This window comes from Serratia sp. X10, assembly GCF_017811775.1.
GTDB lineage: Bacteria > Pseudomonadota > Gammaproteobacteria > Enterobacterales > Enterobacteriaceae > Serratia > Serratia ureilytica.
Genome location: NZ_JAEIOH010000001.1, coordinates 903,388 through 961,058, shown reverse-complemented (window position 1 = coordinate 961,058; position 57,671 = coordinate 903,388). Strand labels below are relative to the sequence as shown.

Annotated in this window: 46 protein-coding genes (2 of these 46 only partly in view); 27 read left to right on the top strand and 19 right to left on the bottom strand. The window is 60.8% G+C overall.

All coding sequences use genetic code 11. The annotated features are described in order from the left end of the window. Together J9788_RS04740 and J9788_RS04735 are read right to left on the bottom strand one after the other, a co-directional pair. Positions 1-268, bottom strand: the 5' portion of a protein-coding gene (locus J9788_RS04740; protein WP_046898298.1) for a GNAT family N-acetyltransferase. 158 nt of this gene lie to the left of the window's left edge; only the first 268 of its 426 coding nucleotides appear in the window; its start codon is at positions 266-268; its stop codon lies off the left edge, out of view. Between the two features lie 47 nt (positions 269-315). Next, positions 316-2,046 carry an ABC-F family ATP-binding cassette domain-containing protein gene (locus tag J9788_RS04735; RefSeq protein ID WP_182264421.1) on the bottom strand — a complete coding sequence of 577 codons (1,731 nt, stop codon included), beginning with the start codon at positions 2,044-2,046 and terminating at the stop codon, positions 316-318. 450 nt (positions 2,047-2,496) lie between these two features. Here J9788_RS04735 and J9788_RS04730 point away from each other — a divergent pair, with 450 nt between their 5' ends. Further along, positions 2,497-4,926: a DUF3772 domain-containing protein gene (locus J9788_RS04730; RefSeq protein ID WP_182264422.1), complete on the top strand. Its 2,430-nt coding sequence runs from the start codon at positions 2,497-2,499 to the stop codon at positions 4,924-4,926. A 48-nt stretch (positions 4,927-4,974) separates the two neighbouring features. On the opposite strand, the gene J9788_RS04725 is transcribed toward J9788_RS04730, so the two are convergent. Together J9788_RS04725 and J9788_RS04720 are read right to left on the bottom strand one after the other, a co-directional pair. Beyond that, a complete protein-coding gene (locus tag J9788_RS04725) occupies positions 4,975-5,139 on the bottom strand; it encodes a hypothetical protein (protein WP_176445936.1) in 165 nt (54 codons plus the stop codon). Positions 5,140-5,305: 166 nt separating this feature from the next. Further along, positions 5,306-7,444: a TonB-dependent siderophore receptor gene (locus tag J9788_RS04720; RefSeq protein WP_370576313.1), complete on the bottom strand. Its 2,139-nt coding sequence runs from the start codon at positions 7,442-7,444 to the stop codon at positions 5,306-5,308. 388 nt (positions 7,445-7,832) lie between these two features. Between J9788_RS04720 and J9788_RS04715 the strand changes: the two genes are divergently transcribed. The 7 genes from J9788_RS04715 (at position 7,833) to J9788_RS04685 (ending at position 15,324) form a co-directional block, all read left to right on the top strand. Then, positions 7,833-9,275: a diguanylate cyclase gene (locus tag J9788_RS04715; RefSeq protein WP_182264423.1), complete on the top strand. Its 1,443-nt coding sequence runs from the start codon at positions 7,833-7,835 to the stop codon at positions 9,273-9,275. Between the two features lie 104 nt (positions 9,276-9,379). Then, positions 9,380-9,730: a DUF1428 domain-containing protein gene (locus J9788_RS04710; RefSeq protein ID WP_025302905.1), complete on the top strand. Its 351-nt coding sequence runs from the start codon at positions 9,380-9,382 to the stop codon at positions 9,728-9,730. A gap of 11 nt (positions 9,731-9,741) precedes the next feature. Continuing rightward, positions 9,742-10,215, top strand: a complete 474-nt coding sequence (locus J9788_RS04705; protein WP_042784572.1) for a VOC family protein — start codon at positions 9,742-9,744, stop codon at positions 10,213-10,215. A 27-nt stretch (positions 10,216-10,242) separates the two neighbouring features. Then, positions 10,243-10,932, top strand: a complete 690-nt coding sequence (locus J9788_RS04700) for a VIT family protein (RefSeq protein ID WP_182264424.1) — start codon at positions 10,243-10,245, stop codon at positions 10,930-10,932. Positions 10,933-11,041: 109 nt separating this feature from the next. Further along, entirely contained in the window at positions 11,042-12,379 is a 1,338-nt protein-coding gene (locus J9788_RS04695; protein ID WP_182264425.1) for a D-serine ammonia-lyase, read from the top strand. A 395-nt stretch (positions 12,380-12,774) separates the two neighbouring features. Beyond that, positions 12,775-14,133 (top strand): MFS transporter, encoded by a 1,359-nt coding sequence (locus J9788_RS04690; RefSeq protein ID WP_182264426.1) that lies wholly within the window; start codon positions 12,775-12,777, stop codon positions 14,131-14,133. Positions 14,134-14,145: 12 nt separating this feature from the next. Beyond that, positions 14,146-15,324, top strand: coding sequence for a 4-hydroxybenzoate 3-monooxygenase (locus J9788_RS04685; RefSeq protein ID WP_182264427.1), 1,179 nt, complete (start codon positions 14,146-14,148; stop codon positions 15,322-15,324). Positions 15,325-15,388: 64 nt separating this feature from the next. On the opposite strand, the gene J9788_RS04680 is transcribed toward J9788_RS04685, so the two are convergent. The 4 genes from J9788_RS04680 to tet(41) form a co-directional block, all read right to left on the bottom strand. Next, complete coding sequence (locus J9788_RS04680; RefSeq protein WP_152665244.1) at positions 15,389-16,825, bottom strand: 6-phospho-beta-glucosidase; 1,437 nt, start codon at positions 16,823-16,825, stop codon at positions 15,389-15,391. 128 nt (positions 16,826-16,953) lie between these two features. Further along, on the bottom strand, positions 16,954-17,688 hold the full coding sequence (locus J9788_RS04675) for a MurR/RpiR family transcriptional regulator (RefSeq protein ID WP_033643147.1): 735 nt from the start codon (positions 17,686-17,688) through the stop codon (positions 16,954-16,956). A gap of 258 nt (positions 17,689-17,946) precedes the next feature. Then, on the bottom strand, positions 17,947-18,903 hold the full coding sequence (locus J9788_RS04670) for a sulfonate ABC transporter substrate-binding protein (RefSeq protein WP_033643146.1): 957 nt from the start codon (positions 18,901-18,903) through the stop codon (positions 17,947-17,949). A gap of 198 nt (positions 18,904-19,101) precedes the next feature. Further along, a complete protein-coding gene (gene tet(41), locus J9788_RS04665; protein ID WP_182264428.1) occupies positions 19,102-20,280 on the bottom strand; it encodes a tetracycline efflux MFS transporter Tet(41) in 1,179 nt (392 codons plus the stop codon). A gap of 64 nt (positions 20,281-20,344) precedes the next feature. Here tet(41) and tetR point away from each other — a divergent pair, with 64 nt between their 5' ends. From tetR to J9788_RS04640, 5 genes are all read left to right on the top strand, one after another. Continuing rightward, complete coding sequence (gene tetR / locus J9788_RS04660) at positions 20,345-20,986, top strand: tetracycline resistance transcriptional repressor TetR (protein WP_046898309.1); 642 nt, start codon at positions 20,345-20,347, stop codon at positions 20,984-20,986. Between the two features lie 175 nt (positions 20,987-21,161). Continuing rightward, positions 21,162-21,635, top strand: coding sequence for a (2Fe-2S)-binding protein (locus tag J9788_RS04655; protein WP_033643143.1), 474 nt, complete (start codon positions 21,162-21,164; stop codon positions 21,633-21,635). Further along, positions 21,632-23,890, top strand: a complete 2,259-nt coding sequence (locus J9788_RS04650) for a molybdopterin cofactor-binding domain-containing protein (protein WP_182264429.1) — start codon at positions 21,632-21,634, stop codon at positions 23,888-23,890. The genes J9788_RS04655 and J9788_RS04650 overlap by 4 nt, the downstream gene beginning before the upstream one ends. 28 nt (positions 23,891-23,918) lie before the next feature. Beyond that, a complete protein-coding gene (locus J9788_RS04645; RefSeq protein ID WP_182264430.1) occupies positions 23,919-25,217 on the top strand; it encodes a cytochrome c in 1,299 nt (432 codons plus the stop codon). 69 nt (positions 25,218-25,286) lie between these two features. Continuing rightward, positions 25,287-25,892, top strand: coding sequence for a nitroreductase family protein (locus J9788_RS04640; protein WP_033643140.1), 606 nt, complete (start codon positions 25,287-25,289; stop codon positions 25,890-25,892). 209 nt (positions 25,893-26,101) lie between these two features. Here the strand turns inward: J9788_RS04640 and J9788_RS04635 are convergent, their stop codons facing one another. Beyond that, positions 26,102-26,998, bottom strand: a complete 897-nt coding sequence (locus tag J9788_RS04635) for a DMT family transporter (RefSeq protein WP_182264431.1) — start codon at positions 26,996-26,998, stop codon at positions 26,102-26,104. 129 nt (positions 26,999-27,127) lie between these two features. Here J9788_RS04635 and J9788_RS04630 point away from each other — a divergent pair, with 129 nt between their 5' ends. Continuing rightward, positions 27,128-27,697, top strand: a complete 570-nt coding sequence (locus J9788_RS04630; RefSeq protein ID WP_241427814.1) for a helix-turn-helix domain-containing protein — start codon at positions 27,128-27,130, stop codon at positions 27,695-27,697. Between the two features lie 121 nt (positions 27,698-27,818). Beyond that, positions 27,819-29,744, top strand: a complete 1,926-nt coding sequence (locus J9788_RS04625) for a DUF3857 domain-containing protein (protein WP_182264432.1) — start codon at positions 27,819-27,821, stop codon at positions 29,742-29,744. Positions 29,745-29,782: 38 nt separating this feature from the next. Here J9788_RS04625 and J9788_RS04620 read toward each other — a convergent pair whose 3' ends face one another. The 3 genes from J9788_RS04620 to J9788_RS04610 all read right to left on the bottom strand — a co-directional run bounded on the left by J9788_RS04620 (position 29,783) and on the right by J9788_RS04610 (position 32,923). Next, on the bottom strand, positions 29,783-30,139 hold the full coding sequence (locus tag J9788_RS04620; protein WP_182264433.1) for a DUF1937 family protein: 357 nt from the start codon (positions 30,137-30,139) through the stop codon (positions 29,783-29,785). A gap of 98 nt (positions 30,140-30,237) precedes the next feature. After that, positions 30,238-31,470, bottom strand: coding sequence for an ethanolamine utilization protein EutH (eutH, locus tag J9788_RS04615; RefSeq protein ID WP_033643135.1), 1,233 nt, complete (start codon positions 31,468-31,470; stop codon positions 30,238-30,240). Then, complete coding sequence (locus J9788_RS04610) at positions 31,463-32,923, bottom strand: glycerol kinase (protein ID WP_182264434.1); 1,461 nt, start codon at positions 32,921-32,923, stop codon at positions 31,463-31,465. Before J9788_RS04610 ends, eutH begins: the two co-directional genes overlap by 8 nt. A 258-nt stretch (positions 32,924-33,181) precedes the next feature. Between J9788_RS04610 and J9788_RS04605 the strand changes: the two genes are divergently transcribed. The 3 genes from J9788_RS04605 (at position 33,182) to J9788_RS04595 (ending at position 36,682) form a co-directional block, all read left to right on the top strand. Beyond that, a complete protein-coding gene (locus tag J9788_RS04605) occupies positions 33,182-34,585 on the top strand; it encodes an NAD(P)/FAD-dependent oxidoreductase (protein ID WP_182264435.1) in 1,404 nt (467 codons plus the stop codon). Beyond that, entirely contained in the window at positions 34,575-35,798 is a 1,224-nt protein-coding gene (locus J9788_RS04600; protein WP_046898319.1) for an FAD-dependent oxidoreductase, read from the top strand. Before J9788_RS04605 ends, J9788_RS04600 begins: the two co-directional genes overlap by 11 nt. A gap of 113 nt (positions 35,799-35,911) precedes the next feature. Further along, complete coding sequence (locus J9788_RS04595) at positions 35,912-36,682, top strand: DeoR/GlpR family DNA-binding transcription regulator (RefSeq protein WP_182264436.1); 771 nt, start codon at positions 35,912-35,914, stop codon at positions 36,680-36,682. 25 nt (positions 36,683-36,707) lie between these two features. Here the strand turns inward: J9788_RS04595 and J9788_RS04590 are convergent, their stop codons facing one another. Continuing rightward, positions 36,708-37,622, bottom strand: coding sequence for a LysR substrate-binding domain-containing protein (locus tag J9788_RS04590; RefSeq protein ID WP_182264437.1), 915 nt, complete (start codon positions 37,620-37,622; stop codon positions 36,708-36,710). A gap of 98 nt (positions 37,623-37,720) precedes the next feature. Here J9788_RS04590 and J9788_RS04585 point away from each other — a divergent pair, with 98 nt between their 5' ends. After that, positions 37,721-38,119, top strand: a complete 399-nt coding sequence (locus tag J9788_RS04585) for a heme-binding protein (protein ID WP_182264438.1) — start codon at positions 37,721-37,723, stop codon at positions 38,117-38,119. Positions 38,120-38,198: 79 nt separating this feature from the next. Further along, positions 38,199-39,095: an SDR family oxidoreductase gene (locus tag J9788_RS04580; protein ID WP_241427813.1), complete on the top strand. Its 897-nt coding sequence runs from the start codon at positions 38,199-38,201 to the stop codon at positions 39,093-39,095. Between the two features lie 32 nt (positions 39,096-39,127). Here the strand turns inward: J9788_RS04580 and ggt are convergent, their stop codons facing one another. Both ggt and J9788_RS04570 read right to left on the bottom strand, forming a co-directional pair. Further along, positions 39,128-40,798 (bottom strand): gamma-glutamyltransferase, encoded by a 1,671-nt coding sequence (gene ggt, locus J9788_RS04575; RefSeq protein WP_182264439.1) that lies wholly within the window; start codon positions 40,796-40,798, stop codon positions 39,128-39,130. A 162-nt stretch (positions 40,799-40,960) separates the two neighbouring features. Beyond that, positions 40,961-41,824: a LysR substrate-binding domain-containing protein gene (locus J9788_RS04570; RefSeq protein WP_182264440.1), complete on the bottom strand. Its 864-nt coding sequence runs from the start codon at positions 41,822-41,824 to the stop codon at positions 40,961-40,963. A 143-nt stretch (positions 41,825-41,967) separates the two neighbouring features. On the opposite strand from J9788_RS04570, the gene J9788_RS04565 reads away from it, so the two are divergent. From J9788_RS04565 to J9788_RS04545, 5 genes are all read left to right on the top strand, one after another. Continuing rightward, entirely contained in the window at positions 41,968-43,107 is a 1,140-nt protein-coding gene (locus J9788_RS04565) for an agmatine/peptidylarginine deiminase (protein WP_182264441.1), read from the top strand. Between the two features lie 278 nt (positions 43,108-43,385). Then, positions 43,386-44,528, top strand: a complete 1,143-nt coding sequence (locus J9788_RS04560; RefSeq protein ID WP_182264442.1) for an efflux RND transporter periplasmic adaptor subunit — start codon at positions 43,386-43,388, stop codon at positions 44,526-44,528. A 1-nt stretch (position 44,529) separates the two neighbouring features. Next, complete coding sequence (locus tag J9788_RS04555; RefSeq protein WP_182264443.1) at positions 44,530-47,667, top strand: efflux RND transporter permease subunit; 3,138 nt, start codon at positions 44,530-44,532, stop codon at positions 47,665-47,667. A gap of 1 nt (position 47,668) precedes the next feature. After that, the gene (locus J9788_RS04550) at positions 47,669-49,111 is read left to right on the top strand and encodes an efflux transporter outer membrane subunit (protein WP_370576312.1); all 1,443 of its coding nucleotides are present in this window, start codon (positions 47,669-47,671) and stop codon (positions 49,109-49,111) included. A 157-nt stretch (positions 49,112-49,268) separates the two neighbouring features. Further along, the gene (locus tag J9788_RS04545; protein WP_033643122.1) at positions 49,269-49,622 is read left to right on the top strand and encodes a DUF1493 family protein; all 354 of its coding nucleotides are present in this window, start codon (positions 49,269-49,271) and stop codon (positions 49,620-49,622) included. A 7-nt stretch (positions 49,623-49,629) separates the two neighbouring features. On the opposite strand, the gene J9788_RS04540 is transcribed toward J9788_RS04545, so the two are convergent. Then, the gene (locus J9788_RS04540) at positions 49,630-50,199 is read right to left on the bottom strand and encodes a DJ-1/PfpI family protein (RefSeq protein WP_182264444.1); all 570 of its coding nucleotides are present in this window, start codon (positions 50,197-50,199) and stop codon (positions 49,630-49,632) included. 134 nt (positions 50,200-50,333) lie between these two features. Between J9788_RS04540 and J9788_RS04535 the strand changes: the two genes are divergently transcribed. Then, positions 50,334-51,872, top strand: coding sequence for a long-chain fatty acid--CoA ligase (locus tag J9788_RS04535; RefSeq protein ID WP_046898328.1), 1,539 nt, complete (start codon positions 50,334-50,336; stop codon positions 51,870-51,872). A gap of 39 nt (positions 51,873-51,911) precedes the next feature. Here the strand turns inward: J9788_RS04535 and J9788_RS04530 are convergent, their stop codons facing one another. Further along, positions 51,912-53,186 (bottom strand): Glu/Leu/Phe/Val dehydrogenase, encoded by a 1,275-nt coding sequence (locus J9788_RS04530; RefSeq protein WP_033643119.1) that lies wholly within the window; start codon positions 53,184-53,186, stop codon positions 51,912-51,914. 541 nt (positions 53,187-53,727) lie between these two features. After that, positions 53,728-54,075 (bottom strand): antibiotic biosynthesis monooxygenase, encoded by a 348-nt coding sequence (locus J9788_RS04525; RefSeq protein ID WP_046898329.1) that lies wholly within the window; start codon positions 54,073-54,075, stop codon positions 53,728-53,730. Between the two features lie 510 nt (positions 54,076-54,585). Between J9788_RS04525 and J9788_RS04520 the strand changes: the two genes are divergently transcribed. Then, on the top strand, positions 54,586-55,206 hold the full coding sequence (locus J9788_RS04520; RefSeq protein ID WP_182264445.1) for a PAS domain-containing protein: 621 nt from the start codon (positions 54,586-54,588) through the stop codon (positions 55,204-55,206). 821 nt (positions 55,207-56,027) lie between these two features. Here the strand turns inward: J9788_RS04520 and J9788_RS04515 are convergent. Further along, on the bottom strand, positions 56,028-57,671 hold the 3' portion of the coding sequence (locus J9788_RS04515) for a TonB-dependent siderophore receptor (protein WP_182264446.1). Its footprint extends 546 nt past the window's final position; only the last 1,644 of its 2,190 coding nucleotides appear in the window; the start codon falls outside the window, past its right edge — the gene reads right to left on this strand; its stop codon occupies positions 56,028-56,030.

Here is a 57,671-nt window from a genome sequence, read left to right as displayed (position 1 = left end):
CCTGTTGTCCCAGCCCGTTGCGTCGCCATTCGGGCTTGATGTAGAACTCCGCCATTTCGACGGTGGCGCTATCGAGACGCCTGACCAACGCGAACCCGGCCGTTTGCCGATCGCTCAACATCAAATAGGGGTAGCGGCCGGCCTCGCGCCAGTAGAGCGGCAAATAGGGGTAATCCCCATCGACGCCCAGCTCGCGAAGACAATCGGACAGCATGGCCGCCAGCAGCGGGCGCTGCGCGAGTGAGGCTTGCTCAAGGGAAAATGCCATGTCGCACTCCGTCAAAAAACAGGCCGCCGGATGGCGGCCTGTCAAGGTTAGCCCAGACTCAACCGGGCGGTGATGTCGGCAATCTCGCGGCGCCAGCGCGCCTGAAGCTCCGGTTTTTGATGCTTCGGTTTACGCGCCAGGTCGGCCTCCAGTTTGCTTTCGAGGGCAAACAGGGCGGTCAGCAACGCCTCTTCGCCTTCCAACTGCGGGTTTGGCGTCGGGGCGTCTGCGTTGGCCTCGTGCGCCGTCGCCAGCGCCGGCGTTTCACCCGCCAGACGCTGGTACACCGGCGCCAGATCGTGCCACTCCTCCAGTTTTTGTTGGTCTATCAGCCAAAAGCGGTTGCAGCTCTGTTCGATCAGCATCCGATCGTGGGTGACCAGCATGACGGCGCCGGGGAACTGACACAGCGTTTCCGCCAGCTCCTCTTTGCCGGCCATATCCAGGTGGTTGGTGGGCTCGTCCAGCAGCAGCAACGAATGGTTGGCCAGCGTCAGGCCGACAAACAGCAACCGTGAACGCTCGCCGCCGCTCAGCGAACGGATCTGCTGATGGTGGCGCAGGTAAGGGAACCCGGCGCCGATCAGCGCCATTTTCCGCTGTTCCTCGGTCAGCGGCGCAAACTGCGCCAGCGCATCGCTCAACGTGTCTTCATCGCGCAGCTGTTGCAGGCTCTGATCGTAATAGCCGATGCGCACGCGCGGATGGAACAGCGCCGGGCGCTGCGTTTGTTGCTGATACTCGCGCCACAGCAGGCGCAACAGCGACGATTTTCCGCAGCCGTTGCGCCCGACGATGGCGATGCGATCGCCGCTTTTCACGCGCAGATGTTCCAGGCTGAACAGCACCGGCGCATCCGGCGCCGGGCGCACCGCCCAGTGCGGCAGCGCCAGCAGGCGATCGGCGTCCAGCGCTTCTCCCTGCAGCCGCAGCCGCCATGGACTGCCGGTGGTCAGAGTGGTCTGTTCTTCCTTCAACCGATCGACGCGCTTCTCCATTTGCTTGGCCTTGCGCGCCAGATCTTCGTTGTCGTAGACCTTGCCCCAGACCGCTAGGCGCTTGGCGCTTTTTTCCACCCGGTCGATTTCCTTTTGCTCGGCCTGTCGCCGCTGTTCGTCCGCGGCGTCCTGTTCCGCCAGCGCGGTGCGCGCTGCAGAGCAGGGCAAACGGAAGAACTGCAGCGTTTTGTCGCGCAGGATCCAGGTGCAGTTGGTTACCTGGTCGAGCAGGTAGCGATCGTGCGACACCAGCACGAAACTGCCGTTCCAGTTACGCAAGAACTGTTCCAGCCACAGCAGCGTGGGCAGGTCCAGGTGGTTGCTGGGTTCGTCGAGCAGCAGCAGATCGGGTTGGCGGATCAGCGCGCGCGCCAACAGCAGCCGCGTATGCTGGCCGCCGCTGAGGGTGCCGGCGGTCAGCGTCCAGCTCGCCGGTTCAAACCCCAGCTCGGCCAGTAGCGCTTCGCAGCGCCAGCGTTCGCTGAGGTGTTGGCCCGCAGGCAGCCGCGCCAGAACCGCATCCAGCAGGGTACTGGCGTGCAGATCCGGCGGCAGGTGCTGCTCAATGCGCGCCATCAGACATTGATGTGACAATGTCACCGATCCGGTGTGCGCAGGCAGGTCGCCGCTGAGAATTTGCAGCAGGGTGCTTTTGCCGCAGCCGTTATCGCCGATCAAACCGATGCGGTCGCCTTTTTTCAGGCTGAAGGAAATCTCGCTCAGCAGGACGCCGAACGCGTTGTCGTAACCGACAGATTGTGCAGACAGTAATGTGCTCATTGCTTACTCAAGAGTTACAGGCATGACAATGCCTATCGTCAAACATTGCTGACGATAACCCGGTAAGCCGGAGGGAAGATCCTGGATTTTAGTAAGCTTCGCTCAAGCTGGGTTATCGCAGCGCGATACCGGTAATGCTTGAGCGGCGACGATTACCAAAGAAGTGTGAGTGAAAAACCAATTCACACGTCAGCATAGTAAGTCTCCTTTTATTGGTTGCAGGTTAATCGGTGGCTGGATTATAGAGCGCTTCATGCCGTATCGCCAGTGTAAAAGCGCCTGAATAATCAGCAAGCTAAAGAAAGCGCGGGCGCGTGGCGCACAATGGGAATAATTACTGTATTTCGGCCGACATTAAGCAGCTATTATAATTAGCGTTTATGGTTAAGCGACGGTTCATCCGCCGCCTGTTCGTCTGTCTATCAGATAATGATGCTGAGCACTGAATTTATGTTAAAGCCTCGCCCGTTCCTGCTGTTGTTATTATTGCTGTTGGGTATGCAACTGACGCCGTTCGCCGCCGTCGCCGCCACCCAGGATGATCCCGCCGCCGAAAGCGCGCCCGATCCCGTTACGCAGCTGAAAGCCGCGCAAAAGCAGTTGGACAGCATGAAGCAGCTGGTTTCCAAAGCGACGACCGACACCCAGCTCAGCAAGCTGCGGTTGGCGACGGACGATCTGGTCGCCAGCATGGATAAATTGTCCGCCGATCTGCAGCCGGTGCAGGAAAAACTGCAGGCGCAGCTGGACGTGCTGGGGCCGGCCCCGGCGGCCGGTGCGCTGCCGGAAACCCCGGCCGTCGCCCAGCAGCGCAATGCGCTGAACAGCAGCAAGAAGCAGTTGGACGATGCGGTAAAACGCGCGCAGGCCATCAAGACCAGCGCCTTCGACCTGGGCCAGCAGATCAGCGATCTGCGCCGGGTGGCGTTCAAAACCCAGCTGGCGCTGAACACCGGCAGCATTTTGGGCGTCAAATTCTGGACGCCGGTCGTGCAGCCGTCAGCGGATGACGTGCAGCGGCTGGACCAGTTCAACGCCGAGATGAAAGCGGCCTGGGACGCCAGTTGGCAGGACGAATGGCGGTACGGCACGCTGGCGTTGCTGGCGCTGGCGGTGATCGTCTGGTCCTGGGGGCGCTATTTGTCCGAGCGTTTCCTCGCCTGGGTCAGCATTCGCTTCCTGCCGGACGGGCGCCTGCGCCGCAGCTTTATGGCCATCATCACCGTGGCGGTGACGGTGATCACCACCTCGATCGCGCTGAACCTGCTGTATTACGTCTTTATCCGCGTGCAGCCGCTGCCGGTCATGCTGGAAGACTTTGCCGAAGGCTTTAACCGTCTGGGGATTTTCTGCGCGCTGATCGCCGGGCTGGGGCGTGCGGCGCTGTCGCTGAATCGCCCGTCCTGGCGTTTGGCTTCGCTGGACAATGAAGTGGCCGCCGGGCTGCGTTACTTCTCGCCGCTGCTGGCCGGCCTGGCGCTGGCGTTCGGCACTGTGGAGCTGATCAACAACGTCGTCAGCGCCTCATTGGCCACCACCATCTTCGGCAACGGCCTGGTGGCGGGGCTGATCGGCATGGTGCTGCTGGCGGCGCCGCTGCGCGGCCAGCGCATTCGTCGCCGTCTGGAGCAGCAGGGCGCGCACCTGGAAAAACGCACGCTGGTCGGCGGGCTGGTGCATATCGTCACCCTGGTGTGTTCGGTGGTGATCCTGCTTTCACTGCTCGTGGGCTATATCGCTTTCGCCCGCTTCCTGACCTACCAGCTGATCTGGGTGGTGCTGGTGCTGATGGCGTTCTACTTCATGGTGCTGTTCGCCACTGACCTGTGCGCAGCGTTGTTTTCGCCGCAGACCGTCAGCGGCAAGATGCTGAAGAAAACGCTCAGCTTCAAGGACCGCCACCTGGAGCAGGTGGCGATCATCACCACCGCGCTGGCCAAATGTTCACTGTTGCTGTTGATGATTATCGCGTTGTTCAACGGCTCGTTTGGCAGCACCACGCCGGGATCGCTGATGGAGAAAATCGTCTCGATCCTGACCGGCGAAGGCTTGCAGCGCTTCAACATCGTGCCCGGCAACCTGCTCAACGCCGTGATCTGCCTGGCGATCGGCATCTACATCCTGCGCGCGGTGCGGCGCTGGCTGGGGTCTGAGCTGCTGCCGAAGACCATTTCGGACGTCGGCATTCGCGCCTCGCTGGTGACGCTGTTCAGCAATATCGGCTATGTGCTGGTCATTCTGATCACCCTGGCGGCGCTGGGCATCCAGTGGAGCAACCTGGCGTGGATCGTCAGCGCTCTGTCGGTCGGTATCGGTTTCGGCTTACAGGAGATCGTGAAGAACTTTATTTCCGGCCTGATCCTGCTGACCGAACGCCCGGTGAAGGTCGGGGATATGATCGGCATCGGCGGCGTGGAAGGCGACGTGCGGCGCATCAACGTACGCGCCACCGAAATTCAGCTCAGCGACCGCTCCACCATGATCGTACCGAACTCGCAGCTGATCTCACAGAACGTGCGTAACGCCACCATGGGCAACGCGCAAGGCGTGGTGACCATTGCGCTGACGTTCCCGACCTCGATCGATCCCGAGCAGGTGCGCAATATCCTGCTGAGCGCTTACAACGAGTACGAAACCATTCTGGAGACGCCGGCGCCTTATGTGCGCTTCAGCCAGTTGGGGCCGGACGGCATTATCCTGAGCGTGACCGGCTATGTGCCGAGCCCGCGCATGGTCGGCGCCACCAAGAGTGAACTGCTGTTTAACATCCTCAAGCTATTGCGCGCTCAGGAAGTGAGCCTGTCCAGCCCGCAGGAGGTGGTGTTCATGAAGCAGCAGGCGACGCGATATCAGGCTAACGAAGAGGAACACTCTTCCTAGTTCTGCCATGAGGCGGCGGGTCGTTTATCAACGGCCCGCCGAACGCGGCTAGTACATCGACGGCTCCACGGACTGCGAACAGTCGCTGTTGGCGCCGGAGTTGCTGCAGGTGTAGGGCTCATTCGGCGACGCCGGCGGCGCATTCGACGGACCGCCGCCGCCGATACAGCCGCTCAGCAACAACGTCAAAAGCACCAGCGTTATCTTTTTCATCTCTCCGTCCTCCATTGCGATTCCTCCTTTAAGTATATGTCGGGAAAGCGAACGCTACCGCCCGCCAGTGCGATCTATAGCGCGCTGCTGGATTTCCTCGCCGATGTGATGTGCCGCAGCCGGCGCAAAGAAAACGGGCGCCAAACGGCGCCCAAGGCATGACAGGTTAGAAATCGACCGTCGCCTGCAGGCTCAGGCTGCGCGGTTCACCCTCAATCACGCGTAAATTACCGGCGCTGGAGGCATAGTACTCGCGGTTGAACAGGTTTTTCACATTCAGTTTCAGCTGGGTATGTTTCCCAAGCAGCTTGCTGTCCCAGGCGACAAAGGCATCCGCCACGGTATAGGCCGGCATGGTGAAACTGTTCTCCGGATCGCCGGCGCGGCGACCGACGTAGCGCGCGCCGCCGCCAATGCGCACCTCGCCGGGCACCACCGGCAATGTCATGCGGCGGCTGAGGTACAGGCCGCCCATGTTGGTTGGGGCGTTGACCAGCCGATTGCCGACGTTATCCGGGTTGAGGTTGTCTTCGACAATTTCGGTCTTGTCGTAGCTGTAGTTGGCGGTGAGATCCCAGTTGCGCGCCACTTCCCCGTTCAACTCCAGTTCGACGCCGGTGGAGCGCGCTTTGGGGATGCTGCGGGTCACGCCGTTGATAAAGATCGACATGTTGCTTTCATCAATGCGATAGAGCGCCAGCGTGGCGTCAAACGCCGGGGTGATCTGCCATTTTCCGCCCACCTCATAGGTGGTGCCGGTTTCCGGCGTGGCGACGTTGCCATTGTCGTCGATGGCGGTGGACGGCGTGAACGAACGGCTGTAATTGCCGTACAGCGACAGGCTCGGCGTCAGCTTATACACCAACCCCGCCTGTGGCAAAAACTGGTCGTCTTTGTCATTGAGCGTATTTTTCGGTTTCTGGAAACCGTTGCTGTTGTTCTGGTAATACGACTGATAGCGCGCGCCCAGCACCGCGATCCATTGATCGGTGAGATGAATGCTGTCCTTGGCGTACAGGGAACGGCTGAACAGCGTGGCGCGCAGGTTGCTTGACGCGTCGCTGTAGGTGGTGCTGTCGGTGATCGGCGTTTCGCCATACACCGGGTCGTACATGTTGAAGGTCTTCGAGACCTTGCCGCGGTAGGAATAGGCCTTGTAGGTCTGATTTTTCTCGTAGTCCACGCCCAGCAGCAGGTCGTGCTGCATGCCGAACAGCTGCGGCGAACCGGTCAGATCCCAGGAGTAATAGTGGGTTTGATGATTGAAACCGCGGTTGGCGTCGGCGCGGCGCGAGACGATGCCGGTCGTGGTGTCGACCGCGGTGGCGCGCACTTCGTTGCTGTCGTAACGGCGTTGCAGCCAGGCGTAGTTGAACCGGGTCGTCCAGACAGGATCGAGCGCGTACTCATAATGGGCGTTCAGACGTTTGTTCTTGCCCCAGGCATGGTTCGCGTAGTCATCCAAGCGGCGGTCATAGGGTACATCGACCGGTTTGCCGTCGATAAAGGCGGTGCCGCGATCGTAAGGAATGTCGTACTTGTATTCGCTGTAGGCGATGTTAAAGGAAGCCTGGTCGCCGAACCAACTGAGCGAGGGGGCGATCAGCGTGTGTTCGTCGCTGCCGAAATTGCGCCAGTAATCTGTGTGCTGGCGTTCGGCGATCAGGCGAAAGGCGAAGCCGCCGCCCAGCGGGCCGGTCACATCGACGCTGCCGCTGCCGCCGCCAAAACTGTTGGTGGCGCCGCTGATGCGGGTGTTCCAGTCATACTGCGGTTTTTTGCTGATCAGATTGATGACGCCGCCGGGGCTGAGGATGCCATACAGCAGCGAAGCGGAACCTTTCAGGACCTCGACGCGATCGGTGGTGGCGTCCATGCTCAGCCCTTGGTTGCTGCGCACGCCGTCGATGAAGACCGAGCCGTCGGAGTTAACCCCGAACCCGCGTTTGACGAAGCCATCCTCCGTGCCGCCGAGCGTGTTGCCCTGGGTGACGCCGCTGACGAACTTCATCGCATCATTGACGCTTTTGACCTGGAAGTCGTCAATGACCTGAGAGGTGACGACGCTGACCGATTGCGGCACCTCGGCGATCGGCGCGGCGGTTTTGCCGGCGGTCGAGGCGGTGTCGGCGCTATAGCTGCCGGAAGGCTGGGCCGCGGCGGTCACCGTAATGGATTCCTCCGTTTTTGCGCCGGGTGTGGCGGCGATCGCCAGCGCGGGGAACAAACCGGCAATCAGGGGCAGCGTGCGAAGAACGTGATTTTTATTTCTTTTAGTGGGGTGGCGAAGAACTGACTGGTGCATATAATTCCGTGAAAAAATAATAAATAGTAACGATTATCATTATAATTATCATTTATTGGTTTTGAATAGAGGGGAATGCCGGTATCCCTTAATTGCACGATTTAATTTTGTCATTAGGGAAAAAGACGGCGATTTTGCCGGCAAAAAGTCGGATGAATGGCAATAACGATAGCAGTGACGGGAGGGGCGCGGCAGTTTGTTCGACGGAAGGGTGATTTCTGTCAATATATTGATACACAAATATATTTTCCCTTGATGAATAAACAGGTGTCCAGGCAGGCAAAACTGGCAATAATAGGCGGGTCGGCCGTTTATCTTCGCCTCACCGCCGACGGTTGTGACGCGAACAGACTGTCACTTTATGCTAGCGGAAGTCTCTGGATCCAAGATGCAAACCACCTCGTTGTCTGATACCCGGAAAATCTGGCCCGCGCTCATCATTTTTTTGTTGGTGTTCACCCTGTGTCTGCTGGGCATCGTGAGTCGTCCCGGCAGCTTTCTGGCGATATTCTGGCCGGTGAACGCCGTACTGCTGGCCGTTTTGGTGCGTCGGCCACAGTGGGCTACGCGGGCCGGCTGGGGCATGGCGGTGCTGGGCTATCTGGCGGCGGATCTGTTGACCGGCAGTTCGCTGCAAAAGACGCTGCTGCTGAACGTCGCCAATCTGACCGGCGTCGTGGTGGGGTATCTGTTGTTCATGCGGCTGTCGCCGCCGGCGCGCATGTTGCAACGCGGCACGTCCAGCATGTACCTGTTCGGCATCTGCCTGGCCGCCGCCGCCGCGACCGGCGCGGTGGGCGCCGCAACTTCGCAGTGGCTGTTCGGCAGACCCTATCTGACCTCGCTGGCGCTGTGGTTCTCGTCCGAGTTCACCAATTACGTCACGCTGATGCCGTTTATTCTGGCGTTTCCCGGCGATTGGCGACGTCGCCTTGCGGCGGCCGGCGCCATGTTCACCCAGCGCAGCCAATGGCCGCGGGCGGGGCGAAAACTCACGGTGTTGGCGCTGCTGTTGCTGGCGGCGGTGTGCAGCGTGCTGATCGGCGGCCCCGGGGCGGTGATCTTTCCCATGCCGGTGCTACTGTGGCTGGCGATGTCCTTCTCACTGTTCTGCACCATGATTGCGGTGCTGATCTATGTGCTTTGGTGCCATCTGGCTATCGATTTCGGGCTGTTGAGTTCGACGCTCGACATGAAGGTGTTGCAAAACGCAGTATCGATGCGTTTGGGCATCGCGCTGCTGGCGCTGGGCCCCATCGCCGTGGCCAGCATGAACTATGCGCGCAATGCGCTGCTGCGCACGCTGGAGCACGTGGCGAATCACGATGCGTTGACGCACGTGCTGACGCGCAATGCGTTTATGCAGCGCGGCGAACGGTTGATAGACCAAAAGGGCGAGCTGATGTGCGTCATGATGCTTGATATCGACTATTTCAAATCGATTAATGACCGTTTCGGCCATGCCGGCGGCGATCAGGCGCTGATGGCCTTTACCCGCGCGATCGCCGCCGATCTGAGCGTCGGTGACCTGTTCGGCCGCATGGGGGGCGAAGAGTTCGCCATCGTTTCGACGCTCGGCCAGCCGCAGCAGGGATGGCAATTGGCCGAACGCCTGCGGCAACGCATCGAAACGGAGTCTATCCTGATGCCGGCCGGGCATCCGCTGCAGATCACCGTCAGCATCGGCATGGTGACCTGCCCGGGCGGTTCCGGCCAAAGCCTGGCGGATCTGCTGAAGCTGGCGGATCTGGCGGTGTACAAAGCGAAAAACGCCGGCCGCAACCGGGTCGCCACACCGGAATCGTCTCCGCCGGCCTGTCACGGCCGCTGAACTTCCGATCCGCGCTGCGTGCCGGCGGTCTAAACTGGTAAGGGACGCGGGCATTTCCGCCTGCGCCGAACCGACTGTCCTTAATCAGACAAGAGGATGCCAGAATGAAATACGTAGACGGGTTTGTGGTGGCGGTGCCGGCCGCCAATAAGGAGGCTTATCACCGGTTGGCGGCGGCGGCAGCGCCGCTGTTCAAAGAGTTTGGCGCCACGCGCATCGTGGAGTGCTGGGGCGATGACGTGCCCGATGGCAAGCTCACCGACTTTCGCGGCGCGGTGAAAGCCCAGGAAGACGAAGTGGTGGTGTTCAGCTGGATAGAGTACCCCTCCAAAGCGGTGCGCGACGCCGCCAATGAGAAAATGATGAACGATCCGCGCATGAAAGCGCTGGGCGAGATGCCGTTCGACGGCAAACGCATGATCTTCGGCGGTTTCGCGCCGATCCTCGATGCGTAAAGGAGGCGCAGATGGCCAGAATTACGCAACATCTGTGGTTTGAAAAAGACATGGAAGCGGCGCTGAATTGCTATGTCGCGCTGATCCCCGGATCGTCCGTGAACTGGTTTTCCGACCTGCCGGCGGATACGCCGAGCGGCCCGGCCGGCAGCGTGAAGCTGGCCGCCTTCACGCTGGGGGACCAGCGCTACGCGGCGATCGAAGCCGGGCCGCTGGATCCGTTCAATCACAGTTTCTCCGTGATGGTGGAATGTGACGATCAGGCGGAAGTCGACAGGCTGTGGGATGCGTTGAGCGAGGGCGGCGAGGCGGAGCAGTGCGGCTGGCTGCGCGATCGCTGGGGGCTGTGCTGGCAAATTGTGCCGCGGCGCCTGACGGAGTTGATGAACGATCCCGACGCCGCCCGCGTGCGGCGGGTAACGGAAGCGATGCTGCTGATGGGCAAAATCGACATCGCCGGGCTGGAAGCGGCGGCGCGCGAGTAGCGCAACAGTCACAGAGGGAGAAAACGGATGCACCGAGAACGGCACAGTATTGAACGCATCGGCTGGCTGCGGGCGGCGGTGCTCGGCGCCAACGACGGCATCGTTTCAACGGCCAGCCTGCTGCTGGGCGTCGCGGCGGCCAGCGCCTCGCATTCCGCGCTGATGATCGCCGGCGTCGCCGGGTGGGTGGCCGGCGCGATGTCGATGGCCACCGGCGAGTATGTGTCGGTCTCGTCGCAGGCGGATACCGAAAAGGCCGCGCTGGCGGAAGAGCAGGCGGAGCTGCTTGAAGACTATCCGGGGGAGTTTCGCGAACTGACGTCAATCTACGTGCATCGCGGTCTGGATCCGGCGCTGGCCCGGCAGGTGGCGGAAAAGCTGATGGCGCATGATGCGCTGGAGGCGCATGCGCGCGACGAACTGGGCATTTCCTCCACCACCCGCGCCCGGCCGCTGCAGGCTGCGTTGGCGTCGGCCCTGAGTTTCTCCCTCGGCGCGCTGTTGCCGCTGCTGGTGGCGCTGTGGGTGCCGGTCGCCTGGACGCGGCCGGCGCTGGTGGCGTCGGCGCTGATTTCCCTCGGCGTTCTCGGCGGCATCGCCGCGAAAACCGGCGGCGCGCCGATCTTGCCGGGCGTGGCGCGCATCCTCATCTGGAGCGCACTGGCGATGGCGGTTTCTTCCGGCGTCGGCCTGCTGTTTGGCGTGACGGCCGGCTAACGTCGCGCTTGCATCAATCTATTGCACCTCAAGCTCAGAATTTATCATTTGTCAGCCGCCGGCGTTCGCGGCAAGGTGACGGCAACGCCAACATCAGTCAGGGACACTTATGCAGAAATCACAGATCCTATCGTGGGTCGCCCAGCATCCGCTGTTGCAACGCATGGTCGCGCTAGAGCCGATCACCTGGTTCAATCCGCGCGCGACAACGCTGGCCGCTGGCTTGCCCCACGTCGGTTTGACCGCCGCCGACGTCGCCGACGCGGAGCAGCGCCTGGCGCGTTTCGCGCCTTATCTCGCTGCGGCCTTCCCGGAAACCCAACCGACAAAGGGGATCATCGAATCCGAGCTGGTGGTGATCCCGGCCATGCAGCTTGCGTTGGATCGGCGCTATGGGCAGACATTGGGCGGGCGCCTGCTGTTGAAAAAGGACAGCCATCTGCCGATTTCCGGCTCAATCAAGGCGCGCGGCGGTATCTATGAGGTGCTGACGCACGCGGAAAAGCTGGCGCTGGAGGCGGGGCTGCTGCACACCGGCGACGACTACGCCCGGCTGTTTTCCGATGAGTTCCGTCAATTCTTCAGCCAGTACCGCATCGCCGTCGGTTCGACCGGCAATCTGGGATTATCCATCGGCATCATCAGCGCCCGGTTGGGGTTTGACGTCAGCGTGCACATGTCGGCGGACGCGCGGGCGTGGAAAAAACAGAAGCTGCGCGACAATGGCGTGACGGTGGTGGAGTACGCCGACGATTACGGCGTGGCGGTCGAACAAGGGCGCAAACAGACGGCGAACGATCCGAGTTGCTTCTTTATCGATGATGAAAACTCGCAAACCCTGTTCCTCGGCTACGCGGTGGCCGGCGGCCGCCTGAAGCGGCAGTTTGCCGAACAGGGCATCGTGGTGGACGCGCAGCATCCGCTGTTCGTTTATCTGCCGTGCGGCGTCGGCGGCGGGCCGGGCGGCGTCGCCTTTGGCCTCAAGCTGGCGTTCGGCGATCATGTTCACTGCATTTTTGCCGAACCGACCCATTCCCCTTGCATGTTGCTCGGCGTCTACAGCGGGTTGCATGACGGCATTGCGGTGCAAGATCTCGGCATCGACAACCGCACGGCGGCGGACGGGTTGGCGGTGGGGCGCGCCTCCGGCTTTGTCGGCCGGGCGATGGAGCGCCTGCTGAGCGCGTTTTACACCCTGAGCGACGAAGAGATGTTCGCGTTGCTCGGGTTGTTGGACAGGCACGAGCATATCCAGCTGGAACCCTCCGCCCTGGCGGGCATGGCCGGGCCGTGGCGCGTTGCCGCCCATGCGGGAGAGCTCAGCGAGCAGGGCATAAGCGCCGAGCACCTGGCCCAGGCGACGCATCTGGTATGGGCGACCGGCGGCGGCATGGTGCCGACGGCAGAAATGGCGAAATACCTCGCGGCCGCGCAAACGGCGCCGTGAGCCAATAGCGCCGAGGCTTGCGCTCGCTTCCTGTTTTTAGGCGGCGAGCGCGGTTTGACAAGCGCCGGTTCCCTCCGGCCCAGGGTCAACGTCAGACCGGGCGCTCATGATGTTTTTAAAATGTTAACAAAATCACAACTCCCCACGCCGCAGTCACGGCTTAAATCTCCATATCCAATTAATAGTAAATAAGATTATTTTATTTACCGTTTTCTGATGTTCGTTTATCGCACGCTTATTTTTTTAACAATATTGAAGCATTCGCCGTGGGGTGGTTTGATTTGATTGTCGATTAACGAACTATATTCCGATAATCGCACAAATTAACCCTCTCGCCGGCTCGCAGCCGGCTGTTCCGTGCGGTGAGGTTTGCCGCACTCTCTGAGGAGCACGCCATGCCACATGATAACAACGTAGAAATTCGAGGGTTTATCGATAACCAGCCATTTTCTCGCTACCAGTGGTTGATACTGGTTTTGTGTTTTTTGGCGGTCGCGCTGGACGGTTTCGATACCGCCATTATCGGCTTCATCGCCACGTCGCTGGTGCAGGAGTGGGGAATAGACAAAACCGCGCTGGGGCCGGTAATGAGCGCCGCGCTGGTCGGTCTGGCGGTAGGCGCGTTGGCCGCCGGCCCGTTGGCGGATCGCATCGGCCGCAAGAAAGTGCTGGTGATTTCGCTGCTGCTGTTCGGCGGCTTCAGCCTGCTGACTGCCTTCGCCGGCTCGCTTTCGACGCTGACGCTGCTGCGCTTTCTGACCGGGCTGGGGTTAGGGGCGGCCATGCCGAACGCCGCCACGCTGATGTCGGAATATGCGCCTCAGCGCTGCCGAGCCCTGATGGTGAATCTGATGTTTTGCGGTTTCCCTCTCGGTTCGTCGCTGGGCGGTTTTTCTTCCGCCTGGCTGATCCCGCATTTCGGCTGGCAGAGCGTGATGGTGCTGGGCGGCGTTATGCCGTTGCTGCTGGCGCTGGTCCTGATCGGCGCCTTGCCTGAATCCGTGAGCTTCATGGTCGCGCGCGGCTATGCCGCAGAGCGCATCGCCAGGGTGCTGAAACGCATTGCACCGATCCGAATGACGCCGCCGCCGCGCTTCATGTTGCAGGAAGAGGGGCAGGTAAAGGCAGCGTCGCCGCTGGGCATGATCTTTTCGCGTCGCTATCTGCTGGGCACGTTGATGCTGTGTCTGACTTACTTCATGGGATTGATGATCTTCTATCTGCTGACCAGTTGGCTGCCGCTGCTGATCCGTGAAACCGGCACCTCCGTTACGCAGGCTTCGCTGATCACCGCGCTGTTTCCGCTCGGCGGGGGGCTCGGCGTATTGATTATCGGTTGGTTGATGGATCGTATGAACCCGCACAAGGTGGTGGCCGTCGGCTATTTGCTGACCGGTTTGTTCGTCGGCATCATCGGCTATGTCTATACCTCTCCGCTGCTGATGGCGCTCACGGTGTTCATCGCCGGCACCTGCATGAACGGCGCCCAGTCATCCATGCCGGCCCTGGCGGCCGGGTTCTATCCCACCCAGAGCCGGGCGACCGGCGTAGCCTGGATGCTCGGTCTCGGGCGTTTTGGCGGCATTCTGGGGGCGATGAGCGGTGGCGTGCTGATGCAGATGCAGCTGTCGTTCAGCACCATTTTCACGCTGTTGGCCATCCCGGCGCTGATCGCGGCGCTGGCGCTGCTCGCCAAAAAACACCTTTCCGGCGGCTACCCGGCGCTGCCGGCGCCGCTCAACAAAATGCTATGAGGGAGTCATGCTATGCGCACACAGGTTGTGATCATCGGCGCCGGTCCGGCCGGCTTGATGTTGTCCCATCTGCTGCACCTGCAAGGTGTGGAATCGGTGGTGTTGGAAACGCGCAGCCGGGAGGCGGTGGAATCGACCATTCGCGCCGGGGTGCTCGAACAGGGGACCGTCGATCTGCTCGAGCAGACCGGATTGGGGGAGCGGATGCGGCGGGAAGGGGCGCGGCATCAGGGGATCCGCTTGGCGTTCGGCGGCCGGCAGCACCGCATCGATCTGGCCGGATTGACCGAGCGCGCCGTCACCGTTTATGCCCAGCATGAAGTCTTGAAAGACCTGATCGCCGCGCGTCTGGCGGCGCAGGGCCATCTGTTTTTCGAGGTGGAGCAGGTTGAATTGAGGGCGCTGGACAGCGCGCAACCCGAGGTTCACTACCGTCATGGCGACCAGCCGCGCCGTCTCCGCTGCGACTTTGTCATCGGCTGCGACGGATTCCACGGCATCAGCCGCGCGGCGATGCCCGGCGGGCTGCGGCAGGATTACACCCGCACCTATCCGTTCGGCTGGTTCGGCATTCTGGTCGAAGCGCCGCCGTCCAGCGAAGAGCTGATCTACGCCTGCCATCCGCGCGGTTTTGCGTTGATCAGCACCCGTTCGCCCGGCGTGCAGCGCATGTATTTTCAGTGCGATCCTGCGGAACAGGTCGATCAATGGTCGGACGATCGTATCTGGCGCGAGTTGGAGCAGCGGCTGGAAAACCATGAAGGCTGGACGCTGAAAAAGGGCCGCATATTTCAGAAAAACGTGGTCGGCATGCGCAGCTTCGTTACCGAACCGATGCGCTACCGGCGCCTGCTGTTGGCGGGCGACGCGGCGCATATCGTGCCGCCGACCGGGGCCAAAGGGTTGAACCTGGCCATGGCCGATGTTTGCCTGTTGTCCCAGGCGCTGGAGACGTTTTACCGGCGAGGCGACTGGCAACGGCTGGACGATTACAGCGACACCGCCTTGCAGCGGGTCTGGCGCGCCGAGCATTTTTCCTGGTGGATGACCCACATGCTGCATACCCGGCGGGAAGACACGCCTTTCGAACACCGGCTGCAACTCTCAGAGCTGCAGTACACGGTGAAATCGCGCAGCGCTATGACGATGCTGGCGGAAAATTATGTCGGGGCGCCATTCCCGGCGATATAAGCGAAAACGCCCATGCCGTTCGGCATGGGCGAGAAGGGGCGTCACCGCCTCTGAGCTGCGGCGGTTACAGCTGTTCGCCGTTGCTGGCGATCACCCGACGATACCAGTCGAAGCTTTTCTTGCGCGACCGTTCCAGCGTGCCGGTGCCGTCGTCGTGTTTATCGACGTAGATGAAACCGTAGCGCTTGCTGTACTCGCCGGTAGTGAACGACACGCAGTCGATGCAGCCCCACGGCGTATAGCCGATCAGATCTACGCCGTCTTCAATCACTGCCTTTTTCATCTCTTCGATATGGGCGCGCAGATAGTCGATGCGATAGTCATCGTTGATCTGGCCATCTGCTTCCACCTTGTCGAAGGCGCCGAAGCCGTTTTCCACGATAAACAGCGGCTTCTGGTAACGTTCATACAGCACGTTCAGCGAATAGCGCAGCCCGACCGGATCGATCTGCCAACCCCAGTCGGAGGCTTTGACGTGCGGATTCGGCACGTTGCCCGGGAAGCCGAACATGCCGTCGCTGCCGTCCACCGCGTTGGCCTGCAGCGCATTGCTCATGTAATAGCTGAAGCCGATGTAATCGGTGCAGCCCTCGCGCAGGATCTGCGCGTCCTGCGGCTGCATCTCGATCTTCAGCCCTTTGCGTTCCCAGTCACGCAGCAGGTAGCTGGGGTAGTAGCCGCGCATTTGCACGTCGGTATACAGATAGCGTTGGTGCATCGCTTCCACGGCGTACATCACGTCGTCCGGTTTGCAGGAATAAGGGTAGAACGGCACGCAGGCCAGCATGCAGCCGATCTTGAATTCCGGGTTGATCTGATGGCCGAGTTTGACCACCTGCGCGCTGGCGACGAACTGGTGGTGCAACACCTGGTACAGCGTCTGCTCGGGGTTGTCTTCCTGGGTGTAGTCCACGCCGGAACAGCAGTAGCCGAACAGCGGGTAGCGGTAGTTGCTCTGGTTATTGATTTCGTTGAAGGTCATCCAGTACTTCACTTTTTCGCGGTAGCGGTGCATCACCACTTCGCTAAAGCGCACGAAGAACTCCACCACCCGGCGATTTTTCCAGCCGCCGTAGGCTTTTACCAAATGGTAAGGCATTTCGAAGTGGGACAGGGTGATCACCGGCTGGATGCCGTATTTCAGCAATTCGTCGAACAGGTCGTCGTAAAACTGCAGGCCGGCTTCGTTCGGCGTTGCTTCGTCGCCGTTCGGGAAAATGCGCGTCCAGGCGATCGAGGTGCGAAAACACTTGAAGCCCATCTCGGCGAACAGCGCCACGTCCTGCTTGTAGCGGCCGTAGAAGTCCACCGCTTCGTGGTTGGGATAACGATAGCCGTCGAGCACGCCGTCGGTCATCACGCGATCCACGCCGTGCGAACCGCCGGACAGCACGTCGGCGATGCTTGGCCCTTTGCCGCCCCGATCCCAACCGCCTTCAACCTGGTGCGCGGCGACCGCGCCTCCCCACAGAAAATCTTTCGGCAACTGTTTCATCGTCAATGTCTCATCTTATTTAATGAAGGGTAATAACGTTCGCATTGCCAATAGAGTAACAAGACCGAAAGAAATGTCACGATATAACAAATCGCCGTAAAACGTGATTTGTCACAATAAAAAAACAGCCTGTTTTATTTTATCGCGTTCATTCTTCCCAGGCGCTTGCCGATGGTTTCAATAATATAAAGCACGGGAATTTGCGTAGTAATATTATGATGATCGCCGATCAAGTGTTGTGGGACGTGATAAGACAGGTTGAAGTCCGCCAGCCGCGCCAGCGAAGAGGTTTCGTTGTTGGTGATGCTGATGATTTTACAGTGGTGCAGGCTGAACTGGCTGGCCAGCCGCAGGATCTCTTCGGTTTCGCCGGAAACCGACAGCATGATCGCCACCGCGCTTTTATACATATCGCTGTTGACGGGATAATAAGGATCGTCGATATGGGTGCTGAATTTTCCGACGTTGGAAAAGAAACGCGCGCCATATTTCCCCAGGGCGCCGGAGGTGCTGATGCCGACGAAAATAATTCGCTCGGCGGCGGCGATATGCCGCACCGCTTCATCGAGCAACTGATTAAATTCATCGTTGCTGACGCTTTTAAAAAAACTGAGAATTTCGCCGATGCCGGAATCGACCGGCGGCGCATCGGTTTGCTCCAGGTACAGTTTGAAACGGATGCGAAATTCCGAATAGCCGTCACACCCCATTTTTTTGCAAAACCGCAGCACGGTGGTGGTGGACACGCCGGCGGCCTCGGCCAGTTCGCGGATGGTCATGTACATCACTTGATTCTTGTGTTTGCTGACGTAGTTATAAACCATCAGCTCCAGGGCGTTGAGCGCGGCGATTGCTTTGTGGGTAAACATGAGTCGATCCGGCGGCTGAAAACGGGAAGCGTATCTGCGGGTTAACATAACAAAATTCCCCGCCGCTGGCACTGTCGAACAAAAAAGAAAAGCCGCACCAGTCAGGGGCGGCCCAGGGTTCACGACGAACAAATAAAGCAAAACGTACCGGAAGACATGCCATGAAAACGCGTTTCATCACACAGGGTTAGCATAGGTCAGCTTACTCCGGTGGCAAAATGCCGGTTTCTGCTTTCTAAAGCCAAAGCGCGGCAAAGGCTACGGCGCCTCGGGCTTATCTTCGGACCAGCGGGCGGCGTTGACGTCTACCTTACCCGGCAGCAGTCCGATGGCGGTAAATTTATCCGCCAACTGCTGTTGCTGTCTGAACACCTCCGGCGACATGCGCTGGCTGCCGAACGGCATGCGGGCGATGGCTCTGGCCCAAATGGCCTGATCCAGGCCGGTGCTCTGAGCGAGGATCGCCGCCGCTTCCTGCGGATGGCCGTTGGCCCAGTCGCTCAGCGCGCCGAGCTGTTGAATCACCTGCTTGGCGCTGTCCGGGTAGGTTTCGGCAAAGCGGCGGCTGGCGAGATAGAAGGTGTAGTGTGGCACCAGGCCTTCCGCGTCTTTCAGCCGGCGGGCGTTGGCATGGGTTTCCACCTCGGCGTAGTAGGGATCCCAAATCACCCAGGCGTCGACGCTGCCGCGCTGGAAGGCGGCGCGGGCATCGCTCGGCGGCAGATAGACCGGCGTGATGTCCTTGTAGCTCAAGCCGGCCTGTTCCAGCGCGCTCACCAGCAGGTAATTGACGTCCGACCCTTTGTTCAGCGCCACGCGTTTGCCTTTCAGATCGGCTACGGAGCGGATCGCCGAATCCTGCGGCACCACGATGGCTTCGGTTTTCGGGCTGGGCGGCGAATGCGCCAAATAAACCAGATCGGCCTTGGCGGCTTGCGCGAAAGCCGGCGGGGCGTCGCCGGTCGCCGCCAGATCGATGCTGCCGACGTTCAACCCTTCCAACATCTGCGGGCCGGCGGGGAATTCTATCCAGCGAACCTTGACGCCCTGCGGCTCCAGGGTTTTCTCCAGCGTGCCGCGGTATTTCAGCAGCGCAAAAATGTTGGCTTTCTGGTAACCGATGGTGATTTGTTGCGGTTTCTCCTGCGCGCCGGCCGGCAGACTAAACAGGCCGAGCAGCAGGGCGGCGATCAGCGGCGTTGTGAGTTTTCTCATCCTGATTTTCCGATAGGCGAAGTGAACGGTAGCGATGACGCGCTGGGCGTAACGCCATGAAACGGCATTTAAATTTTCCTGCGGCGGGATAAGGGCGATGATAATGAGCGGCGCAGTGGCGTGTAAAGCGCCCGCTTATGCTGAATAATGCCTTGCTTAGCCATAAATCAGCTTAAGCGGGAAAGGGTGAGCTCGACGTTATGCCGCGTCACGCTCGCGCGAACGCGCCAGCAACAGCGGAACCAACAGATAGAGGGCGGCGGCCAACGCCCAGACCAGGCCCGGCCAGACATCGCGCGTGGCGGCGTACAGCGCCGTCGCCACCAGCGGCCCCGCGACGCCGATCAGGCTGCCCATGCTGGCCAGCGTCCCTTGCAGCTCGCCCTGATGATCGTCGTCCACCTTTTGCGCCATTAACGCCTGCAGCGCGGGCAGCGCCATACCGCCCGCCGCGAAGAACGGCAGCAAGGCGAAAGGTGCCCAGCCGCGCGTGGCGATCGACAGCAGCGCCAGGCCCATTGTGTCGGCGGCCAGGCCGATCAGCAGCGCCTTGCGTTCGCCGAGCCGCGCGACCAGCGGGCCGATGGCGAAGGCCTGCGACAGCGCGTGGCAGGCGCCGTAACCGGCCAGCGACAGGCCCGCCACCATCATGCTCCAGCCGAAACGATCCTGACCGTATAAAATCCACAATGTGGCCGGCGCCTGCGAAACCAGCGCCATGATCAGGTAAATGCCGGCCAGCGGCAGCAGGCCAGGCTTGCCGTGCAGCCGTCGCAATGACGAAAAGGGATTGAGGCGGATTTTCTCGGCGGCGCGGGCGCGGGGTTTACGCGATTCCGGCAGCAGGAAAAACGCCATCGCCAGGTTGACGGTGTTCATCGCCGCCGCCGCCAGGAAGGGCGCATGCAGATGCCACTCGCCCAGCGAACCGCCGAGCAGCGGGCCGACGATAAAACCGACGCCGAATACCGCGCCCACCAGGCCGAAACGCCGAGCGCGTTGACCGGCCGGCGTAATGTCGGTGACGTAAGCGGTGGCGACCGCCATGTTGGCGCCGGTGATGCCCGCCAGCAACCGGCCCAGATAGAGCCAGGCCAGCGTCGGCGCGAACGCCATCAGCAGATAGTCGGCCGCCGCGCCGGCGAGCGAGATGAGCAGCACCGGCCGCCGGCCGAAACGATCGCTCAGCGCGCCGAGGATCGGCGAGAACAGAAATTGCATTAACGCATAGGCCGCCAGCAGGGTGCCGTAGTGCAGGCTGCCGGCGTCAAGACCGCCCAGCGAACGCAACAACGCCGGCAGAATCGGCATGATCAGACCGATGCCCACCGCATCCAGCAACACCGTCAACAAAATAACCAGCATGGTTTTTTTCAAAATTGTGACTCTAACAGTGATAGAGTATTGAGTATTCCACAGTTACCCTATCAGTGATAGAGAGATGAGCGAAAAAAATACTGCGACACGTTTAACGCGAGAAACCGTCCTGCGCGGGGCCCTGGCGTTGCTGAACGACATCGGCATCGATGCCCTGAGCACCCGCCGCCTGGCGCAACATTTGGGCGTGCAATCTCCCACGCTCTATTGGCATTTCAAGAACAAGGCCGAGCTGCTGAAGGCGATGGCGGAAACCATCATGCTGGATCACCGTGAAGAGGTGCCCGCCGACATGCCCTGGCAGGATTGGGTTGTCACCAATGCCGGCAACTTCCGTCGGGCGCTGCTGGCTTACCGCGACGGCGCGCGTCTGCACGCCGGCACCCGGCCGCAGGAGCCGCAATTCGCCGTCATTGAGGCCAAGGTGGCGCTGCTGTGCCGGGCGGGGTTGACGCCGGAGCGCGCGGTAAACCTGCTGTTCGCCGTCGGGCGTTTCGTGGTGGGCTGGGTGCTGGAGGAACAGCAAATGCAGCCTGACGATCCGCTCAATGATGCCGACCGCCGCCGTTATCCGCTGCTGTGCCAAGGCTGGGAAACATTGCAGGAGAAGGGCGCGGATGCGCTGTTCGAAGCCGGCGTGCGGCTGTTGGTCGATGGCGCCGAGGCCGGACTGACGATCGACAATAATCACGGGCGGCAATCATAAAAGCGCGCTTATCTATCGGAAATTTATAGAAAATACCCACTTTTCGTTAAAGCCATGGCGGCTACATTCCCTTAACATCGTCAAGTCTTTTGATGATAATTATTAGCACGCTGCGCAATTATTCACCGCAGTGATGTTACGGATTAAATCCGTTTGTTTAAGGGATAGTTTCACCATGGAAATCAACGTTAATGGCCGGGTGGTTCCACTCGGCAATCTCGCGCCCGACACGCCGCTGCTGTACGTTTTACGCAACGATCTGCACTTGAATGGCCCCAAATATGGCTGCGGCCTGGGGGAGTGCGGCGCCTGCACGGTACTGATCGACGGCGTCGCCGCGCGTTCTTGCTCAATGCCGCTGGCCGCCGTAGGAAGCAAGTCCGTCACCACGCTGGAAGGCCTGGGTACGCCGGAGGCGCTGCATCCGGTTCAGCAGGGGTTTATCGATGAGCAGGCGGCGCAGTGCGGTTACTGCGCCAACGGCATGATCATGACGCTGGTCGCGTTGTTCGAACGCGAGCCGGATGCAGATGAACAAACCATCAAGAAAGAGCTGGCCTACAACCTGTGCCGCTGCGGTACCCACCTTGAGATCTTGCGCGCCGCCGAGCGCGCCCGCGATCTGCTGGCTGCGCGGAGGCAAGCATGAGCCGCCTCGAACTGACCCGCCGACAGTTGTTGCAAGCCGGCGGTGTGGTGATGGTCAGCAGTCTGCTGCCCGCGCCGTTTAACGCCTTCGCCGCCGAGGCGGTTGCATCGCCTGCCGATCTGCCGCTGGATCGGGTGGACAGCTTTATCAGCCTCACCGCCGACGGCCGGGTGACGGCCTTCAATGGCCATGTCGATCTCGGCACCGGCATTCGCACCGCGCTGGCACAGATCGTCGCCGACGAAATTTGCGTGCCGTTCGAGCACGTCACGATGATCCTCGGCGATACGCAACGCACGCCGGATCAGGGGCCGACCATCGCCAGCGCCACCATCCAGGTCACGTCGGTGCCGCTGCGGCAGGCGGCGGCGCAGGTGCGACATATGCTGACAGCGCTGGCGGCCAAAGCCTTCGAACTGCCGGCCGACCAGCTGACGGCGGCGGCGGGACAGGTATTTGTGACCAAGCACCCGGGGCGTTCCTTGAGCTATGCGCAGCTGGCGAGCGGGCAAAATCTGCATGTGACGCTGGATAAAAACGTGCCGCTGAACGGTGAACAGCAGGGCCGCTATGTCGGCCGCGCCGTCGCCCGGGTCGATATTCCGGCCAAGGTCAGCGGGGGGCTGACCTACGTGCACGACCTGCGCTTGCCCGGCATGCTGCATGGCCGGGTGGTGCGCCCGCCTTACGCAGGCGCCGACAGCAGCGCACCGCTGGGCGGCGGCCTGTTGTCGGTGGATGAAAGTTCGATCGCGCATCTGCCGGGTATCGTGAAACTGGTGGTGATCAACGATTTCATCGGCATTGTGGCCGAGCGCGAAGAGCAGGCGATCGCCGCCATGCGCCGGCTGAAAACCGAATGGAAACCCTGGGCCGGCCTGCCGGACCTGTCGCCGGAGGCGCTGCCCGCCGCGCTGGAAGCCAACCCGAAAACCGACCGTGTGCTGCGCGATGATGCGGGCACGGACGAGGCGTTGGCATTGCTGCATACCGAAGTGCGGGCGGACTATGTCTGGCCTTACCATCAGCACGCCTCGATCGGCCCGTCCTGCGCGGTAGCGGAGGTCAAAGACGGGCGGGCGCAGGTGTGGTCCGGTACGCAAAACCCGCACGATCTGCGCAAAGATATCGCCAGGCTGCTCGAGTTGCCGTCTGAGCAGGTGCACATCACCCGCATGGAAGCCTCCGGCTGCTATGGCCGCAACTGCGCCGACGACGTCTCGGCGGACGCGGCGCTGTTGGCGCGGGCCACCGGCCGCCCGGTGCGGGTGCAGCTGATGCGTGAACAGGAATCCGGCTGGGAGCCGAAGGGCACCGGCCAACTGATCCGGGTGCGCGGCGGCCTCGACGCGCAAAATCGGGTGGCGGCTTACGAGTTGAAAACCAGCTATCCCTCCAACAATGCGGTGACCTTGCCGCTGGTGTTGACCGGCAAGGTGGCCAACCGGGCCGACGTGCAACAGATGGGCGATCGCACCGCCATTCCGCAATACGCGTATCCGCACATGCGGGTGATCTGTCAGGACGCCGCGCCGATCGTGCGGGCGTCGTGGATGCGCGGCGTTTCGGCGCTGCCCAACGTGTTCGCCCATGAATCCTGGATCGACGAGCTGGCCTGGCGCGCCGGCGAGGATCCGATCGCGTTTCGCCTGCGTTACCTGAACGATCCGCGCGCGGTGGCCTTGATTGAGGCCCTGAAGCGCCAGGCTAACTGGCAAGACGGCCCGGCGCACCGCTCGCGCGCCGCCGGGGCCGAAGTGGTGAGCGGCCGCGGCTTCGCCTATGCGCGCTATTTCCACAGCAAATTCCCCGGCTTCGGCGCCGCCTGGGCGGCCTGGGTGTGCGATCTCAGCGTCAATCGTCTTTCGGGGCAGATCACGCTCGATAAAATCTTCGTGGCGCATGATTGCGGCCGGATGATCAATCCGGCCGGGGTGCGCCATCAGGTGCACGGCAACATTATCCAATCCGCCAGCCGGGTGCTGAAAGAGTTTGTCACCTTCAACGAGTCGGGCGTGACGTCATTGGACTGGGGCGGCTATCCGATCCTGCGCTTTGACGAATTGCCGCAGATCGATATCCAACTGATCGACCGCCCGGACGAAGCGCCGATGGGCGCAGGAGAGTCCGCCTCGGTGCCGAGTGCGGCGGCGATCGGCAACGCGCTGTTTGACGCCCTCGGCGTGCGCCTGCGCGAGGTGCCGTTCACACCGACGCGGGTGCTCGCCGCGCTGCGCGCTCAGGCCGGCCATTAACCCCCCGTAACGAACAAGGACAGCAAAGATGAGTAAGATGAAAAAAATCGTCGGGTGGGGCGGCGTCACGGTGATCGCCGTTGTGGTCGCCGGCGTGGTCGCCAGTTGGCAGCCGGAGATTGCGCCGCTCGCCGCCGATGCGACCCACAGTTTCAGCGAGGCGCAGATCGCGCGCGGCAAAACGTTGGCCGATCTCGGCGACTGCGCCGTGTGCCACACCCGTGCGGGCGGCGAGCGCAACACCGGCGGGTTGGCGATGGAGATCCCCTTCGGCACCATTTACACCACCAACATCACGCCGGACGTGGAAACCGGCATCGGCAGCTGGAGCTACGCGGCGTTCGAACGCGCCATGCGCCACGGAGTCGATCGCCAGGGCCGCTATCTCTATCCGGCATTTCCTTATACCGCCTTTACCCGCACTCGCGACGACGATCTGCAGGCGCTGTATGCCTATCTGATGTCGCAGCCTCCGGTCAAGTACCGGCCGCCGGCCACCGATCTGCACTTTCCGTTCAACATACGCCAGGGCATCTTTGCCTGGAACCTGCTGTTCCTGACGCCGGGCGCGATGCCGGAACAGGCGACCCAAAGCGCCGACTGGAACCGCGGCGCGTACCTGGTCGAAGGGCTGGGGCACTGCAGCGCCTGCCACTCGCCGCGCAACGTGCTGTTCGGCGAGAAAACCGGCGGCGAGCACCTGGCCGGCGGCGTGGCGGAGGGATGGACGGCGCCGGCGTTGACCGGCCGCTCGCCCGCGCCGCTCGCGTGGACGCAGCAGGATCTGGTCGATTTCATGCGCACCGGCTACTCGGCCAACCACGGCGTCGCCGCCGGCCCGATGGCGCCGGTGATCGAAGAAGGGCTGTCGCGCTTGCCGCAGGCCGATCTGCAGGCGATCGCCGTCTATCTGCGCAGCTATCATCCTGAAACGGCGGCGGGCGCTACGGCGACAACGTTAAACGCTCAGGCGGAACGGCAGGTGGAGCCTTTGAGTTCGGAAGGGGCGCGGCTGTTTTCCGGCGCCTGCATGGCTTGCCATGCGCAGGAAAAAGGCGCGCAGATGGCGGGGGTGCGGTCGTCTCTGGCGCTGAACACCAACCTGTTCGCCGACGCGCCGGACAACGCCATTCGTGTGGTGCTGGACGGCATACAGCGGCCGGCGAACGCCGAGCTGGGCTATATGCCGGGCTTTCGCCATAACCTGAATGACGCGCAGATCGCCATCCTGCTCAACTACCTGCGGCAGCATTACGCCAGTCAGGCGCCGTGGCCGGACTTGGTGGCGCAGGTCAGCCGTTTGCGCGCCGAAACCGCGCAGAAATAGCCGTCTGGGGCTGGACAGCCGCGTCGCGTTGACGACAATAGACCTTTTCACATGGACAGAGGCAGTAAAATGAATACGTTAGACGCGATCCGCCAACGCCGCGCCACCAAGCAGTTCGATACGCAGCACGTGATGACGCTCGAAGAGAAAAAAGCGCTGTTGAACATTGCGCTGCAGGGCGCTCCCAGCGCGTTTAACCTGCAGCACTGGCGCCCGTTGCTGATCGAAGATCGCGCGCAGCGCGAGAAAATTCGCGAGGCGGCGTGGGGCCAGGCGCAGGTGACCGACGCGTCGATGCTGGTCGTGCTGTGCGGCGATCTGTCGAGTTGGGAATCGAAGGTAAAAACCGTTTGGGCTGACGCGGCGGAGCCGGTGCAGCAGTTCATGATCCCGGCCGTCGATCAGTATTATCGCGGTAAGCCGCAGGTGCAGCGCGACGAAGTGATGCGCAGCAGCGGCATCTTCGCCCAGACGTTGATGCTGGCGGCCAAGGCGCAGGGCTACGACTCTTGCCCGATGGACGGTTTTGATTTCGACGCGGTGGGCGAGATCATCAATAAGCCGGCGCATTATCAGATCGCGCTGATGGTCGCTATCGGCAAGGCGGCGGGGCAACCTTACCCGCGCATCGGCAAGCTGCCGTTCGACGAGGTGGTGAAAACCGATCGCTTCTGAGCTGAACGGTGAATGACAAAAGGGAAGGCTTGCGCCTTCCCTTATTTTTTTATGACGCACAGTTCGTTCCAGTAACTGAAACGGATGCGCCGTTGCAGGCGGTGATGCCACATAGAACACTCCTTCTACCCTACACGGTTTAAATAAATAGCACCGCGCCGAACATAAGGCGAATGCCTTATTGTGCATAGCTTGCCCGTCGGACGGGATTAACCGATTTTACCGACCCGGTGCGCGGCGGGTGCCCATCGCCAGCCGAAGTTCATGCCCGCGGCCGCGCCGAGAATGGCCAGCGTGCCCAGCAGCTGCAACAGGCTGAGACGGTGCCCGAACGCCGCCCAGTCCACCACGATCGCCACTGCCGGGTAGATAAACGACAGCGCGCCGACCAGAGCGGTGGGGATTTTCTGGATAGCGCCATAGAGCAACGTGGACATCACCCCGGTATGCACCAGGCCGAGGGTGGCCAGCAGCAGCCAGTCGAACGGTTCTGCGGGAAGGCGGGCCAGACCGGCGAACGGCGCCATCGCCAGCGCGCCAACGGTCAGTTGAATCAACACGATGAGCTGCGGCGGTAACGCGGCCAGCTGTTTGACGATCGCCGCCGCCAGGGCGTACATCAGGGCTGCGCCGAGCGCCAGCGCCACGCCCAGCAGATAGTCGCCATCGCCGCCACCGCTCTGCCGGCCGGTGACGATCAACACCATCCCGGCGAACGCCAGCAGAAGCCAGCCCAGCCGATTAGCCGTCAGTTTTTCGCCGAACAGCAGCGCTCCCAGCGCCACCAACATAAACGGTTGAACATGGTAGGTCACGGTGGCGACAGCGATCGAGGCATGCGCATAGGCGGCAAACAATAGCGTCCAGTTGAGCACCAGCGCGAGGCCCCCCAGGACGGCGAAGGCCAGCTGTCGCCGGTTGATCACACCCTGTTTTAACTGGCCGAGCGCGGCGCAGGTGGCCAGCATCGCCAGCGCGCCGAACGCGCAGCGCCAAAACACCACCGTGGCGGGCGGCTGCCCTAATACGATCACCGGCCAACCGACGGTGCCGGAGATCGTCATGGCGAGGATCATTTGCACTGCGCCGCGCGTTTTCGTTTTCATGTCGTTTCCCTCGCGGCCTGACCGTGCTTGTGGTGAAGTCGCTTAATCATTAAAATGAACAATCGAACATTATGATGAACATGGTTGACAGTGTTCGTCAAGTCGAACAAATGAATGATATAACGAACAATGAGCGAGAACCTAATGCAGAACATCACGCCGATCGGCCTCTTGTCGGCGGCAATCCGCCGTGAGCGGGAGCGATTGAACCTGTCCGTCACCGAACTGGCGAAGCGCGCGGGTATCGCCAAGTCCACGTTGTCGCAGCTCGAAGCCGGCAGCGGTAATCCCAGTCTGGAAACGCTGTGGGCGTTGGCGATGGCGCTGGATGTGCCGGTCAGCCGACTGATTTCGCAACCCAGCAGGCAGGTGCAAGTGATCCGCGCTCATGAGGGGACCGCGGCGGTGTCAGAGCAGGGCAACTACGCCGCCACGTTGCTGGCCACTTGTCCACCGGGCGCGCAGCGCGACATTTACCGGCTACGGGTGCAGCCCGGCGAAGTCAAACTTTCCCGGCCGCATCCGCCGGGCACCGTCGAGCATGTGATCATCAGCAGTGGACGGGCGTGCCTTGGCCCGGCGGATCAACCGCAGGTGCTGAGCGCCGGGGATTACATCAGTTACTCCGCCGATCGCGAGCACGTTTTCGAGGCCCTGGAGCCGGAGACCACCGCCGTCATGCTGATCGAGCAGGGCTAGCACGCGTTGATGGTTCGTTTATTGAAAATGATTCTCAATTATATTAGTGTGCCCGCCTGTTTTGACGCCGGGACGGGCATATGGCCCGGTGTCGCTGCTTAACGCCCTTCAAGGACCGAAGATGAAAATCGCTATTCCTTCCATACTGTTACTCGCCGGTTTGACGGCGACGCACCCGGCCACCGTGTTGGCCGCTGCACCGCCCGCCGCGGCGGATCAGGGCCAGAACGACACGGCCAACAATGATTTCAGCTTCGTGCGCTATCGCGCGGATTACCGCGTTAACGCCAACGCCACCAACGTGAAGACGGAAAGCTACGAAGTGCTGCTGAAAACCAAGGCGGCGGTCGAAAAATTCAGCCAGATCCGCCTGAGCTACAGCGAGAAAATGGAAACGCTGGAGGTGGTCGCCGCCTATACGCTGACCGCCGACGGCCAGCGCCACGATGTGGCGCCCGATCGCATCTATACCCAGGAGAGCTATTCCAGCGCCACGGCACCGCTGTATGCCGATCGCAAGGTGCGCGTCATCGTGTTCTCCAATCTGGCGCCGGGATCGCGCGTGGTGTATGAGCTGCGCCGCACGCAAAACACCCCGTATTTCCCTGACTATTTCGGCCTGTGGGAGACGTTCAGCGTTTTCGATCAGTTCGACGACGCCGAAGTGACCCTGCAGGCGCCGGCCAAGCTGCCGATGCATATCTTCACGCGCGGCGTCGAGGGCGGGGACCAACCGCAGATCCGCAACGGCCAGGCGCACTGGCGCTGGCATTATTCGCGCAGCGCGCCGATGAAGGCGCAAAACTGGGCGGCGGACAGCTGGACCTTCAGCCCGACCATCATGGCCAGCACCTACCGCGAGTGGCCGCAGTTGGCCAAGGCCTACCAGCTGAAGGCCGGCGCGGCGGCGAAGGTGACGCCGGGCATTCAGGCGCTGGCGGACAATATCACCGCCGGCATCAGCGATCGGCGCGAGCAGGCGGAGGCCCTCTATCGCTGGGTGGCGCAAAACATTCGCTACGTGGCGGTGTACCTGGGCAACGGTGGGCTGGAGCCGAATTCGGCGCAGAGCATTCTCGATAACCATTACGGCGACTGTAAGGATCACGTGGTGATCCTGGAGGCGCTGCTCGCCGCCAAAGGCATTGAAAGCTCGCCGGTGCTGATCGGCATGGATGAAGGCCCGATACTGCCTAAAGTGCCGCTGCTTGGCCGCTTCAATCACGCCATCACCTACGTGCCGGAATTCAAACTGTACCTCGATTCCACCAATCCCTGGGCGCGTTTCGGGCAACTGCCGGAGGGCGATTTGGGAGCGCCGGTGCTGCTGACGCGCGACGCCAGGCTGGCGCGCACGCCGGGCAGCGATGAGCAGCCGGTCAAGAGCGCGCTGAACGTCGATTTCGTGTTCGACAAGGCGGGCAATCTGCGCGGACAGACCGAGCGCCGGCTGAGCGAAGTGGAAGAAATTGACCTGCGGGGCTACTTCTCGCAGATCAACCGTCAGAATCGGGCGCAGGCCGAAGCGACGATCATGTCCGCTTCCGGCATCGACGGCAACGGCGAGGTGGCGATGAACAGCGATCCGCTGGATCTCAAAAAGCAGTTCGGCTATCGCTTCCGCTTCAAGGCGGACGACTACGTCGATTTCGGCGTGGTGGGCGGCATGACGTTGCCCAACCCGCCCGGCGGCAAATCGTTCCGCACGCTGTATACCACCACGGCGGCGGCGGGCAACGAAACACCGTTTTACTGCACCGCGCAGCGCTACGACGAAACCTACCGTCTGCAGCTGCCGGCCAACGTGCCGATCATCGCCATTCCGCAAGACAGGCAATTCCGCAATGCGGCGGGCGACTATCGCGTTGAGTGGCGGCGCGACGGGCAGCAGGTGACCGTCAATCACCGCCTGCAGGTGAACGCCATTCGCGGCAAGGAAGCGCTGTGCCAGGCGCAGGATTACCCGGCGTTCCGCGAGCTGTTCCAGCAGGTACGGCGCGGTTTCCGCGGCCAGGTGGTGTACGGTGAATTGGCCAACGGCAAATAAGCCGCTGCCCCGTCGCGCCAAGCGGCGGGGCGCACGCCTCAGTTGAACTCGCCTGCGACCTCGGACCACAGGCTGACACGGCAACCGCGCGCCGCGAAAGAATCCATCTCGCGTTTGATGCCGCCGCTCTCTTGCCAACCCGGCAAATCGAGCACGATCAATTCATCCATCGCCGCCATGAACAGCGCGTCGATCGGTGCCCACAGCTTGCCGATGGCGGTTTTGTCTAGCTCTTGCAAACACTGGTTGATCGGATGTGACATGCTGACCTGGCTAAAAACGGCGCTGCCGGCGCGCACGATAGCGGCGGCGACGTCGTTGCAGGCGATAAAGCGTTGCTGCACGACGTTGGCGTCGGCGTGGCTGTAGGGGCAGGCTAAAAATATTTTTCTCATTAGCGTTTGTTCTCTCAATAATTGTTGTCAGGGACGAAAAAGGGCGCAGCTTCCCCGTGAGGCGGCGCCCCGTTTATTTTTATGGCTTAGGGATAAATTTAGCGAGCGGCGGCGGCGATGGCCGTCGATTGCCTTTGCGTCTGTTCTTTTTCCAGCAATTCAGCCTCCGGCACCGAAATTTTTATGGCGATCAGCACGGCGATCATGCCACCGAGGAATTTGCCCATCATGATCGGCAACACCAGCGAAGGTTGGAAGTTGGCGGTAAACGCCAGGTGATCGCCCAACGTGGCCTGTGCGCAGATGCCGAAGGCCACGCACAGCACCTTATCGCGGGCGCGCATGCCTTTGAACAGGTGATAAACGGCGATGATATTGGCCAATACCATAATAAAGCCCAGCGCACCGGTATCCGATAAACCGAGCTTTTTACCGATGAAATGCATCGGCTTGCGGCAATAGCGCTGGAATAAATAACAAATGGGGAATGTGCCCGCCAACATAATGCCGATATAACCGGCGATCTCGATAGCGCGGAATAATTCGTCTTTGTCGGCAAATAACGGATCGAATACCCAGCCGCCGAACACCTTTTTAAACACGCCGGTGAAATGCTCGATGATGCACAGTGCCAACACCAGCTTGATAAAGGCATCCGCCGCCTTGCCGAAGATCAGGAATCCTTTCACCATCGCCGCCGGCCGCAGCTTCAGCCCCAACGCCAGCAGGAAGCACAGGGCGAACAGCGGCGACAGCAGCCGCAGCGCCTGCAGCAAGTCCAGCTGCAGATAGTGCGCGGCAGGCGAGGTGGTGGAAATGATCTCCCTGACCGGCAGGTTGTTGAAGGTGATGGTCACCAGGGCGATCAGCACGGCGAACGGAATGCTGATCAGGCCCGCCATGGCGCCCAGCGCCAGATATTTATGGTCGTCGCGGTTCAGCATGATAAGCCCGACCGGGATCAGGTACACGATGCTGGCACCTGAGGTGTAGCCCACCAACATGGCGACGATCCACATATCGCGGTTGGCGGCGATGGCGTCGGCCAGCTGATAACCGCCCATGTCCACGGCGATCACCGCCAGCGCCGCGATCGAGGCGTCGGAGCCGAGCGCCGAGAAGAAGGGGCCGATGCTGTACATGATCAGGTAAGAGATGATCGGGATTGCGGCCATGATGCCAGCCTGGGCGAGAAACACCGGGCCGATGGCGTGAATGCCGTTGACGAATTCGCGTCCCAGCTCGCCTTCCGGTTTGACGATCGACGCCAGCGCACCGATCAGGGTGCCGGCCATGATGATATAGATGATGAAATTACCGAACTCAGCCATGGTGTTCCTCCTGCGGTGAACGTAAGCCGCGCGAGCGCGCGATGATTTCCTGATAGCGGGCAAACCAGACCGCCATATCGACCTCGGCGGGTTCCGTCACTTCATAGCGGTTGAGCACCTTGAGCGGATGTTCCACCCCCAGTCCTTTACGCGCCAACAGCGCAACGCCTTGGGCGGTGATCTCCTTATTGGCGGGAGAGACGATGCGCTTTTGGATCAGGTTGGCGAGAAACTGCGTGAAATAGCGGTTGGCGGACAGGCCGCCGTCCACCGAAATGCTGTCGCCGATCGGTTTCAGTTTATCCATGGCGTTGATCACCTCGGCGGAACGCATGGCGATGCCTTCGAGGATCGACTGCAGCAGATCCTTGCGCTCGGTCTCCAGCGACAGCCCGGCCCACATCCCGGCGGCGGAGCGGTCCCAGTACGGGCAAGCCAGTCCGGAGAGCGCGGGCACAAAGGCCAGGCCGCGCGCGATGGCCGGCTGAGAGGGGAAGTCGCCGAATTCATCGAAATCATTGAACAGGCCGATCTTTCTCGCCCAGTTAATGGCGGAGGCGGCGTTATAAACGCCGCCGTCCAGGCCATACACCGGCTCACTGCCGGGCAGCTTCCAGCACAGCGTGGGCAACAGGCCGGACTCGCCGGCATCGATCGGGCGCGGCCCGGTGATCGCCTGTAAAAAGGCGCCGGTACCGAAGGTGATCTTCATCTGCCCCGGCTGATGGCAACCGTGACCGTATGTACCGGCAAACTGGTCGACGATGCAGGCCGTCAGCGGCACCGGTTTGCCGTTGAGCGCGACGTCGCCGAAGTGGCCGATGTTATCTCTGACTTCGGGCAGGCTGTCGATCGGCACGCCGAACAAACGGCACAGCTCCTCATCCCACTGCAAGGTATGAATGTTGAACAACGAGGTGCGCGAGGCCGAGTTATAGTCGGTGAGATGCCGGCCGCACAGGTGGAACAGGAAGAAGGCGTCCATGGTGCCGAGCCGCAGGCGGCCGCGTTGCGCCAATTGCCTGGCGCCAGGGGCATTGTTCATCAGCCAGCCCATCTTGCTGGCTGAGAAGTAGGTATCGAGCGGCAGACCGGTTTTCGCCGTCACCAGCGGCTCAACGCCTTCGCGTTTCAGCCGCTGGATCTCCGGCTCGGTGCGCTGATCTTGCCAAACGATGGCGTTGTACAGCGGCAGGCCGCTGTCGGCGTCCCAGGCCAGCAGGCTTTCACCCTGATGCCCTAAACCGATGGCGTCCACCATGTCGCACTGGCTGAGACAGCGGCGGATATTCGCCAGAATCTCCAGGGCGTCGTGTTCCACCCAGCCCGGATTGGGGGTGATCTGCTTGTGCGGCATGCTGGCCGGTGAATGGTGCCTGCCGTCTTCGCCGAACACCACGACCCGGGTGCCGGTGGTCCCCTGATCAATCGCGGCATAACGTTGATTCATCATTGCTTCGCTCTCTTATAGGTTTTGTTTTTTTATTGCGCCTGGTGTTGGTTGTGTGACCGTTTTAATAATCTATCTTCAATTTCACACATTAAAGCAACATAAATCACAAGATAAAATAACCCCGCGTGATCGACCTCATACTTTTTGCTTATCACCGCGTTCTGCGGCCTTTTTTTGGGAGTTGTGTTGTTTTTATCATTTCAAATGCGGTTATTGTGTGGTTTTATTGTGGTTATCACATCAAAACGGGACATCAGCATGATGGAAGAACAAACGGGTTGGGACATTGTCGTGATTGGCGGCGGTGTGGTCGGGTGTGCGGTATTCCGCAAATTCTGCCTGATGGGCGCCCGTACGCTGCTGTTGGAAAAAGGGGGCGATATCCTGTCCGGCGCCAGCAAAGCCAACAGCGCGCTGCTGCATACCGGCTTCGATGCGCCCAGCGGCAGCCTGGAACTGCATTGCATGCAGGCCGGGTACCGGGAATTTATCGCCATCCGTGAACGAATGAATCTGCCGCTGTTGCCCACCGGCGCGCTGGTCGTGGCCTGGGACGAGCAGCAGTTGGCGGCGCTGCCCGCGATTGTGCAACAGGCGCACGACAACGGTGTGCTGGACGTGGCGCAGATCGACGCCGCCGAGCTGTATCGCCGTGAGCCGCAGCTGGCGCCCGGCGCGTTGGCGGCGGTCGAGGTGCCGGGCGAGAGCGTGATCGATCCCTGGAGCACGCCGCTGGCTTACCTGACGCAGGGCGTTAAACACGGCGGCGACTATCGCTTCAATACCGAGGTGACCGGCGCCGAACGCTTGCCGACCGGCTGGCGGCTAACCAGCAACCGGGGCGAGTTTCACGGCAAAATCGTCATCAACTGCGCCGGCAATCAGGGTGACCGGGTAGAAAGTTTCTGCCACCAGCCCGAGTTTGAAATCCGCCCGCGCAAAGGGCAGTTTCTGGTGTTCGACAAGGCCGCCGCCGGGCAGGTCAACGCCATTATCTTGCCGGTACCGACGGCGATCACCAAAGGGGTGCTGCTGTCGAAAACCATCTTCGGCAATTTGCTGCTCGGGCCGACCGCCGAAGAACAGCAGGATCGCGAGACGGCGACGGTGGACGAAACCAAAATGCGCGAGCTGATCGAACAGGGCACCCGGCTGCTGCCCTCGCTGGCGAATTACAGCGTGACCGCCAGCTATGCCGGCTTGCGTCCGGCCACCGAGCAGAAACACTACCGCATTCAGCACTATCCCGATCGGCAGTGGATCTGCGTGGCGGGCATTCGCTCCACCGGCCTGACGGCGGCGCTGGGCATCGCGCAATATGTGGAACAGCTCTATCGCGACCACTTTACGCCGTGCTTCACGCCAAAAACGCCGGAGACCCTGTATTGGCCGCAGATGCCGATGCTTGCCGACTATGCGCTGCGCGATTATGCGCGCCCGGACAACGGCGGCATCGTTTGCCATTGTGAGCTGGTGACCCAGCGGGAGATAGAGGCGGCGTTCGATTCCGCCGTGCCGCCGGAATGTATCGGCGGGCTGCGGCGCCGTACGCGCGTGATGATGGGGCGCTGCAACGGTTTCTATTGCAGCAGCCGGGTGGCGGAAATGGTGGGCGATCGTTTTGGCCAGACGCTGGCCGTAGGGAGCATTGATGAAAACTGAGTATCAGGTGGCGATTGTCGGCGCCGGGCCGGCCGGGATTGCGGCGGCGACCGCGCTGCGGCAGGCGGGCATCGAGGATGTGGTGATCCTGGAACGGGAACGGCAGGCGGGCGGCGTGCCCAGACACTGTCGGCACCCCACCTTTGGGCTGCAAACGTTTTATAGGCCGATGCTGGGATCCACCTATGTCGATAAAATACTGGCGCGCGCCGGGCAGGTGGAGATCCGTACCGGCGTGACGGTGCTCGCCATCAAGCCGGACGGCGAGCTGACCATCACGGACTGCCGCGGCGTCAGTACCTTGAAAGCGCAGCGGGTGATCCTGGCGACCGGCGTGCGCGAGACACCGCGCCATCCGCGTCTGGTGAGCGGGCTGCGGCCGCAGGGCGTACTCACCGCCGGCGCGCTGCAGCAGTTCGTCTATCTGCGCGGGCTGCAGCCGGGCAAGGCGCCGGTGGTGATCGGCACCGAGCTGGTCAGTTTCTCCGCGCTGTGGACGCTGCGTAACGCCGGCGTGCGCGCCGTCGCCATGATTGAAAGCGGCGGCAGACCCGTCGCCTGGCGTCTGAGCGCGCTCTATGCGCGTCTGATGGGAGTGCCGATCCACTACTATTCGCGCGTGACCGATATTGCCGGCCGCGATCGGGTTGAATCCATAGAAGTGGAAAATCGCCAGGGGGAGAAACGGCGCATCGCCTGCGACAGCCTGATCTTCACCGGCCGCTTCACCGGGGAGTATACGCTGATCCGCCAGAGCCACCTGGCGCAGCGGCCGGACAGCGGCTGTCCGTTGACCGATCAGTTCGGCCGCTGTTCCGACGCCGCCTATTTCGCCGTCGGCAACATGTTGCACCCGGCGGACATGGGCGACCAGTGTTATCAGGAAGGGCTGCGCGTCGGCGAGGCCGTTGCCCATTCGCTGCAGCGCACGCTGCCGCCGGCGCGGCAAATCCTGCCGGTGCGGCACGACGAACGGATACGCCTGACTGCGCCCGCCTGTGTGGCGCTGATCGGCAAGCCCGCCACGATCACGATCAATATGCGCGTGGAACAGGCGGTGTCCGGTTCGGTGGTGGTGCGGCTGGGGGAGAAAGTGCTGTACCGCAAAACGCATCGTTGCCTGCCTGAACGGCGGATCCTGCTGCGCAATATCGTCTTGCCAGCCGAGGCTGAGCGTGATGCGCTGCACATCAGCATAGAATCCGCCGGGTGAACGACGGCAACGGCTTGCGTCTAACGCCCTGAAACCCGTAGTATTCCGTCAGTTAACGCCGCAAGTCTCGGCGGAGGCAGTCACTCTAACTAAAGGCAGCGAGTGTAATGTGAATGGATATCTCTAATTCCGTGGAAAGGCGCAATGAAATACTGGCGCTGATCCAGGCCAACGGCCGGGTTTACGTGAATGAGCTGGCGGATAAATTCCAGGTTTCGCAGGAAACCATTCGGCGCGACCTGAACAAGCTGGAAGACTATCGGCTGATCAAGAAGATCCACGGCGGCGCGGTGAGCAGCCAGTTTAAATTCGAGCATGAATTCAACGAGCGAGCCAAAATCGCCGAGGCCGAGAAGCGCGCCATCGCGGAGAAAGCGGCGACGCTGCTCCAGCCGGGCGATACGGTGTTCGTGGATTTCGGCTCCACCACGCTGGAGTTCGCCCGGCAGTTGGCGACGATCGATCAACTGACGGTCATCACCAACTCGCCGCTTATCGCCAACGTCTGTCTGGAAAATGACTCCATTGACGTGGTGCTGATCGGCGGGCAGTTCATCGACTCCAAAATGGCGTGCCTGGGCGCGATCGCATTGAATAATATCGAGGCGTTTTTCGCCGATTACGCCATTATCGGCGCCGGCGCGGTCAATCTGCAGACCGGGGTGATGGATCAGAACGTCAATGAGGCGGCCATCGCGCGCAAAATGATTGCCCAGAGCCGCAAGTGCATCGTGTTGGCTGACGAAAATAAGCTGCGCGGCCATGCGATGACGCTGGTGGCCAAATGGCCCGAGGTCGATTATCTGGTGACCTCCGACAGCGGTAACGCATTAGAAGGCTTGGTTTTCCCCGCCAACGTTAATGTGTTGGTGGCGAACGTCTAGTGCCGACATCCATTGCCGGTTCTGTTTACCAGGACAGTGTCCGGCAATGGCGTTTTAGCTCATCGATGAACACCCTGACTTTTTTCGGCACGTATTTTCTGTTGGCATAATATACCCACATCGGCGGTAGGGGCCGGCAAATCCCGGGCATGATTTCTACCAACGAACCTGCAGCAAGCTCCTGTTTTACCCTGTGACGCAAAAAGACGTGTGCAATGCCAATTCCGGCGCGGGCCGCCTCAATAATCGCTTCCGTATTATCGGTAATGAAAATGCCGGGCATATCGAGATCTTGCGTTTTTTCGCCATCGCGCAGTGACCATTTATGTAAAACGCCGCGATCGGGAAAGCGAAAGCGTATGCAGCGATGTTGCTGCAGCTCGCCAATATTATTCGGCGCACCATATTGTGCAATATATTCCGGTGTAGCGATTAATGCACATGGCAGAGCCGGTGTTATTTGCACACCGATCATGCCCGGCAGCAATTTGTCTGCCAGACGAATGCCGATATCAATGCGTTCCTGAATAATATCCACCAGATGATCTTCGTAATTTATTTCCAGCGATATCTGTGGATAGCGATGATTGAATTCCGACAGGAAAGGGGCTTTAAGCAATTCCTTCGCCATCTGCACTGCAGTGATGCGCAGATGCCCTGACGGCATGTCCTGGCTCTGATTCAAGCCTTCGCGAGCATTAAGTATATGTTGATAAAAGGGCGCTACGTTGTGATAAAACCATTCGCCGGCTTCGGTGAGGCTGACGCTGCGGGTCGAGCGGTGGAACAGCTTGACCGCCAGCTCGGTTTCAAGCTGGCTGATTCTCTGGCTCACCGCGGCGGGTGTCACGCTCAGCATCGCAGCCGCCCGTGAAAAATTGCCGGTTTCTACCACGGTGAGGAACAGGTGAATGCCATTAAGTGGGTCTTGTCTATTCATTAGATAAACTAACAACTGTTGTCAGAAGAGTGGGCATTGTTCATATCCTAACGCAACTTTATAGTTTTCCCCACTTTCGCATTAATGGGGTTTCCGCCATGTCAGTCTCGTTATCGTTGGACCATGCCCAGCGAATTATCGCCATCGGGGTCGCGACTGCACAGCAGTTGGGAGTGGCAGTATGCATTTCCGTCTTTGATTCCGGTGCCAACCTGATCGCCTTTGTACGCATGAACGATACCCCGCTGGGGGCCATCGATTTGGCCCAAAGAAAAGCCAAAACCTCGGCGTTGTTTCGCATTCCCAGCGCCGATTTGGGGCTGCTTTCCGGCTCGGGACAAGAGCTGTGGTCTATTGAACACAGTAATCAGGGGCTGGCTTCTTTCGCCGGCGGGCTGCCGATTTATTCATCCGAGGGTGAATTTATCGGCGCAATAGGTATTTCAGGAGCCAAATCATATGAGGACGCACATATCGCTGAAAAATGTCTGCAATAAAAACGTCGACACAACACATTATTAATTACGCCATTCATTATTGACCGCTAACCATTCTGCTTCGGCAGAAGGAGGGCGCATGCATGAAATAACCCGCAGGAAATTTATTATCGGCAGCGGCGCACTGGCAGCGGCGGCGGTATTGCCGACGACGACAGACGCTGCAAATAGTATCAAGATGAAAAGAGGAAATAATTCCATGGTAAAGAAAACAGTATTAATTACGGGCGCGGGCTCAGGTTTCGGCCAGTCCGTTTCACTGGCGCTGGCTGCCCGAGGGCATCATGTGATCGCCGGAGTGCAACTTACGCCGCAAGTGACCCAGCTGTTGGAACTCGCCAGGCAGCACGGCGTTTCGTTGCAGGTTGAAAAACTGGATATACTGGAGCCAAGCGATCGTGAATATGCTTGGCAATGGGACATCGACGTGTTGTTCAACAATGCCGGGATAGCCGAAGCCGGCGCGGTTGCGGAAATGCCCATCGACGTGCTTCGCTCTCAGTTTGAGACCAATGTGTTTTCCAGTATGGCGCTGACGCAAGGCTTCATTAAGCGCATGGTCGCACGCAGAAGCGGTAAAATCGTGTTCGTCTCTTCGGTGGCGGGACTATTGACCGGCGCTTTTACGGGTGCTTACTGCGCATCAAAACATGCTCTGGAAGCCATCGCTGAGGCTCTCCACATGGAATTGGCTGAATTTGGCGTGAAGGTTGCCACGGTGAATCCGGGACCTTATCTGACCGGTTTCAACGACCGCATGATGGAAAGCTTCAGGAAATGGTATAACCCAAAGGTGAACTTTATCGATCACAGCAAACTGAAATTTCCTTTCGACCAGTTTGATCCGCAGGAAATGGTAGACAAAATGGTCAGCGTAATCGAAGAAGACAATGGACTGTTCCGCAATCTGTTACCGGAGTCTTTCATCCAGGTAGTGAAGGATGATCAAAGCAACGGCTGGACACGTAAGCAGTGATGTATGAGGGCCGGCCACCGCCGGCCTCTTTTTTAATTCACCACCAGCCCCACGCCGCGGCCGCGCGGATCGGAGGCGGTTTCCGGCGTGTGGCCATCGATGCGGATAGCCTGAATATCCCCCATGTTCCAGCCCTGATCTTCCAGGGTGTAGCCCATGGCTTTCAGCTCGTCCGCCGGTTTGCCGGTCAGCGGCGCGAAGCTGTCGTAATAAACGGTGTCCTTCGGCAACAGTTGGTGATGCACCCGCTGGGCGGCCACCGCCTGCGCCAACGGCAGATGGTAATCGTAGAGGTTGTTGATCACCTGGAAGATCGAGGTGAAGATGCGCGATCCGCCCGGCGTGCCGATCACCAGGGTGACGTCGCCGTCGCGGGTGATGATGGTCGGGCTCATCGAAGAGAGCATGCGTTTGCCCGGCTCGATGGCGTTGGCGTCGCTGCCTACCACGCCGAAAGCATTGGCGACGCCGGGTTTGGCGCTGAAGTCGTCCATCTCGTCATTAAGCAGGAAGCCGGCGCCCTTGACCACCACGCCGCTGCCGAAGTCCCAGTTAAGCGTATAGGTGTTGCTGACCGCGTTGCCGGCGGCATCGACGATCGAGAAGTGGGTGGTTTGGTGGGTTTCCAGCCCCGGCCGCACCTGCTCGGTCGGCGAGATCGCCTGCGGGTTGATCTCGGCGGCGCGTTTTTGCAGATAGTCGGGGGCGATCAGCTGCGCTTCCGGCACGTTAGTGAAGTCCGGGTCGCCGAGGTAGTCGGCGCGATCGGCGAACACGCATTTTTCGATTTCCGCCAGCAGGTGGATATAGCGCGCCGAGTTGAGCGGCACACCCTTGAAGTCGGCGGCGCGATCTTCTTTTATCCCCAGCAGCTGCGCCAGCGCGATGCCGCCGGAGCTGGGCAGCGGGGCGGTATACACGGTGTTGCCGCGCCAGCTGATGCGCATCGGTTCGCGCCATTTCACCCGATAGTCGGCCAGATCCGCCGCGCCGATCAGCCCGTTGTCGCGCTGCATTTGCGCCACCAGCAGGCGGGCGGTTTCGCCGTGATAAAAATCGTCGGCGCCCGATTTGGCGATGCGCTCAAGGGTGGCGGCCAGCTCCGGCTGTTTGAACACCGTGCCGGGTTTCATGGCGCCGAAATAGTCGCCGAAGTTGGTTTTACCGGCGAACAGTTTGTTGGCGTCTTCGCGGTACTGATACTGCTGATCCGCCACGGTGAAACCTTGCCGGGCGTAGCCGATCGCCGGCGTCAGCAGCTCGGCCCAGGGCAGTTTGCCGAAGCGTTTATGGGCTTCCCACAACCCCAGCACGGTGCCCGGCACGCCGGCGGCGCGGCTGCCCACCAGGCTGAGATTTTCGATCACTTCACCTTTCTCGTTCAGATACATGGTCTTGCTGGCGGCCTTGGGCGCCACTTCGCGGTAGTCGAGAAAATAGGGCTTGCCGTCGACGTACAGCGTCATCAAGCCTCCGCCACCGATATTGCCGGCTTCAGGGTAGGTCACCGCCAGGGTAAAGGCGGTGGCGACCGCCGCATCGACCGCGTTGCCGCCGGCCTGCAGAATTTGCGCGGCGACTTTTGCGCCATACTGATCCGGAGCGGCGACCGCGCCGGCGGTCAGATCGGCGGCAAAGGCGGCGGGAACGGTGCAGGCCAGGGCCACGCTCAGCGCTATCGTTTTCAATAAACCGGCAGACATAGAAGATCCTTTTAGCGATGTTAAGTTATCAGGTGAATTCAACTAATTATTTTTGAAACAGCAGGTTAGCGCGTTTTCTTCGGGCTGTTGCGGCGCTTTATTGAAGGTAGCAGCGGTCAGGCGGGGCCGCCTGACCAGAGTAGCAAATCGTGATGTGGCGCGTTATGCGTCGGCCGGCAGCGCCGACTGCAGCCATTGGCAGAAGTGCCGGGCGAGCGGATTGTGTTCGCTGTCGCGATGCAGCAGCCACGCCCAGTTGGCGCCCCGCACGCGTTGCTCGGTTAACGGTTGCAGCAACCCGGCGTCACGCGCGTGCTGCGCCAGCAGCTGACTGACCAACGCGATGCCCAGCCCCTGGCAGGCGGCGTCCAGCAGCAGGCCGGGATCGGAGAAATTCAGCCCGCTGTCGCGCTGGCCGACGTGCGCGCCGCCCGCCACCGTCCAGTGGCTCCAGTCCATTTCGCGTTCGCCGTGCAAGGTCACGCGCTGCTCCGCCGCCAGCGCCAATAGGCTGGGGTGGCAGGCGGGATAAAGCCGGTCGGTGCAGAGAACCTTAAAGGTGCAGTCCGCCTGCGCGCTGAGATCGTCGCGGATCGCCAAGTCGATGCTGTCCGTCGCCATATCCGGCGGCTCGAAGCTGGTGAAGAGCCACAGATCTATCTGCGGATGCCGCTGGTTGAACTCGCCCAGCCGCGGCGTCAGCCAGTGGCGGGCAAAGGCCGGGGTGGTGTTGACGATCAGCTGGTTTGGTTTGCGGTACTGATCCAAACGACGAATGCCGACGGCCAATTGTTGCAGCATCACCTGCGCGGTGCTGAACAGATCGTGGCCGGCATCGGTCAGCGTCACGCTGCGGCCGGTGCGGAAAAACAGCGGCTGTTCCAAAAACGCCTCGAGGCTGCGGATCTGCTGGCTAATGGCCGACTGGGTCAGGTGCAATTCTTCGGCGGCCTGATGAAAACTGCCCAGGCGCGCCGCCGCTTCAAAACCGCGCAATGCGCTTAACGGGGGCCAGTGTTTTAACATTATCAATAAGCCTGTCTAATCAGATATCCACTAAATATATCGTTTGTCGCGGTGGCAGGAGAAGACTAGCATGAGATTCAATTGCCGGAGAGTGAAAAATCCGGTTAACCATTTGAATTTAAATTAATTAAAAGAGGTCGTTTATGTCAACGCGTCGCACCTTTATCAAGCAGCTTTCGGCGGTGGCCGGCGTTGGCTTGACGGCATCATTGGGTATTTCGTTACGCGGTCACGCAAAAGCTGCGCTTAATCCGGCCTGGCGCTTGCCGGATGAAGGGGAACCGCAGCAGCGGGCGTTTATCGCGTTCGGCGCGCAGCGCGCGATTTGGGGCGACTTCACGGCGGACGTGCGGGCAGCGCAGGGGCGTATCGCCCGCGCCATCGCCAAATTTCAGCCGTTGACGGTTTTTTGCCGCGAGCGTGAACGGCAATTGGCCGAGGCCACCTGCGGCAGTCACAACGTCAGCTATGTCGTCACCGAGCTGGATGATATCTGGATGCGCGACATCGGCGCCAATTTCGTCGTCAATGATGCCGGCGAACTGGGCGCGGTGGATTTCAACTTCAACGGCTGGGGCGATAAGCAGCAGCATGCCAGGGATGCGCGTCTGGCAGGGTTTGCCGCCAGGCGATACGGCGTCGCTCAACCGCGCCGTAGCGCACTGGTAGGCGAAGGCGGCGGCATTGAGGTGGATGGGCGCGGCACCGGCATCATGACCGAGAGCAGTTGGGTGAATGCAAACCGTAATCCAGGCTGGAACCGCGATCGGGTGGAGCAGGAGCTGAAGGCGATGCTCGGCCTGCGTAAAATTATCTGGCTGCCGGGCATTAAAGGCCGGGACATTACCGACGCCCACGTCGATTTTTACGCCCGTTTCGTGCGGCCGGGCGTGGTGGTGGCCAACCTGGATACCGATCCGGATTCTTATGATCATGCGGTCACCCAGGCGCATCTGGCGATCCTCAAGCAGGCGACCGACGCCGATGGCCGCACGCTGCAGGTGCATACGCTTTCGCCGCCGCTGGCGCCACGCGACAGTCGTTTCAGCCGCAACAATCCCGATTTTGCGGCGGGTTACATCAACTATTTCGTTATCAACGGCGCGGTGATCGCCCCGGAGTTTGGCGACCTGCAGGCGGACAAGGCGGCGTTTGCGCTGCTGTCGGCGCTCTATCCGCAGCGCAAAGTGGTGCAGCTGGAGATCGACGCGATCGCCGCCGGCGGGGGCGGCATTCACTGTGTGACCAGCCAGTTGCCGGCGCCTGGCAAGCCAGGCCAGTGAATGTTCAAAAAATGCGCGTGCGGTTGTTTGTCATCATCGAGTGTTTAGGCTGGTTAAACTCTAAAAATCCCACGCGGTGCCGCCCCCGGCTGAAGTGGAACGCTTTATTGCATTGGCTAAAAACCGCTGCGCCAATGTGCTGAAACCACGCTGAACGAGATTGCGCCACCGTTTTCCGCTTCGACAAGATTTTACGCAATCCTTACGCAACCCTTTCAGAAGCGCATTCCGGCATTCGATATATTGAGAATAGTCATTCTCAATAGGATCGTATTGCAATGCAGAGGAAAACGCTTTTGGCGCTGGGGCTTTCGCTGTCGCTGGCCGCCTGCGATGGACAAAACGCCGGCGCGCCGACGGGCGCAGGCGGTGAACGGGAGGTCGGCGTCGTCACGTTACGCGGCCAGTCTGTCACCCTGAGCAGCGAGTTGACCGGCCGGGTCAACGCCACCATGACCTCCGACGTGCGGCCGCAGGTCGACGGCATCATCAAGCAGCGGCTGTTTACCGAAGGGGCGGAGGTGAAGGCCGGGCAAGTGCTGTATCAAATTGATCCCGTCAGCTATCAGGCCAGCTACGATCAGGCCGCCGCCCAGCTGAAAAACGCCCAGGCGACGGTGCAATCCACCCGGCTCAAATCGCAGCGCTATGCGGCGCTGGTGAAAGAAAATGGCGTTTCCAAACAGGACGCGGACGACGCCAAAGCCGCGTATCTGCAGGCCGTGGCGTCGGTGGCGCAGTATCAGGCGGCGCTGGAAACGGCGCGCATCAACCTCGCCTATACCCAGGTGCGGGCGCCGATCGCCGGCCGCATCGGCATTTCGTCAGTGACGCCGGGCGCGCTGGTCACCGCCGGCCAGACTGATGCGTTGGCCACCATCCGTGCGCTGGATCCGATCTATGTCGATCTGACCCAGTCCAGCGCCCAGTTGCTTAAACTGCGCCGTCAGCAGGCCGCTTTGCAGCGCGGTGCGGTCACGCCGGTCGCCATCAAGCTGGAGGACGGCACGCCTTATGCCCACGCCGGCAAGCTGGAGTTGACCGAGGTGGCGGTGGATGAGGCCACCGGTTCGGTCACGCTGCGCGCGGTGTTCCCCAACCCCGAACATGAGCTGTTGCCCGGCATGTACGTCCACGCCACGGTGGATAACGGCGTCGATCCCAAAGCCATCCTGGCGCCGCAGCAGGGCATCACCCGCAACGCCAAAGGGGAAGCCACCGCGTTGGTGGTAAACGCGCAAAACAAAGTGGCGCAACGCACCGTCAGCGCCGAACGGGTGGTGGGCAGCAACTGGCTGATCGACAGCGGGCTGAACGACGGCGATCGCCTGATCGTCGAAGGCACCAGCAAGGTGACGATCGGCGCCGCGGTGAAGCCGGTAGACGTCTCGGTCGACAAAACCCAACGCGGGGAGCAGTGATATGGCGCAGTTCTTTATCCGGCGTCCGGTATTCGCCTGGGTGATCGCCATCATCATCATGCTGTGCGGTCTGATGTCGATCAATTCATTGCCCGTCTCGCAGTACCCGGACGTCTCACCGCCGCAGATCGCCATCTCCGCCACCTACCCGGGCGCGGACGCGGAAACGCTGGAAAACAGCGTCACCCAGGTGATTGAGCAGCAGCTCACCGGCCTGGACGGCCTGCTGTATTTCTCATCGACCAGCAGCGCCAGCGGCTCGGTCAGTATCAACGTCACCTTTGAGCAGGGCACCGATCCGGATATCGCCCAGGTGCAGGTGCAAAACAAGGTGCAGCAGGCGGAAAGTCGTCTGCCGAGCGCCGTTACCGCGCAGGGCGTGACGGTCAAAAAATCCCAGAGCAGCTTTCTGCTGATCGTCGGGCTGTATGACGAAAGCGACAAGGCGACGATGGCCGATATCTCCGACTATCTGGTCAGCAACCTGCAGGATCCGCTGTCGCGCATCGAGGGCGTCGGGGACGTGCAGGTGTTCGGCTCGGAATACGCGATGCGCATCTGGCTGGATCCGACCAAACTGGCGAGCTTTTCGCTGATGCCTTCCGACGTGCAGACGGCGATCGAGGCGCAAAACACCCAGGTGTCCGCTGGCAAGGTAGGCGATCTGCCGGCCGCCGCCGACCAGCAGCTGACCGCCACGGTGAAGGCGCAGTCGCGGCTGCAAACGCCGGAACAGTTCCGCAATATCATCCTGAAAAGCGACAGCAGCGGGGCGCTGGTGCGGCTGGGCGACGTGGCGCGGGTTGAGCTGGGCAACGAAGACTACTCCGCCAGCGCGCACCTCAACGGCCACCCGGCGGCGGGGATCGCGGTCAAGCTGGCGGCGGGTGCCAACGCCCTGAGCACCGCCAAGCTGGTAAAGGCCAAGGTGGCGGAATACCAAAGCGCCATGCCGCAGGGCTACAAGGTGGCCTACCCGAAAGACAGCACCGACTTCATCAATATCTCGATCGAAGAGGTGGTGAAAACGCTGTTTGAAGCGGTGGCGTTAGTGGTGGTAGTGATGTTCGTGTTTCTGCAAAACCTGCGCACCACGCTGATCCCGACCATTACCGTGCCGGTGGTGTTGCTGGGCACCTTCGGTGTGCTGGCGGCGTTCGGCTATTCGATCAATACCCTGACGCTGTTCGGCATGGTGTTGGCGATCGGGCTATTGGTGGATGACGCCATTGTGGTAGTGGAAAACGTCGAACGAGTGATGCGCGAGGATAAGCTACCGCCGCGCGAGGCGACGGAGAAATCGATGCGCGAAATCACCGGCGCGCTGGTCGGCATCGCGCTGGTGCTGTCGGCGGTGTTTCTGCCGATGGCGTTCTTCGGCGGCTCCACCGGGGTGATCTACCGCCAGTTTTCGATCACCGTCGTCTCCTCGATGGTGTTGTCGGTGGTGCTGGCGTTGACGCTGGCGCCGGCCTTGTGCGCCACGTTGCTGAAACCCGCGCACGACGCGCAGACCGACAAAGGCTTGCTGGGCAAATTCAACCGCGGCTATGACCGGCTGCAGGCGAAGTACGCCGACAAGGTCGGCGCAGTGATCCACCGGCCAACGCGCTATCTGCTGCTGTACGGCCTGCTGTTGATCGCCGCCGCCGTGATGTATCTGCGTTTGCCGACCGGCTTCCTGCCCAACGAGGATCAGGGCACGGTGATGGTGCAGTACACCTTGCCGGCCGGCGCCACCAACGCGCGCACCTCGGCGGTGAGCGAAGCGGTGACCGCCTATTTCCTCAACCAGGAAAAGGCCAACGTCAGCACCATTTTCACCATCAACGGTTTCGGCTTCAGCGGCAGCGGGCAAAACGCCGGCATGGCGTTCGTCAGCCTCAAAGACTGGAGCCAACGCCGCGGCAGCGAAAACACCGCCGACGCCATCGCCAAACGCGCCATGGCGCACTTCACCTCGCTGCGCGACGCCCAGGTGTTCTCCATGAGCCCGCCGGCGATCGACGGATTCGGTCAGTCCGACGGCTTCACCTTCGAGCTGCAGGCCAAAGGGGCGACCACCCGCGCCGAGCTGCAGGCGATGCGCGACCAGATCGTCGTCGCCGCCGGCAACAATCCGGCATTGCTGGCGGTGCGAGCCAACACCTTGCCGGACACCCCGCAGCTGCAGGTGGCGATAGACAACGGCAAACTGCAGGCACTCGGCCTTAGCGCCGCGGACGTCAACAGCACCCTCAGCAGCGCGTTCGGCAGCACCTACATCAACGACTTTATCGACCGCAACCGGGTGAAAAAAGTCTATATGCAGGGCGACGTGCAGTACCGCGCCAAGCCGGAAGACCTCGACCGCTGGTTTGTGCGCGGCACCAATGCATCGGGCGCCAGCAGCATGACGCCGTTCTCCGCCTTTGCGTCTTCGCACTGGATCTACGGGCCGGAGAACCTGTCGCGCTATAACGGGCTGTCGTCGTTCGAGATCACCGGGCAGGGCGCCGCCGGCGTCAGCTCCGGAACGGCAATGAGCGAGATGGAGAAACTGGCGGCCACATTCTCCGCCGGCAGCAGCTACTCCTGGAGCGGGCTGTCCTATCAGGAGCGGCTGACCAGCGGCCAGGCGTCGTCGCTGTACGCCATTTCGCTCATCGTGGTGTTCCTGTGTCTGGCGGCGCTGTATGAGAGCTGGTCGATTCCGTTTGCGGTGATGTTGGTGGTGCCGATGGGCATCGTGGGTTCGCTGTTGGCGATCACGCTGCGCGGGCTGGAAAACGACATCTACTTCCAGGTGGCGCTGCTCACCATCATCGGTTTGTCGGCGAAGAACGCCATTCTGATCGTCGAGTTCGCCGAGGAGATGCACCAGCGGGGGGAAACGCTGATTGGCGCGGCGGTCCACGCGGCGCGCATGCGCCTGCGACCGATCCTGATGACCTCGCTGGCGTTCACCGCCGGGGTGCTGCCGCTGGCGGTATCCAGCGGCGCCGGCGCCAACAGCCGAATCGCCATCGGCACCGGCATTATCGGCGGCACGATCACCGCCACCGCCTTGGCGATCTTTTTCGTACCGCTGTTTTATGTGTTGGTGCGCCGCATGTTTACCCGTCGGCCCGCCAACTCGCCGTCGCAGGCAGGAGAATAACGTGTTGCAACGAGTCATGATGTTAACTTTACCGCTGCTGCTGAGCGGGTGTCTGTCGCTGGATCCGCACTACCAGCGCCCGGCGGCGCCGGTGCCCGCCAACCTGCCGCAGGGCGAGGCCGCCGGCAAGCAGGCGTTGAGCTACCCGGACGTCGCCTGGCGCGACTATGTGCAGGACGCCAGGCTGCGGCAGGTGGTGGCGATGGGGCTGAACAGCAGCCGCGATCTGCGTGAGGCGATCGCCAATATCGCCTCGGCGCGCGCCCTGTACGGTGAGCAGCGCTCGGCGCTGTTGCCGACGATCACCGCCACCGCCGACGGCAGCCGCGGGCGTTCGCTGACCGGCAACGGCAATGCCACCGCCATCAGCCAGAGCTACGAAGCGCAGGGCGGCGTCAGCGCGTTCGAGCTGGATCTGTTCGGCAAAAACGCCAGCCTGTCGCGGGCGGCGTTCGAAACCTATCTGGCCAACTCGGAAGCGGCGAAAAGCACCCGTCTGACGCTGATCGCCGATATCGTCACCGACTGGGTGGCGGTGGCGGCCGAGCGCAGCAATCTGGCGGTGGCGCAGCAGACGATGGAAAGCGCCAAACGTTCGCTGGACGTGACGCGCAACAATCAACAGCACGGCATTTCGTCGCTGGTCGACGTGGCGTCTGCGGAAACCGTTTATCAGCAGGCGCGTTCGGACGCCGCCAGCTACGCCACCCTCGCCGCGCAGGCGAAAAACGCGCTGGATTTGGCGGTGGGGCAAAGCGTGCCGGAAAACCTGCTGCCCGGCGGTATCGATGCGCTCGGCGAAATCATGCGCAATCTGCCGGCCGGGGTGTCTTCGCAGGTGCTGCTGACGCGGCCGGACGTGCTGCAGGCCGAGCATAACCTGAAATCCGCCAATGCCAACATCGGCTCGGCGCGGGCGGCATTCTTCCCGTCGATCAGCCTGACCGCCAGCGGCGGCGTGGGCAGCGGTGAACTCTCGTCGCTGTTCAGCCACGGCGCCGGCGTCTGGTCATTCGCCCCGAGCATCAGCCTGCCGATCTTCAGCGGCGGCTACAACACGGCTCAGCTCAACTACACCCAGGCGCAGAAAGACCTGTATGTCGCCACCTATGAGAAAGCGGTGCAGACGGCATTTCAGGAAACCGCCGACGCGCTGGCGCGCAAAGCCACGCTGCAGGAACAGCTGGCGGCGCAAACCGGCTATGTGGCGGCGGCGCAGCAATATTATCGCCTGGCCGAACTGCGTTACCGCCAGGGCGTGGACAGCTACCTGACGCTGCTGGACGCGCAGCGCACGCTGTATACGGCGCAGCAGTCGCTGATCGCCGCACAGCAGACCGCGTACGACAATCAGGCAACCCTGTATAAAGTGTTGGGCGGCGGGGTTGCCGCCGAGCGGCAGGGGGACGGCGTCATCGCCGATAAGGCGGCGCTCAGCCGCTAACCGTCGACCGCGCGCGCCGCGAGTTGGGCGGCGCGCGGTTTACTTATGGAAAGTGTAAAGAAACGGAAAACCCGCGCGGCGGCCCGAACTCGCCGTGGCGGGCAGAGTCAGACAGATAATTGTATTCACCTTTTCTTCATATCGGCTCGAGGTCGTCATGGCAGAAGACATTCAGCAGCAGGTCATCGCGCTTATCGCCGCATTCAACGCGCCAGGGCGGCAGAAGAAGGGGGCGGTCATCACCCCGGAAACCGAGATTAACACCGCGCTCAACCTGTCGTTCAGCGACTCCAACACGCTGATGCGCCGCTACTTCGATACCTTCGGCGTCGACAGCAGCAACTACAACCACGAGCTGTATTTCCAGCCGCCGAGCAATACCGGGCGCTGGTTTTCCCCCTCCGCCTGTAAAGAACACACCCGGCCGCTGTGCGTATCGATGCTGGTGCGCTCGGCGCGCGCCAAACGCTGGCTGTACGACATCCATTTTCTTATCGAGCAATTGCGCTAGCGCCAGGTTACTGCTCCAGCAGCTCGGCGAACTTCGCCAGCCACTGCGGATGCGCCGGCCAGGCCGGGGCGGTGACCAGGTTGCCGTCGACGTGCGCCTGATCGATGCCGATCTCCGCATAGTGGCCGCCGCCGAGCCGCACCTCCGGGGCGCAAGCCGGGTAGGCGCTGCAGGTGCGGCCCTTCAACACCCCGGCCGCCGCCAGCAGCTGCGGGCCGTGGCAAACGGCAGCGATCGGTTTTTTGGCGGCGTCGAACGCCTGCACCAGCGCGATCACGTCGGGATTCAGGCGCAGGTATTCGGGCGCCCGACCGCCGGGGATCAACAGCGCGTCATAGTGTTCTTCTTTGGCGGCGGTAAAGTCGGCGTTCAGGGTGAAACGATGACCGGGTTTCTCGCTGTAGGTCTGCGCGCCGTCAAAGTCGTGGATCGCGGTCTGGATGTAGTCGCCGACGGCTTTGTCGGGGCACACGGCATCCACCCAATGGCCAAGCATTTGCAATGCCTGAAATGGCACCATGGTTTCGTAATCTTCGGCGTAGTCGCCGACCAGCATCAGGATTTTTTTCTTGTTCATGATCACAACTCCTGCAGGAGGGGGAATGCCTAAGGTATAGCCCAGCGCCCCTGGGAATGCGAACCGCAAAGCGCCTATCTATACTCGTGATACTGCGGCGCTTTCTCGCCGCTCAACCCCAGGGAGGATCCCCGATGCTGAATCTGGCTACCTTGCTTGAAGAAAGTGCGCGCACCTGGCCGGAACGGCCGGCGGTGATACAGGACGATATACCGCTCAGCTATCGGGCGCTGAATGAAATGGCCAACCGGGTGGCGAATTTACTGGTCGCGCGCGGCGTGCAGCCCGGTGAACGGGTGGCGCTGGCCTGTCCCAATCGGCCGGAGTTTCCGGCTATCTATTACGGCATTCTCAAAAGCGGCGCGGTGGTGGTGCCGCTCAATATTCTGCTTAAGAGCGCAGAATTCGACTATTACCTGGCGGACTCGGCGGCGGTGGCGTTGTTTTGCTTCGAAGGCAGCAGCGGCCTGCCGTTGGGGGAAGAGGCGCTGCGGGCGGCGGCGAAGGCGGAGCAATGCCGTGAGGTGTTTATCATCGGCGATCGGCTACCGCTCGAAGGCGAACGTTTCAGCACTGCAATAGCCGCACAGGCCACCGAGTTTGCTTCGGCCGCGACGCTCGAAAGCGACACGGCGGTGGTGCTGTATACCAGCGGCACCACCGGCCGCGCCAAAGGGGCGGAGTTGACCCACGCCAACCTGGTGCTTAACGCGCTGGGATCGGTGCGGCTGTTCGACGGCTCGGAAACGGATCCCGATCGCCATCTGGTAACGTTGCCGCTGTTCCACACGTTTGGTTCGACGGTGCAGATGAATGCCGGATTTTCCGCCGCCGCCACCCTGGTGCTGGTCGAACGCTTCGACGCCGCGCAGGCCATCGCGCTGATGCAGCGGCACGGCATTACCTTTTTTGCCGGCGTGCCGACCATGTATTGGGCGTTGTTGAATGCGCTGGATGAGCATACGGATATCGAGCGCCTGCGCAGCACGCTGCGTATGGCGGTGTCCGGCGGGGCCAGCCTGCCGGTGCAGATCCTGGAGGATTTCTCGCGCCGCTTCGGCGTCAATATTCTCGAAGGGTATGGGCTGTCGGAAACCAGCCCGGTCGCCACCTTTAACCATCCGCACCGCGTGACCAAACCCGGCTCTATCGGCCAACCGATCTGGGGCGTGGAGGTTCGCTTGCTCGACGTCACCGGGCAACCGATCGACGGTGTCGATCAGGTGGGAGAGATCGCGGTGCGCGGCTACAACATCATGAAAGGCTATCTAAACCGCCCCGAGGCGACGGCGGAAGTGCTGGAAAACGGCTGGTTCCGCACCGGCGATCTGGCGCGTCGCGATGCCGACGGCTTCTATTTCATCGTCGATCGGGCCAAGGACATGATCATTCGCGGCGGGTTCAACGTCTATCCGCGTGAGATTGAAGAGGCGCTGATTCGCCATCCGGCGGTGTCGTTGGTGGCGGTGATCGGTGTCGAGCATCCTTCGCTGGGTGAAGAGATCAAAGCGGTGGTGGTGTTGAAAGAAACGGAGGAGCCGATCGAGGAAGAGGCGCTGATCGCCTGGAGCCGGGAGAGGCTGGCGGCGTTCAAGTATCCGCGTATCGTCGAGTTTGTCGAACGCTTGCCGATGACCAGTACCGGTAAGGTGTTGAAACGCTGTTTGCGCTGAGGAAAATCCGGCCTGCCGGGGCAGGCCGGGAAACGGACATCAACCTGGGTAGATGCCGCGCTCTTTACGTGCGGTCAGGATGCGCTCACAAGCCACGATATAAGCGGCGGTGCGCAGGCTGCACTCTTTCTCGGCGGCCTTGTTCCAGACGTGGACCATCGCGTCGGTCATGATCTTGTCCATACGCTCGTTGATCTCGGACTCGCTCCAGAAGTAGCTCGCCATGTCCTGCACCCACTCGAAGTAACTGACCGTTACGCCGCCGGCGTTACAGATAACGTCCGGAACCACGGTGATGTTACGGGAACGCAGAATGTCGTCCGCTTCTGGGAAGGTTGGGCCGTTAGCCCCTTCCAGCACCAGCTTGGCGCTGAGGATTTCGGCGCGCTGACGGGTGATCTGGCCTTCCAGCGCCGCAGGGATCAGGATGTCCATGTCAACCGACCAGAACGCTTCGCTTTCGATCTCGCTGGCGCCTGGGAAACCGGCGATCTGCTTGTGCTTGGCCTGGTATTCGGTCAGCGCGGCCAGATCGATGCCGTTGGCGTTGAACAGGGTGGCGGAGTGGTCCTGGATGGTGACGACGCGAGCGCCAACGCCGACGAACAGGCGAGCCGCTTCGCTGCCCACGTTACCGAAGCCTTGCACCGCCACTTTGGCGCCTTCGATCTGCACGCCCAGACGCTTGGCCACTTCGCTGCCGGTGACGAACACGCCGCGGCCGGTCGCTTTCTCACGGCCCAGGGAGCCGCCGAGGTGGATTGGCTTACCGGTTACCACGCCGGTGATGGTGGTGCCGTGGTTCATGGAGTAGGTATCCATCATCCAGGCCATCACTTTGGCGTTGGTGCCGACGTCCGGCGCAGGAATGTCTTTCTGTGGCCCGATGATGAAGCCGATTTCGCTGGTGTAGCGGCGGGTCAGTCGCTCCAGTTCACCTTCAGACAGTTTGAACGGATCGACGCGGATGCCGCCCTTGGCGCCGCCGTACGGCAGGTTGACCGCGGCGCACTTGATGGTCATCCAGGCGGACAGGGCCATCACTTCGTTCAGATCGACGTCAGGGTGGAAGCGGATACCGCCTTTACCCGGCCCGCGCGACAGGTTGTGCTGTACGCGGAAGCCTTCGAAGTGACGGATGGTGCCATCGTCCATCTGCAGCGGGATATCAACAATCAAAGCGCGTTTAGGGTGACGCAGCGTATCAACCCAGCGTGAGAGGTCGCCGAGGTAAGGGGCGACGCGATCGATTTGTTGCAGATATGTAGCCCAAGCGGTGGTGCTGCTGTCTGAAGCGTAGGATAGCTTTTCCATAACCAACCTTTATATTTTAGAGGTATTTATTTCGTTTAACCGTGGATTAGCAAGCGCATAACACTTTGCGCCGCTAAATTTACCACTAATTATGCCGGTTGTTAGCCCCCCGCTCATCGGGCCAGCGGACGGTTTTTCGCCGCCTGCAGGGCGGTAAATGAATAGTTAATTACTTTTCGCAGGGTGTTAGCGGGCACATGCATACTTTATGCATATAAAACGCATAAAAACCCTTTATATCTATTTTTCAGAAGCTTGAATGTGATCAAAAAGTTTCATTTTATTTAACTGCTATGTTGACAATGGCGTTTCCCCTCGGCAGCGTTAAAATCCTGTTAAAACGCCGTCTGCCGCCGCGTTTTGCCAGGGCAGCGAGAAGCATGATTCGGGCTGTTTTACTGTATTGCGGCAGAAGAGTGGGCTGAAAAGCGTGTTCACCTGAAACGGACGGGTGACCGCGCGCGGCCGGCCACCCGTTCTGATTTGGCGAATCAGCGTTTAAAGAAGACCGCGCCGCGGTGGCGTGGTCATCCGCTACGCATCAGGCGCCGGTATGCTGATAGCGTTGTAATTCCACCGGTTCAGCGCCGATACTCGCCAGATATTCTTTGACGGACGCCGGCGCGGAAGCTTGCGTAAATTGGTAGATGTTTTCATCCGCATCCAACAGCGTCTCCCATTTTACAATGTTCACCCAGCGAGGCTCATTGTCTACGCTGATGCCCGAGTCACGCGAAATAAACCCGTTCTGGTTCGAGATAAATTCCTCTTCTACGCGCTTGTCCAATACGGCAAACGCTTCAGGGCTGAGTGAGGCCGGCAGTTTAAAACTTGAAATTTCAATAATGTAGCTGTTGACGGAACAGTCCGCCTTGGATTCATAATTCATAATAAAAGTCCTTTAAATTAAATTGCTTATACAACTCAAATTAAGCTGCATCCTTATTGCAGTACTGCAGGTTAAATTTATTCCTGATGTCTGAAATAAAAAATTAGGAATAATCTGAATCAGCGCTTTGCTCTATGTAAAACATGATGATTTGTATGAGATTTTTCTTGCATAAGGGAGTTTGCTAATCAACTTTCCAACGAACTGAAGCAATAATTCAATAACAGTGATGTGGTTATTAATGCCATTGGCAAGGGAGCGGTTTTTAAATAAAAAACGGTAGGTGAACGGCGTGGTTAACCTATTTCCGTTTCATCTTTGAAGGGGCGGGCGTTATTTCGCAGGCGACCGGCAATGGCCAATCATGCCCCCGTCGGGATAAAAGGTCACTTGCGGCGCAGCCGGCGGTGAAGGGGGAACCAACGCCATCCGCTCGGCAAGCGGCGGCAACTGCGGTATGCTAAGCGGCTGAACAACAAACCAAACCGGGCTATACGGAGACACCCCAGCGTGGCGAATTCTTCTTCTCAACTTGAACTGTTGCGGTCGGTCGCCGACGGCATCGCGGCCCTGTTTTTCCCGAATGCGGAAGTGGTGATCCACGATTTGGCCGCCAACAAGATAGCCTACCTGGCGAACAACCTGTCGAAGCGCAAACCGGGCGACGACGCGGGGCTGGAAGATTTCACGTTTGATGGCGGCGCCAACGTGACCGGCCCCTACGAGAAGCTGAACTGGGACGGCAAAAAGATGCGCTCGGTGAGCATCGCCGCGTGCGACGAGCAGGGCAACCCCAGCTATCTGCTGTGCATCAACCTGAGCACCGCGATGTTCGAGGACGCCCGCAACGCGCTGGATATGTTCCTGTCGGTCACGCGATTGCAGCCGCAGCCACAACAGCTGTTCAAAGACGACTGGCAAGAGAAGATCAATACCTTTCTGCATGACTGGCTGCGGCGCGAGAACGCTGCGCTCGGCGCGCTGAGCCGCGAACAGAAACGGCGGCTGGTCAGCGATCTCTATCATCAGGGGGCGTTCAAGGCCAAAAGCGCGGCGGACTATATCGCCAACGTGCTGTCGATGGGGCGCGCTACGGTGTACAAGCATCTGCGGGAATTGAAGCAAGAGTAAACGCGGCGGGAAAGGTGGAAGAAAGGGGCGGCGCTGGCCGTAAACCTGACTGGCATTTTTTATCCGGTCTCTGTCAGCGCCGTGCAGGAAAAATTGCCGTAAATACCCCGAATTTCTCTGTTACCACAATAGAACGGCAATTGGAGGGGCCGAAGGCGCGGCCCCTCCACCCGCGCCTTCGCTTAACACCGTCTGTCCGCTATGCGGATACCCTCGCCGCGTCTGCATTGTCGGGCGGGTCGGCTGCGACAAACGTCCCTGTTAGTCTCGCCTCAACCGGCCTTCCCTGGCCGGTTGCCCCTGACAATGCCGTCTTGCTCGGCAGCCAGTGATGCGCGCCTAAGATCAACACCCGAGCTGGCAGCTACCGGGCAACCTGTCCCTTATGAGGTTATGGCAGAGAAGAGAAATCGGAGATGAGCACGGTATTGGACGCCCTTGAAGACGCCGAACGCAGGCATAGCGCATTAGGCGAAACCGCCATGGACGGCGGTTTCAGGTGAGACAGGCAGGGACGCCTGTCGCAACCGGCCTCAATGCGCTATGGCGGAGGGAGGACAAATCTGCCTGGAGCAGATTTGAACGCTGCTTGCAGCGGCCCCGAAGGGGCGAGGCCCAGGGATGGGCTGAGTAACGTTGGCAAAGCCAACCGTCTGATAGGGCAAAGGCGCGGGTTGCAAGGGACCGCGCCTACGGTCCCTTGCTCGGTCGAGGCGCATGAGTTTCATGGTGCATCTCACATTTATCGACCGAAATACGTCACCAATACCTTCAGAAAAACGCTAACTGACACGCATTACGACGCTGGCCGCCCATTTTCGTTACCAGCGGTAGTTCACCGAAGCGATGACGCTGCGGCCGCTGCCGTAGAAGCAGGCGTACTCGCCGCTGCAGGATGAAACGTATTTCTTGTCCGTCAGGTTCTGCACGTTGAGCTGCAGCGCCGCACCGCGCAGCGCCGGCGAGGCCTGGCCGAGATCATATTTCACCATGGCGTCGTACAGCGTGTAGTGCGGCACATCGTACTGGCCGATGGCGTCGGCCGGCGCATCGCCGATGTAACGCACGCCGCTGCCGACGGTCAGGCCGTTGAGCGCGCCGCTCAGGAAGCTGTAGCTGCCCCAGGCGGACGCCGCGTGGCGCGGAATGCCCGCCGGGCTGTGGCCGATTTCGTCCGCCGCGTTAGAGTCTTTGGTCACTACGTCGGTGTAGGTGTAGGCGGCGATCAGCTTGATCTCCGGCGTCGGCTGAGCGTGCACTTCCGCCTCAATCCCTTTGGATTTCACCTCACCGATCTGCTCGTAGGCGGAGGTGAGTCGGTTATAGGACGCCACATTGCGCTGGGTGATATCGAACCAGGAAAGGGTCAGCAGGGTGTTGCCGCCCGGGATCTGGTACTTCACGCCCACCTCGGTTTGTTTGCCGGTGGTCGGCTTGAGCGGGTCTGCCCCCGGCGCGCTCGGATACAGGTTAGGATCGAATGAGGTGCTGTAGCTGACGTACGGCGAAATGCCGTTGTCGAAGGCGTAGAGCAGGCCCGCACGGCCGGTGAACTGGGCATCATTGTAGGTCTGCTCTTTGCCGCCGCTGGTGCGATCGCGGGTGTTGACCTGCGACCAGTCCTGACGGCCGGACAGCAGCAGGTTCCAGTTATTCCACTCCAGCTGGTCCTGCAGATACACCCCGATCTGATTCAGCGTCTTCAAATCGCTGGAAGCAAGCGCCAGCGTGCTGCCATCGATGCTGGAGCGAACCGGGTTGGCCCAGTCGATCGGGTAATCGTTGCCGCGATCGCGATACATCTTCGAATCGATATGGCTGTAGCGGTAATCCAATCCGCCCAGCACCGTGTGTTTCACCTCGCCGGTATCGAACAGGCCCTTCAGCTGGTTATCCACGCCAAACTCGTTGGTCATCTGCGTTTCATGCTGCGCCATGCGGGTGACGGTGTGGTCGTTGACCTTCGAGTTTACGTTATAAACCAGATATTTATAGTCCTCATCACGGTGGGTGAAGCGCAGGTTCTGGGTAAACGACAGCGCATCGCTGAAGTTATGCTCGAGGCTGTAGCCAATCGACGCCTGCTCGCGCCGCGACTTGTTGAAGCTGGGTTCGCTGATGTTGAAGTCATAGGGCACATAGCCCGCGCTGGTCGGGAACAGCGTGCCGGCGCGCGGCAGGAAGTTGCGCGATCCGGCTTTCGGATCGTTCTGATAGCTGGTCAGCAGCGTAAAGCTGGTGTCTTCGTTCGGCAGCCAGGTGAAGGCCGGGGCAATGGCCACCCGTTGCTGCTTGCTGTCTTTGACAAACTCATGTTCGGTTCTGGCGATACCGTTCAGGCGATAGAACAGGGTGTTGTCGTCGTTGAGTTTGCCGCCGAAGTCGAACGCCGTTTCCGCCAGATGACGGTTGCCGGTGCTGAATTTAACTTCGTGAATGCTCTGGGCGGTAGGGCGTTTGCTGGT

Excerpts from the sequence above, each read along its gene's own strand:
- J9788_RS04735 (WP_182264421.1), bottom strand. The coding sequence starts at position 2,046 with ATGAGCACATTACTGTCTGCACAATCTGTCGGTTACGACAACGCGTTC.
- J9788_RS04730 (WP_182264422.1), top strand. The coding sequence starts at position 2,497 with ATGTTAAAGCCTCGCCCGTTCCTGCTGTTGTTATTATTGCTGTTGGGT.
- J9788_RS04725 (WP_176445936.1), bottom strand. The coding sequence starts at position 5,139 with ATGAAAAAGATAACGCTGGTGCTTTTGACGTTGTTGCTGAGCGGCTGT.
- J9788_RS04720 (WP_370576313.1), bottom strand. The coding sequence starts at position 7,444 with ATGCACCAGTCAGTTCTTCGCCACCCCACTAAAAGAAATAAAAATCAC.
- J9788_RS04715 (WP_182264423.1), top strand. The coding sequence starts at position 7,833 with ATGCAAACCACCTCGTTGTCTGATACCCGGAAAATCTGGCCCGCGCTC.
- J9788_RS04710 (WP_025302905.1), top strand. The coding sequence starts at position 9,380 with ATGAAATACGTAGACGGGTTTGTGGTGGCGGTGCCGGCCGCCAATAAG.
- J9788_RS04705 (WP_042784572.1), top strand. The coding sequence starts at position 9,742 with ATGGCCAGAATTACGCAACATCTGTGGTTTGAAAAAGACATGGAAGCG.
- J9788_RS04700 (WP_182264424.1), top strand. The coding sequence starts at position 10,243 with ATGCACCGAGAACGGCACAGTATTGAACGCATCGGCTGGCTGCGGGCG.
- J9788_RS04695 (WP_182264425.1), top strand. The coding sequence starts at position 11,042 with ATGCAGAAATCACAGATCCTATCGTGGGTCGCCCAGCATCCGCTGTTG.
- J9788_RS04690 (WP_182264426.1), top strand. The coding sequence starts at position 12,775 with ATGCCACATGATAACAACGTAGAAATTCGAGGGTTTATCGATAACCAG.
- J9788_RS04685 (WP_182264427.1), top strand. The coding sequence starts at position 14,146 with ATGCGCACACAGGTTGTGATCATCGGCGCCGGTCCGGCCGGCTTGATG.
- J9788_RS04675 (WP_033643147.1), bottom strand. The coding sequence starts at position 17,688 with ATGTTTACCCACAAAGCAATCGCCGCGCTCAACGCCCTGGAGCTGATG.
- J9788_RS04670 (WP_033643146.1), bottom strand. The coding sequence starts at position 18,903 with ATGAGAAAACTCACAACGCCGCTGATCGCCGCCCTGCTGCTCGGCCTG.
- tetR (WP_046898309.1), top strand. The coding sequence starts at position 20,345 with ATGAGCGAAAAAAATACTGCGACACGTTTAACGCGAGAAACCGTCCTG.
- J9788_RS04655 (WP_033643143.1), top strand. The coding sequence starts at position 21,162 with ATGGAAATCAACGTTAATGGCCGGGTGGTTCCACTCGGCAATCTCGCG.
- J9788_RS04650 (WP_182264429.1), top strand. The coding sequence starts at position 21,632 with ATGAGCCGCCTCGAACTGACCCGCCGACAGTTGTTGCAAGCCGGCGGT.
- J9788_RS04645 (WP_182264430.1), top strand. The coding sequence starts at position 23,919 with ATGAGTAAGATGAAAAAAATCGTCGGGTGGGGCGGCGTCACGGTGATC.
- J9788_RS04640 (WP_033643140.1), top strand. The coding sequence starts at position 25,287 with ATGAATACGTTAGACGCGATCCGCCAACGCCGCGCCACCAAGCAGTTC.
- J9788_RS04635 (WP_182264431.1), bottom strand. The coding sequence starts at position 26,998 with ATGAAAACGAAAACGCGCGGCGCAGTGCAAATGATCCTCGCCATGACG.
- J9788_RS04630 (WP_241427814.1), top strand. The coding sequence starts at position 27,128 with ATGAGCGAGAACCTAATGCAGAACATCACGCCGATCGGCCTCTTGTCG.
- J9788_RS04625 (WP_182264432.1), top strand. The coding sequence starts at position 27,819 with ATGAAAATCGCTATTCCTTCCATACTGTTACTCGCCGGTTTGACGGCG.
- J9788_RS04620 (WP_182264433.1), bottom strand. The coding sequence starts at position 30,139 with ATGAGAAAAATATTTTTAGCCTGCCCCTACAGCCACGCCGACGCCAAC.
- eutH (WP_033643135.1), bottom strand. The coding sequence starts at position 31,470 with ATGGCTGAGTTCGGTAATTTCATCATCTATATCATCATGGCCGGCACC.
- J9788_RS04610 (WP_182264434.1), bottom strand. The coding sequence starts at position 32,923 with ATGATGAATCAACGTTATGCCGCGATTGATCAGGGGACCACCGGCACC.
- J9788_RS04605 (WP_182264435.1), top strand. The coding sequence starts at position 33,182 with ATGATGGAAGAACAAACGGGTTGGGACATTGTCGTGATTGGCGGCGGT.
- J9788_RS04600 (WP_046898319.1), top strand. The coding sequence starts at position 34,575 with ATGAAAACTGAGTATCAGGTGGCGATTGTCGGCGCCGGGCCGGCCGGG.
- J9788_RS04595 (WP_182264436.1), top strand. The coding sequence starts at position 35,912 with ATGGATATCTCTAATTCCGTGGAAAGGCGCAATGAAATACTGGCGCTG.
- J9788_RS04590 (WP_182264437.1), bottom strand. The coding sequence starts at position 37,622 with ATGAATAGACAAGACCCACTTAATGGCATTCACCTGTTCCTCACCGTG.
- J9788_RS04585 (WP_182264438.1), top strand. The coding sequence starts at position 37,721 with ATGTCAGTCTCGTTATCGTTGGACCATGCCCAGCGAATTATCGCCATC.
- J9788_RS04580 (WP_241427813.1), top strand. The coding sequence starts at position 38,199 with ATGCATGAAATAACCCGCAGGAAATTTATTATCGGCAGCGGCGCACTG.
- ggt (WP_182264439.1), bottom strand. The coding sequence starts at position 40,798 with ATGTCTGCCGGTTTATTGAAAACGATAGCGCTGAGCGTGGCCCTGGCC.
- J9788_RS04570 (WP_182264440.1), bottom strand. The coding sequence starts at position 41,824 with ATGTTAAAACACTGGCCCCCGTTAAGCGCATTGCGCGGTTTTGAAGCG.
- J9788_RS04565 (WP_182264441.1), top strand. The coding sequence starts at position 41,968 with ATGTCAACGCGTCGCACCTTTATCAAGCAGCTTTCGGCGGTGGCCGGC.
- J9788_RS04560 (WP_182264442.1), top strand. The coding sequence starts at position 43,386 with ATGCAGAGGAAAACGCTTTTGGCGCTGGGGCTTTCGCTGTCGCTGGCC.
- J9788_RS04555 (WP_182264443.1), top strand. The coding sequence starts at position 44,530 with ATGGCGCAGTTCTTTATCCGGCGTCCGGTATTCGCCTGGGTGATCGCC.
- J9788_RS04545 (WP_033643122.1), top strand. The coding sequence starts at position 49,269 with ATGGCAGAAGACATTCAGCAGCAGGTCATCGCGCTTATCGCCGCATTC.
- J9788_RS04540 (WP_182264444.1), bottom strand. The coding sequence starts at position 50,199 with ATGAACAAGAAAAAAATCCTGATGCTGGTCGGCGACTACGCCGAAGAT.
- J9788_RS04535 (WP_046898328.1), top strand. The coding sequence starts at position 50,334 with ATGCTGAATCTGGCTACCTTGCTTGAAGAAAGTGCGCGCACCTGGCCG.
- J9788_RS04530 (WP_033643119.1), bottom strand. The coding sequence starts at position 53,186 with ATGGAAAAGCTATCCTACGCTTCAGACAGCAGCACCACCGCTTGGGCT.
- J9788_RS04525 (WP_046898329.1), bottom strand. The coding sequence starts at position 54,075 with ATGAATTATGAATCCAAGGCGGACTGTTCCGTCAACAGCTACATTATT.